We start from the raw sequence: 57,671 nt of genomic DNA, 5'->3' as shown, positions 1-57,671 counted from the left end.
AACGAATTTCTTTCATATTTTAAACTGCTAGGTTAACCACGTTTGAAATCAAGACCTTCAGGATAGTTATTCATTAGGTCTTATACAATATTTGTTTTAGCTTCAATGTATAACAAAGTCATTTCACTTTGTCATCTGAAGTTCGTTGACAATTTTTTAACACTGCTATAACTTATGTCTTATATAAGATTGGCTATATGGCTTCGCCCTAGCTGTAAAAATATTTTACTAAATCAGGCACAAGCGATTTAAAAGAAAGGTAATAGAGATGCTCGACTACAGTGCCCCAAATTGGAACTACGTAAAACAACTTGAAGTAAGCGGCAAGGCTTTAGTCAGTCATAGTGAACATTGCGTTACTCTTTCTACCTCTGAAGGATTATTAAGCCTTGAGTTTTATGCCATTGGTATGCGCTTACGCATCGGTGCACCCAGCGATAATCACTACGCTATGTTGCAAACCTTACCTGACACTCTGCCTTGCAAACTCATTGAACAAGATGAGCATATTGAGATTAAAAGTGGTCAGTGGCAATTTCGTTGTCAAAAACAGCCTTTTGCTTTTACCTTGCATCACGGTGATAAGTTAATTCAGCGCACGCCCAATGATGGCCACTTTGTTCGTCAGTACCGTTTACCACCCATGGCAAAAACGGCAAAGGGCTGGTTGTTTAGTTTTGATTTGGCGCCAGAAGAGCCTGTCTATGGCCTCGGAGAAAAATGGGGTAGTTTGAATAAACGTGGGCAACTGCTGCGCTCTTTTAACCATGATGCCCTTGGGGTAAATGCAGAGATTTCATATAAAAACACGCCATTTTGCTGGAGTCCACAAGGCTGGGGAGCCTTTGTCCATACGCCATCACCCGTCACCCATGCTGTTGGTTATGCGCCTTGGTCGAATCGTGGTTACAGCATATTGGTCGAAGACAGTGAATTAGACTTATTTATTTTGCAAGGCGACCAGCCACAAAGCATTATTGAACATTACACTCAGCTTACTGGTAAGGCACCAGTGCCACCATTTTGGAGCTTAGGAGTGATATTATCTAAAGCCTATTATCGTGATGTGCCCGAGTTACTCGCTACCGCTAAAGCAGTGCGTGAGCATCACATGCCTTGTGATGTGATTACCCTCGATGGCCGTGCTTGGCAAGATACGGATACCCGTTTTGCGTTTGAGTGGGATCCTAAACGTTATCCTGACCCCGCGGCGGTTATTGCCCAGTTAAAAGCCCAGAATTTTAAAATTTGTATCTGGGAATATCCTCTAGTGTCAGTGGCCAATCCTTTGTTTGCTGAAATGGCGAGCAAAGGCTGGTTATTAAAAGATAAACGCACGGGCGAGGCCTACCGCTATCAATGGGATATGAGCGCCTTTGCAGAGGTTCTCACACCTTTACCAGAATCCGGCATTGTTGATTTTACTCATCCAGAAGCCTTTGACTTTTGGTTAGAGTCACACAAACCCTTGTTTGATCTGGGTATTGATATGATCAAAGCCGACTTTGGTGAGCAGGTAGAAGATGACAATATGCTGGCTTCTAACGGTGATTCAGGACTGCGTCTGCACAATATCTACAGCTTATTGTATAACCGCTGTGTGTATCAAGCAGCGCAAAAATACTGCAAGTCGGGACCTTTTTTATTCAGTCGCTCAGCGTGGATAGGTTCGCAATTATATCCCAGCCAATGGGGCGGTGATCCACAGGCTGATTGGGGTGGATTAGTGGGCAGTATTCGCGGCGCTTTATCGTGGGGCATGTCTGGTGCACCGTATTTTGCTACTGATATCGGCGGTTTTTACAAAGATAAGCGTGATCCAGAACTCTTTGTACGTTGGTCACAAACGGCAGTATTTTCCGCTCACATGCGTTTACATGGCATTGGCCAACGAGAACCCTGGAGTTATGGTGCTCAAGCTGAAGAGGCGGTCAATATTGCCTTAAAGCTCCGATATAAACTGCTGCCTTATATTTACCAAACCATGCAACAAGCCAGTGAGACGGGTTTACCCCTTATGCGTGCCATGGCCTTAGCCTTTCCAAATGATCGTTTAAGTTGGGGCTTTGAATTACAGTTTATGTTTGGTGACAGTCTGCTGGTGGTACCTTGTGTCACACCAGGTGGCCAAGTAGAGTTTTATTTACCCGAGGGTGAATGGTTAAGTTTTAGTGATAAGCAGGTATTTGCTGGTGGTAAAATACATCACTTGACTTTGGACTGGAACGAGGTGGCCGTATTTGTTAAGCAAGGCCATGATCTACCCATAGGACCTGAAGTAGAGCATACCGAACAACTCGATAACCAACCGGTTATTAGCCATTATTGGAGCAGCCAAGCGTGAATCGAGTTTCTATTTTAACGGAGCCCTTTGCTTGTTAGCCTCGCTGCAAGGAGCTTTGGCTAAACTTAACTATGGTATAAGCCATGTGGGAAAAAGTATTGCCGGTGTGCTACTGGCCTTGATGCTGGCGATGATCATTGCTCAAGTTGTTTTTCGTTATGGTTTTAATAATTCATTAGGCTGGACCGAAGAGCTTGCTAAGTTTTTTATGGTCTGGATCGCTTGTTTAGTGGCACCTTGGGCTTATCGTGAAAATCTTAATGTATCCATCGAATTGTTTGCTGATGCCTTACCTAGCGCCTTACTCAAAATCAGTAATCTCATCATTTCACTATTAGTGCTGTTGATTAGTAGTATTTTTTTATTACAAAGCCTCGATTTTGTGCAAGGTGGTTGGCAAATTTATGCTTCTTCTTTGCCGATCAAACTCGCTTATTTTTACTTGTGTACGCCTTTTGTTTTTGGCTCAATCTGTTTGGTGGCAATAGAAAAATTGCTCGAGCAACTAATCAGCCTATTTCATTCATCCAACCAGCGCGAGATGTAATATGTCATTAAGTTATTTTTGGGTGTTCATCTTATTACTAACCGCCGGCACCCCTGTGGTGTTTGCTCTGCTAATTGGCCCTGGTGTGAGTTTGCTAATTGATGGTAATGAAGTGTTTTTCTCGGCCTTATTGACGCGTCTTTATTCAGGTATGAATTCGTTCCCACTGATGGCAGTACCGTTTTTTATCTTAGCCGGCGAATTAATGAATCAAGGCGGGATCACGCAGTCCATCGTTAGGTTCAGCCAAACTCTTATTGGCCACTACCGCGGTGGTTTGGCACAAGTAAATATATTGTCGTCGGTGTTGTTTGCTGGTTTGTCGGGGTCAGCAGTGGCAGATACCTCGGCACTGGGCAAAATGCTGATCCCAGCCATGGAACAAAATGGCTATAGTCGGCGATTTGCCGCAGCGATTACTGCCGCGTCTTCCGTTATCGGGCCAATCATTCCGCCTTCTGGCATTATGATTTTGTATGCTTTTATTATGAATGTGTCTGTGGCAGGTATGTTTTTAGCCGGTATTGTGCCGGGCATTATGATTTGTATTGGCTTGATGATGGTGACCAGTCGTATTGCTAAAAAACGTAACTATCCAGTGGCCAATGTAAAAGCCACTTGGTATGAGCGTGGCAGTGCCTTAAAAAGCTCGTTTTTACCCCTGTTAACCCCGGTTATTCTATTGGGTGGTATTGTACTTGGGGTATTTACCCCAACTGAAGCGGCCGCGGTTGCTGCAGGCTATGCCCTAGTTATCACCTTATTTTTTACTAAAACGCTGAACCCTAAAAGTTTGCCTAGTATCTTGGTTAACTCGGCGATTCAGTCCGGCACTATCTTATTATTGGTTGGTTCTGCAGTGACCTTTGCTTGGATTATTACGGTCTCCGGTATGGCTGATACTATGGCGCAAAACATCATTGGATTAACTGATAACGTGTTGTTATTACTGTTAATTATTAACTTGTTTTTGTTTGCCATTGGTATGTTTCTCGACGCTGGACCCGCCATTTTAATTTTAGGGCCGGTGTTAGCGCCTATCTTTATCGCCTTAGGCATAGATCCACTGCATTTCGCGGTGATTATGTGTGTCAACTTAACGGTGGGTTTAGCAACGCCACCTATGGGTTTAGTGTTGTTTGTGGCAGCCTCGGTGTCGGGCGAAAAAACCGAAAACATCGCCATTGAAATGCTGCCGTTTTTAGCGGTAGAAGCCTTGGTGATCTTCCTTATTACGTATTTTCCAGTACTGACAATGACCTTGCCACGCTGGTTTGGGTTTGCTTGATATGCCAATGAAACGCAAAGTACTCCTGTTTTTGTATGCCACTGTGGTCGTGGTATGTGCCATCGGTTTATTTAATAGCACCACAAACCGGGCAGAATTTACTATCAAAGCCTCTATTCAAGCCTCCACCCAAGATGAAGATTATATTGGCCTACTTGCACTAAAACACTATGTTGAACAGCAAAGTAATGGGCGAGTTGAAGTACAACTTTATCCCTCTGGGCAGTTTTGTGGCAGTGTGCCTGAATGTATTGGTAATTTGCAAAAAGGTGTACTGGAGTTATTCCCTAGTACAGCCGGTGGCACAGGTAATTTCTTCAGTCCAGCCCAGGTGATTGATTTGCCTTATGTCTTTAGTGATGATCAACAGGCAGAGTGCGTGTTAGCCGGTCCATTAATGGATGAAATGCGTCAACAAGTTTTACAACAAGGTTTGAATTTACGTTTGCTGGGTGTATCAAATACCGGTGGCTGGCGAAATTTTGCCACTACGAATAAAGCGATCCATACTCCCAAAGATTTAAAAGGGCTGAAGATAAGAACGACTCCAGCTGATATTCAGCAGGAGCTGGTGCGGCAGTTGGGTGCAAACCCAACACCGATTTCGTGGGCAGAGTTGTATACGGCATTGGCAACAGGCGTGGTTGAAGGCAGTAAAAACGGTATTCAAGACATTATTGGCGCTAAATTAGAAGAGCATCTTAAATACGTCATATTAGATGGTCACTCTTATATGGCTACATTATGGTGGTTTTCAGAACCAGTATGGCAAAGTTTACCAACCGATATTCAACAAATTGTGCTTGATGGTTTTCAGTTACAGGTAAATGCCGCCAACCAATACGTCAAAGATCAACAGGATAATTCTTATCGGCTTTTTGAAGCGGCCGGCGGTACTATTTATCGCCCCTCGGTGGCTGAAAAACAAGCTTTTATCGATGCCAGTAGCCATATGCGCCCTTGGTTTGCCGAGCGTTTTGGCAATAATTGGTTAGATTTATTGGATAAAGCAGTGGCTCAATGTCCCGCTAACTCCGCCTCCTAAACACATCGTCCTTCCACCACTAATACCAAGTAATAATTAACTTAACAAAATAATTGCAATTAGTTTACAAATTGGTTAGCTTATCTTTTGTCTTATATAAGACAAAAGATAAGAGATACAGTTTAAAAACTATCTCAGCCAAGGCCAGATGCATGAGACATTCACCTGATGGGCTGCTGCGGGATAACGGGACAACACGACACAACAAAAAAGACAATGTCTGGAGCACACTATGCGATTCACACTCAGTAGATTAAATAGCAGCATTACTGCTGCGTTAGCCATTTCAAGCTACGTGGCTTTAAGCGCCGCGGCAGTTGCCCAGGAAGCCCCTAAAGAAGATCAGGGCTTACTAGAAAAAATCACGGTGACAGCACAAAAGCGTGTTGAGAATCTAAACGAAGTACCCGTAGCCGTGTCAGTGTTACGTGAAGATCAAATTAATGCGGCTTTTGCCTCTAATATCGAAGGTTTGCAAGCCTTAGTACCTTCAGTCAGTTTTCGAAAAGGTAATACTAACCGTAACTCAGCCATTACTATTCGTGGTATTGGTACAATTTCCTTCAGTGTAGCCGCTGAACCCAGCGTTTCAACGGTTGTCGACGGCGTAGTTCTGGGTCGTTCTGGCCAAGCATTTGTTGATTTATATGACCTTGAAAGAATAGAAGTATTACGTGGTCCACAAGGCACCTTGTTTGGTAAAAATGCTTCAGCGGGTGTGGTTAATATCACCACCAAAAAACCAACAGTCGGTTTTGAAGGTAATGCCGAAATAAGTTTATATCAAGATAATGAATACCGCCTAAAAACCAGTGTTTCAGGCGAACTAAGCGATAATGCTCAGGGCAGTCTCACTGTCTTAAAATCGCAATTTGACGGCTATATTAAAAATGTTCACACCAATGAAATGACCAACGGTTATGACAAAGAAGGCATTCGTGCCATGTTGAACTATGAAGCCCCCGGCGATACGGAAATGTTGTTTATTTTCGAAAACATGAAATCCAATGATAATTGCTGTGCTGACTTAGAATTAACTCCAAGTGGCCGTCATCCTAATTCTGAAGCCTTACCAAATAGCAGTGGCTCGGCAGACTTTGATCTTGAACAACGTCAAATTGATCATGATTTTGAAACTCGCACTATTGACGAGACAACTGGCTTTTCACTACAAATAAGTAAACCAATCGGCACTCATGAGTTTACCTCAATTACGGCTTATCGTAGCTGGGATAACACTGAATTACGCGAAGGTGATTTTACCTCCATCGGTGGCACACAGCCTATCCCAACGGGCACTTTTTTGTTGCACGATACCGGTATTCAAAATTGGAAACAAACCTCACAAGAGTTCCGTTTCGCATCGCCAACAGGTAACGATCTAGAATATCAAGTGGGCTTTTTCTGGTGGCAACAACAGTCTGAGCGTAACTTTACCCGTGACGCTAGTTGTTCTGGTAATTTAACCAGTACTATACAAAATTACATGGTTGACAAACTTGGCCAAGCATCGGCCACAGCAGACCAGGCTAATCAATTCATTGCTGACAATTTGTTGTCCTGTAACCGCAACGACATTGTTAGCGCGACCGCTTATATGAATACTGAGTTTAATAACTGGGCCGTGTTTGCTGACGGCAAGTATCATGTCAATGATGACCTGCGCTTACTCTTTGGCATGCGTTACACCGATGATGAAGTGAGCTTCGATCACAATCGTTATAATAATGACGAATACGGTCGCGGTGGGATTGGTGTACGTGATTTTGCGACTAATTTTGACGGTAAAACCGATGAAACTAATGTATCCATTAAGCTAGGTGCGCAGTTTGATTTAAGTAAAGACAGCATGGTGTACGCCACTTACTCGCAAGGTTATAAAGGACCAGCGTTTAACGTGTTTTACAATATGAATAACAACGATACCTTACCGATTGGCAAAGAATCTTCTGATGCTTACGAGCTAGGGTATAAATATGCCAGTCGTGACATCATCGTCACAACCGCTATTTTCCGTACTGAAATTGACGGTTTTCAAGCCAATAACTCAGAATTGTTGGATGGCGTAACTATTACTCGACTAACGAATGCGGGTTCAGTGATTACCCAAGGTATTGAAGCCGATGTATTATGGCAAGTGTCTGAGAGTTTTACCTTGTCAGGTGGTTTTGCCAGCGTAAAAGCTGAGGTAGATGAGTTTTTATGTCCAGTAGGCTCAGCCACCTGTGATGGTCGTTCTGGTGCAGACTTACCGTTCTCTCCTGATTTGAAATATTCAGTAGTAGGTGAGTACATCTGGGAATTGGCTGACATGAACGTCATTCTTAATAGCTCCTACGTATACACCGATGAAATCTTTGCTGGTGCACCCGGTGCAACTGCAGCGAGCAACCCAGAGGCCTTATTGCCAGACTATGGCATATTGAACGCCAGTTTAGCGTTCTCCTTTGACGATGATGCGTATCGTATGACCCTGATTGCTAAAAACTTGACGGACGAAAGCTTTATCACAACGTATTCAGGTGACGGCTTCCGTTATCAAATCCCCCGTGATGCCGATCGTTATTTCGGTGTGCAGTTCAAAGCCCGTTTCTAAACAATTTTTTGTGTGTAACCTGTTAGGCGCCGTAAGGCGCCTTTTTTTATTGGCGAATACCTATTTTTTGTCGCACTGTAAGTAACCTGTATTGTCCCCCAACGAAGCGGTGAGTCGGGAAAAATTCCCCTTGTTGATAAAAAAGCCATTGAAGTCAAATTTACCCATTGTGTTTGCTAGGCATGATAGGGCCTTCCGTAGGAGCTGCTTTAGCTGCGAACAAAAAGCAAATAAATACCAGCAAAAACAACTTCACCCCAAAGGCCAACTAGTAAGAGACAAACTAGGTCAGATTGCAGTCATAGGCTCTAGAATCAAGCAAACGTTGAGATACGGGTATTGCAGTCAAATTTACCCTTTGTGGTTGCTAGGCATTATAGGGCCTTCCGTAGGAGCTGCTTTAGCTGCGAACAAAAAGCAAATAAATACCAGCAAAAACAACTTCACCACAAAGGCCAACTAGCAAAAAAAAAACTAGGTCAGATTGCAGTTATAGGCTCTAGAATCAAGCAAACGTTGAGATACGGGTATTGCAGTCAAATTTACCCTTTGTGGTTGCTAGGCAAATAATAGGGCCTCTCGTAGGAGCTGCTTTAGCTGCGAACAAAAACTGAATAGATACCAACAAAGGCAACTATTTATAAAAATGAGCTGATAAATCCAATAGTTGTTTTGCAGGTATAGGTTTACTTAGATAATACCCTTGCACAAAGTTACAGTCTAATTCTGCAAGGAGAGTAAGTTGCTCTTTGGTCTCAACCCCTTCAGCAACCACCGATAAGCCTAAACTATGTGACATGGCAATGGTGGCTTTAACTAAGTTGCAATCTGCTTTGTTGGACGTAATACCATGAATAAAACTTCGATCTATTTTCAAAATATCAAATGGATATTGTCTTAAATAACTCAGCGATGAATAACCAGTACCAAAATCATCCATTGCTAACTTTATGCCCAGTTCATTAATTTCAGCTAGGGCTTCATGTACATAAGACTGTCCACTCATTAATAAACCCTCAGTTATCTCGAGGTGAAAATTTTCAGGGGAAACACCGGTATCATTAAGAGTATCTTTGATAAAACTAAGTAGTTCCGCATCCCTAAATTGACGGGGGGATAAATTGACTGAAATTATGTAAGGTTGTTGCCCGATTGTTTGCCATTCCTTCAATAAGCTTAGTGCTTGTTCAATCACAAATTTACCAATGGGTACAATGAGTCCAGTATGCTCAGCAATCGGAATAAACTCATCTGGCGTGACATTGCCTAGGGAAGCATTATGCCAACGTAATAAGGCTTCTGCGCCAATTACTTTGCCGTTTTTAACATCAAATTGAGGCTGATAATATATTTCAAATTCGTTTCGGGCCAAAGCACCGTGCATTTGTTCTTCAATGTCTAAACGGCGTTGCATAATGATATTCATTTCCTGAGTAAAAAATGAATAGGTATTACGGCCTAAGGATTTTGCTTGATACATCGCCGTATCCGCATTTCGTAATAAATCAGAAGCACTAGTGCCATCCTCGGGGAAGATAGCCACGCCAATACTGATGGTAAGTATTAATTCTCGTCCATCAATTTTAAAAGGCTCTCTAAACGTTTTAAGTAAACTTTCAGCAACGGCTAAGGCATTTTGATCAGCGCTTAGGCCACTCAACAAAACAATAAACTCATCCCCACCCAATCGGCCAACTGTATCTTCTTGACGTAATACTTGCTGTAATCTACTGGCGGCCTCTATTAAAAGGTTATCGCCTATTTCATGGCCTAATGAGTCATTAACTTTTTTGAAATCGTCTATATCAAGAAAAAATACAGCGCTTTTCTCATTGTTTCTTTTAGCTTCAATCAACATTTGCGATAAACGGTCGAGTGCTAGAAAACGATTAGGTAAGGAGGTTAAGCTATCAAAATAAGCTTGATGGCGAATCATTTCAGCTGATTTGTATTGCTCGGAAATATCACGAATGATGGTGACTATTTGATTATATTTAGTTAGATGGCTTATGCGTGCCTCAAAATATTTCAAGCCTTGGGGCATATTCAGGTGATATTCAAAACTTAGCATCTCTGTTTGTTGCACTATTTTAGCCAGCAGGACTTTAAATTTACTTGCCACTTCCTCTGGCAGTATATCAACTACATTTTTACCAATGAATTGCTCTGGTGTAACATAAAGGCTCTGTTCATTACCCGCATGATAATCGATGATTGTTCCATCAACTTCCATCAAGAAAAATAAATCGGGTATCGCCTTGAATATAGTTTCAAGCATGTGCTGTTTAAATATAGCTTGAGCTTGAGCTTTTCTTACATCAGTTAAATCAACATCGATACAGTACATTTGTTTGGTATTAAATTGATTGGTGAACATGACATGGCTTGAAAATACACTTACATCATTGCCCTGTTTATCGCATAAGGTGATTTCTGATGCTGGGATTTCTATGTCGTGCTTTATCCAGTCAGAATGGGCCGCAACAACTAACTCACGGATAGGCTTAGGTATGATAAGGTCTTCGAGCTTTTGGCCTGTTGCCTCTTCTTTACTATAGCCATAAAGTAACTCGCTACCTTCATTCCAATAGATAACGCGCCGCTGTTCATCATAACCCTGCACGGAAATGGCATTCACCTCATCAAACAATTGATGCAGTGGATCATTGATAACATATTGGTGGATTAACATATTATCAACTTTGCTTGATTTCATATTACGCGAGTTCCAAAATTCAATGACCTTAGCTTAATAATAGGCCTAAATAAATAAATTAACACCTTTAAACTGAATTGAAATTAAGTGATTAATATCAATTTGTTAAGCTAAATTAACTAAGAGCTTGTAGGTAAATATATTTCGATATCGTTTGATACATTGCTGAATAGTCATGAATCTTTATCAGTTGTAGTCTTCGGCTAATTTTAAACCCTTTTCACAGTCATTAATACTAGCATTCCAAATCCCTTATAAAAAGGGGACATCTCTAGCCCAAGGACTTCCAAGGATAGTCACCTATCCAATCAAATAATTGCCGCAGATTTATTAATCAGTGCCCTAAAGTAGGGTGTTCATAAAATAAAAAGCCATACTAAATAAGTATGGCTTTTGGTGAAATAATCGATGGGCTTTGGGCGGGTTAAGCGCGGCGGCGGGCCAATAATAAAGAGGGTACAGTTAGCAATAACAGTAATAATGCTCCTGGTGCCGACACCAATACTTGCTGACTAATTTGGCCTCGAATTTCGCCACCGGGAAAAGCAGCTGTATGGATGTTGATGTACCACAGTCCGGCCAGTAAATCTGAGGCTTGTCCCGCCGTTAATGTCGCGTTGCCTATGGCTGGGTTTATCCCAAAATTAATCGGTACTTGTACTCCGGCATTCTGCGCAGATGTTGCCGGGCCATGAAAGTGTGCAGCAGTCACAATATTCAAACCACTCCAACTAACCGTCCAAGAAAAGTCATTAGTCACGTCGTCAAGCCACATGGTAGCTGAGCCCGTTGCTGCACTGCCGGTACCTATTCCCGCATTTGCTTGGGCGCCGTCTATATAGGCAGAAAAAGGAATTAAGCTTGCTTTAGCTGGAGCTATAGTCATAACAGCCATTAGAACTATTAACTGTAAAAAGCTGGGTATTTTAGCGTATCTGAACATCGTGTTTAGCCTCTGGTAAACTCATTTTAGACATCACCTGTACTGCTTTTAGGTCTTCAAGTGGTTATCGCTTGAGTCAAGTTAAGTTAAAAAAAGTGCCCAAATTGGGCATGCTGTGTAACGGATGATTTTACGCATATTCTACGCCATTAATATAATGTTGATTGATTTCAATAGCATGTAGAACGGGCTTAAAAATAAACTCAACCCTATGTAAAAAATGTCGACAGTCAATAGCTGTCAAAAGCTTTACTTTTAGGTATATACTTCTGCATTGTTTCAAGGGCAATGAACTATTAAAAGCAGATATGGATAAGGTATTACTTCGCAATAACGTCAAAATGTCGGGTAGAAAAGATGCGACAACTTTGATGCTTGCTCATGGCTTCGGCTGTGATCAGAATATGTGGCGTTTTATGCTGCCAGAATTGGAAAAACACTTTCAAGTTGTCTTATTTGATTATGTCGGTTCTGGAAATTCAGTGTTAAGCGATTATTCAATAGACAAATACTCAAGCCTAGAGGGTTATGCAGAGGATATCGTTGATATTATTGGCGCATTGCAGTTAAGCAAGGTGACTATTATTGGACACTCTGTGAGCTCAATTATTGCCTCAATTGCCTCTCTTCATCAGCCTGAAATAATTGAGAATATTATAATGGTCTGCCCCTCACCTTGTTTCCTAAATAAACCACCGGATTACCAAGGTGGTTTTGAACAGAGTGACTTGGAAGAGTTATTTGACATAATGGATAAAAACTATATTGGTTGGGCAAATTATTTGGCACCGCTAGTGATGGGTGGCTCGCAATCACCAGAACTTATAGGTGAGCTATCGGGGAGTTTTTGTAGCACCGATCCAATCGTGGCAAAGACCTTCGCCAAAGCGACGTTTTTTTCTGATTATCGAGCTATTTTAAAAGATATAAAAAGCTCTGTTTTGATCCTACAAAGCGCCTCTGACGCACTAGCAAATTTGCATGTAGGTCAATATATGGCTGAGAATATCGTCAATAGTGAACTTGTTGTAATTAATGCCGAAGGCCACTGTCTGCACATGACTAACCATAAGGAGATACTACCCATTATTCTGGGCTTCCTTGAGTATAATCAATGACCATCAACAGCAGGGTGGATTTAAATGACTTTTGTTCTGGGCATTTCATTGTTAATCAAAATAGAACCATTATTTTTTGCAACACTTATATCACTGACTTAAGTGGCTTACCTAATGAACAACTGCTCAATACACCCTTAGCTAATTGTTTTACAAAAGCCTCTAATATCTTCATTGATAGTTATATTTTTCCACTTTTACTGACCGAATCAGTCGTTCAAGAAAGTCAGATGAATTGGCTAGGGAAAGACGGTAAGGCTATACCTGTTGTTGCCAACATTAAACTAGGTCAAGGTGGTAAATCTTTTTGGTCACTGGCGGTAGGTACTAATCGCGATAAGCTTCAAAGTGAATTGATCAATGCAAAAAATAAACTAGAAGAACAGTCTCAAGCCTTATTTCTACTAGCGACAACCGATCCGCTTACGGGTTTATTGAACCGCCGCGAACTCTTGGTTCAAGCTGATAGAATTGCTCACTTAGTTGCCAGAAATTCTTCTACATTTGCTTTGCTGTCTATCGATGTTGATTTTTTTAAAGGTATTAATGATACACATGGTCATCAAGCCGGCGATAAGGTACTGCAGAACCTTGCGAAGATACTTACTCAGGAGCGCCGAACCGATGATTTAGTTGCCAGAGTGGGCGGTGAAGAGTTTGTATTAGTATTGCCCAACATGGATCAGGAAAATGCCTTTCGATTTGCAGAAAAGCTTAGAAAAAAAATCGAATGTGAGTCAATCGACAATCTCAATATCACGGTGAGCATTGGTTTGGTGGTCAGCCATAAAGATGTGCAAAAAGAATTTGAAGTGTTGTTAAATTCATCTGATCAAGCCCTCTACGAGGCTAAAAGACAGGGACGAAATAGGACCATTGTTGTACCTATTTAAATCCAGGTATATCTGCTTCCTTGCGGCAGGAGATAATAAATAAAATTAACTGAGTTGAATTTTTAACCTACCCTTTTAGGGAATATAAAACAGCCGAATCGATTGAAGGGCTGACGATTGCGCTTAGCTAACACAGCGTTCATGGAGTAAAAATCCCCCCCCCTTGTTTTTTCTATTATGTAGGAGCTGCTTTAGCTGCGAACCTGCGAACCTGCGAACTCGCTAACCAGCAACCACAAATTAAAGATGCATATTGCTCGTGAAATTATCATTAAAAGTTGATTGAGCTTTTTGTAGAAGTTTGCTCCCCAACGGAGTTGTTAGCTGCGAACCTGCTAACCAGTGCGGTTCGAAAGGGTTATTATTAACTGCGAAAAATCAACCGACAATAAAACAGCTGTTAGATATCAAAAATCACTGACCTAAGTCCTCCAGCTCAAACTCTGTTTGGCTAGAAAATCTAGCACATAGCAGCTAGTAGTTAGGCCAAGTAGGGCAAACTCAAGAGTATCAAGCCTGCAATCCATAAGGTTTCAATAACCAATAATAAGATAGGTTTGATGCCGACCGTAAGCAGTCTGCGTAGATTCGATTTCATTCCGATGGCTGTGATTGATACCACTAGGGCAAAGCGCGATAGCTCACTGGCACTGCTGGTGACTAATTCAGGCAGTTCGACCAAGCTATTGATGGTCATCAGCACGGCGAAAGCAATTAAGAAGCCCGGAACGCCGGGTGATTTGGCATTCACTAAATCAGAGCCGTTGGATTTTTTGACGTTTAATTTGATCACCAGCAAAATGCACAGAACTACTGGCATTAAATAAGCAACACGCACTAATTTAGTTAAGGTAGCTAAGTCGCCGGTTTGTTCAGACACCGAATAACCCGCACCAACCACCTGAGCAACATCATGAATAGTGCCACCTAAAAAGATACTGGTACTGGTAGGGTCGAGTTCAAGCAGGCCTGCTATGATGGGGTAAACGACCATGGCAATAGTTGATAATGCCGTGACGCCAACGATGGTGAGTATGGTGTCCCGTTCCTTTTCCGGGCTATCGGGCAAAACTGCCGAAATGGCCATGGCCGCAGAAGCGCCACAAATACCAACAGCACCGCCGCTTAGCACTCCAAATCGCTTGCTCAAGCCAAAGGCTTTGGCTACTAACATACCAACAGCAATGGTACTCATAATGGCAATAATCAATACTAAGCCCGTTTTCCAGCCCAGAGCCGCTAAATCTCCAAAGGCAATACGTAAACCCAGCAGGGCAACACCAATTCGTAAGATATGGCAGGCGGTAAATTCAATACCTGCTTTGCATTTGGTGTCCTCATATAAAAACGATAAGGCGATACCCAAAAGTAAAGCAAAGAGCATGGCAGGTGCACCGTAATGCTCAGATAAAAATAGCGCTGCAAACCCAGTGATCATACTAACCACGATACCGGGCATTAATATTTTTAATTTTTCCACATCAACACCCAATAAAATCACGCGGGATTTAAAGCACTAATATTTTAGTCAATAGCGAGCACGACAAGTACTTGACGTTTACGTTCACCAGAATAAGGACGACGGCCATGCATCGCAATATAATTATCTACTAGCGCGACATCACCATCTTGCCAAGGCAAATCAAAGGTATAGTCCTCAGACAAGCTAACCATCAGTTCAAGAGCCGCCACTGGAATATGACTGTTGTCGCCAAAAGTAATCGCTTTGGATGGATTTTCTCTGACGCCTTTCCAGCCCATAAAAGCTGCAATTAGCTGATTGTAAAATACTTTTTGTCCCTGTCCGATATCAATAACCGCAGGTAAAATAGGTGTGGTAGCCCGTAAGCTGCCATCTTCTAACCAGGTCCAACTGTAACCCAGTTCGTGTAATTTTTTTTCTGCTTGTGCGGTATCACTGACATTTAATGTGCTTTTCCAGCTGCGCCCTTGACCAGAATTGACGTCATTTTCAGCGGGCATTTGAGTGGTGTACTTTAAACCTTTTGCAATAAACTGTTCGGCCCATTCGGGTTGCTGACGGGCAAACTCAGCAAATAACATATCTGAGCGGCAAAGAGGGGTTGCACCACCTTGCTCGGCGGCGGTTTTACAGAAGAAAAATAGTTTGCTGGGGGATATAGGTGTTTGCGCCATTTCATGATGCAAAAATATTTCAACTTCTTTAGGCGCTTCGTTAGCGGTAAATACCCGTTCGGTAAAATTAATTCTTACCGCATTGGATAAAGACTCTTTATAGGTAAAATTCGGATAAGCAAAGGCTTTGGAAAATTCATCAAAGGTTTCGGCTGAATCTAATGGAAAACCGCGGAACAGTATCGCACCGGTCTCACGCAACTTTATTTCCAGTTCGGGCAGGTGGCGTTTAATCCATGCATCGCATTGGGCCAACGTAGTAACACTACCATCATTTACGATCACACTAGGAAATACCGAGTCGCCACAGCGCAGTTGTTTGGCGACGTCGACATAATTTATTGCTGATGTAGTCATGGTGTACCTCAATCGTAAATGGGATAAAATTTATTGAAGGCAGCTTCACAGAATTGTCCGGGATCATTAAATCTGCGGTTGCAGTTCAATTCATCAATTGCGGTCATTTCTGCTGAGGATAATTCAAAGTCAAAAATCGATAAGTTTTCAGCCAAACGCTCTGGGCGTGAGGTTTTTGGAATAATCGCATTACCCCGTTGAATGCCCCAGCGCAGAACAACTTGCGCTGGGGTTCGGTTTAAGCGTTTCGCGGCATCTTTCACGACGGCTTGTTCAAGCACAGATTCTTTAGCTCCGGCCATATCGAGTTCTAAATACGACAAGGCGCCCAGCGGAGAAAACGCGGTTACCTGAATATCATAACTGCGCGCCAACTTCATCAAACGTTGCTGGGTTAAATAGGGATGTGACTCAACTTGCAATACAGCGGGTTTAATTTTGGCATAGGACATTAAATCGTTGAGCAAACCGGTGTTGTAATTACACACACCAATTTTGTGGCTTAGACCTGCTTCTACTAAAGCTTCCATAGCTTGCCAAGTTTCATATAAAGGCACCGGAGCCGTTTCCATGCGAGGCTCAGCAGCCTTTGGATCAAAAATCCACTCGGGCGGATATCTGTCGTCAAAGTCAACATATGGCTGAGCGATAGGGAAGTGAATTAGATATAAGTCAACATAGTCTAATTGCAAGTCCTTTAGACTACGGCGCATGGCCGGTTCAACATGTTCTTTTTTATGAAAAGTATTCCATAGTTTAGACGTCACCCATAAGTCTTCTCGGCTGCACAGACCATCTGCAATAGCGCGTTTTATACCTTGGCCCACTTCTACTTCGTTACCATAATCACTGGCGCTGTCGAGATGGCGGTAGCCTGCTTTAATTGCGTTATATACTGCGTCGGCACAAATTTCTTTGGCTATTTTCCATAAGCCAAAGCCTACTTTTGGCATCATTTTGGTATTGCTAGACATAGAAATTTTCCTAATTGAATAAAGATGTGTCTTATATAAGACATAAGTTAAGTGAGTGTTAAGACTTTGTCAAATTTAACTTTCAGCACGGTATTACCGTCAGGCCAAGTTAGTAATGAGCGAGGTGTCTATATTAAGTGTGGGCGCGGTCGCGCTTGTTTGTGCTTCTCATCGTTATAAATATAATTTGAATTAGGTATTTACAAAGATTGGCATAAAACATAGTGATAATTGAGCAGCTAGCCAAAATAGATTCATTGGCTCAGTTTGGATTCTATTGGGTTCTAACTATCATCTGACAGCTAACAACTGGCACGAAGATTATGTGTACGACCCAGAAAATGGCAAAACAGCTAGCGCCAAAATGAAACCGATAGACCATAGTGAAAAATTAGAGATGCGCAGCTATATTGACCTTCCATTGTTTGGCCGCAGCGCTAATTTTCCTGAGAGAAACCTAATGATTTGTTAACTGATTTTCAAACTACATATTAATCATCTACTCTTAAATAACATGCGATAGCTATCAGTATTCAGCAGAATAATATAGTTTGAAGCCTTCCAATTTCGGACTTTTTCGTATAAAAAACCTTTGTTAAATATTGGGCTTACAGGCATATTGAAAATCTTCAAGGTAAGCTGACATCACAGTGATTAAAAATAATAAGAGGATATAAAAATGAACAAGATAACTCAGGTTATTCTGCTAGTTTCATCATTAAATGTCTCAAGCGCTTGTTTGGCGTCTGAACTGTCTGATGCAATTCAACAAGATTACACTAACTACTTGGCGCCACTTTGGGATCATTTTCACCAACATCCTGAACTCTCATTGATGGAAACAGAAACGGCTAAACGACTAGCAAAAGAGTTGCGAGCTGTGGGCTTTGAGGTTACGGAAAATGTCGGTGGTACTGGTATTGTCGCTATTATGAAAAACGGTACAGGCCCAACTGTAATGGTACGCGCAGATATGGATGGTCTGCCGGTTAAAGAACAGTCAGGTTTAAGCAACGCCTCACAAGTAACGATGAAAGACTGGGATGGCAATGTTGTCAGCGTGATGCATGCTTGCGGACACGATGTGCATATTACTAGCCTCGTGGGTACGGCCAGACAAATGGCACTAAGGCGTAAAGAATGGTCAGGTACCTTGATGCTGATTGGCCAACCGGCCGAAGAAAGAGGACCGGGCGCCTCAGCCATGATGGACGATAATCTATGGCAGCGTTTTGGCAAACCAGATGTTGCCTTTGCCTTTCACGTGGATGCAGACTCTGTCGCCGGAAAAATCACAGTAGATGAGGGGTCGCCCTATGCTGGCTCAGATAGCGTAGATATTATTATTCACGGGGTAGGTGCCCACGGCGCCTCGCCTCATCAAGGTAAAGATCCTATTGTTATTGGATCACAGTTAGTGATGAATTTACAAACCATTATTAGTCGTGAATTAGCCCCCAGAGACGCGGGTGTTATTACGGTGGGGGCCTTTCATTCTGGTACCAAGCACAATATTATTTCCGATCAAGCCCATCTTCAGCTCACGGTTAGGAGTTTAAATCCTCAAGTGCGCAGTCAATTATTGACAGCGATTAAGCGGGTTGCTGAGGGTACGGCTCGCACTGCCGGTATTGCTGAAGATAAGCTTCCAGAGTTGAAAGTGAGTGAGTTTGCTTATCCGCCCACCTTTAATGACAAAGCCTTAGCAAGGCGTTTAAAAAGTGTTTTAGCCAATAAAATGGGTGAGGATGTATTAATCGAGCCCAACGAAAAAGGCATGGGTGCTGAGGACTTTGGCTTTTTCACTACCGACCCTTATATTCCCAGTGTCTATTTTAATGTAGGTGGTACCCCCCGAGCTGATTTCGAGCGGGCAGCTGCAGGTGGTGCGCCGGTAGGTAGTCATCACAGTCCACAATTTAAAATTTCTCCTGAACCATCGGTAACCGCAGGTGTAGAAGCCACGGTTTATGCCTTATTGGATCAGATGGCAAAAAAATAAATAGTTCCGCGAGACACCTGTAACTAGGTGTCTCGCCCTAAAGGAACTTGTCTGAAACTATTAAGCCCATTATATTCCTCGCTACACTGATTCAAATAATCATCTCATCAAACTTTAAACTATGGTTTTTTGCTCTCTAAATGCCTGAGATGTTGTTTTCAACAATACAGTCTGTGTTTGGGTAGTTATGGGCTTTACAATTCAAATATTAGGTCTTTTATTTCGGCGTAAACCCCTGGGAAAATAATTCAGACGCTAGGGATATTGTCTGCATATTGAATACCTAAACAAGTTCACATAGTGTATCCATGTTAGTATTTAGCAAATTCGTTGTTCACAATCTTGAGCTTTGACAGAGCTGATATAACAAAAACTAAAAATTTAAGTGCCTTGATCATGAATAATTGTATGCAATGACTTAGATAAAATTAGGCATAGAAGTATGCAAAATTTCGCCAAGCACATTTATAGATATTCCGGGTAGCGCCTACTGGGTAGCGCCTACCGGGTAGCGCCTACCGAGTAGCGCCTATCGAGCAACGATGCTTAATACCTAGCTTTTTTGCAAGCAAGGTAAATTAAAAATAAAACGGTTAATTGCTGAGCAGTTTTAGTTGGCCCACACATTACACAGATATTCACTTTACAATGGAGAGCCACATGAACTTTAAGATAATCCATGAGACCAAGTACTTATTCAGTGACGACGTCTTTTTAGAGCCGCATTTTTTAAGGTTTCGTCCTAAACAAACTCCATTTATCGATGTCACAAGTTTTTCGATTGTCATAAAATCTGAACCTGAAGGTCATCGCGTAATCGAAGATGAAGAACATAATGTCATAGACTTTTGTTGGTTTGAGCAGCTAACCAACAGTCTTACCATCAGTGTCGAAAGTAGCTTGCAAACCAAAGCATACAATCCATTTGATTTTATTATTCATCCAGGGTCGTTTAATAGCGTCCCTTTTATTTATTCTGAACATCAATTTCAAATATTGTATGCCGCTTTACAAAAAACGCCACTCTCACAGGCACTGATCGATTATGCTCAAGGCATACTTGAGACATCAAATTTTAATACTATTGCCTTCATCAGTAATCTGACCAGCCAAATACATCAAGATTATATCGTAGAATATCGAGAAGATGGCCCACCGTTGTCACCCGATACGACCTACCAAATTAAAAGAGGCTCATGCCGTGATTTATCATGGCTGCAAATTAATTTGCTGCGGCATCATGGTATTGCCTCACGTTTTGTCAGCGGCTATTTCTATTTTGATATGGAAAATCCTACCTATGAATTACACGCCTGGGTTGAGGTATTTATACCCGGTATCGGCTGGTTAGGTTTTGATCCTAGCCATGGTATTTTGACCGGCAATACCCATTTCCCGTTGGCATCCAGTGCGATTCCTGAAAATACCATGCCTGTATCTGGTGGTATTCGAGGTAGTGCTACATCGCAATTAATTACTAACTTACAGATAGAAAAACAATAAGCTTAATCTAAACTTATGACTTTGACACCCACTGCAAATAGCTGGGTGTTTTTCTAAAATATGCTTATATACAGTGGGCTATTAATGGGGGGCACCCCCTTATTAATATTCCAACAAAAGCCTTTGGGAGAAGAGTCATTGACACTCCAGTTTTGCTACTAAAGCTCTTAATTGCCTTTTTTAATAGGCAGGTTCAGCAAATCAATAAGCCTAGGCACAAGAATATAGTTTTATGCTAAAAAGAATCGAGTGTTAGAATGTAAAACTCTCAATATTAATAGGACGAGTAATGAAATTTATTGTTATAGCTGTAGTCATTGCCTTGGCGATATTCTACTTCTCTAGAAACTCAACGAATAAAAAGGTAGCACTTGAAAATATTGCTACAGGCAAAGATTTTTTAGCAAAAAACAAAACCAACGAAGATGTGATAGAAACAGCGTCTGGTTTGCAATATCAAGTATTGCAAAAAGGCGAGGGCAGTGCTCACCCAAGTAGTAGCTCAACGGTGAAAGTGCATTATCATGGCTTGTTGTTAGACGGCACTGTTTTTGACAGTTCAGTAGAGCGGGATACACCCATTAGTTTTCCTTTGAACCAAGTCATAAGCGGCTGGACCGAAGGCGTTCAGTTAATGGTTGTTGGTGACAAATTTAAATTCTTTATTCCAGCTGAATTAGGCTATGGCAATAGAGCGACTGGAAAAATAACGCCTGGCTCTTTGCTTATTTTTGAAGTTGAACTTTTGGAAATCCAATAGTTAGCTACCTGATAATCCGATTGTGATGGTCTATTTTGTGAAAGCGGTATAGACCATTTCAAGTTAGTGTATTCCCATCTTGATTGTGCTTGTAACAATGCTAATACAATTGACAATGCCATGGTAAGTTTGCGTTACCATGGCTTGTCACAAGGCTCTAATGTTCTTGTTCATTGCGCAATACAATACATTTTATCAGTTGTCCTTTACTCAAGTGATAGTCACTTTGCCCCAAATTTAAGGGGAATCTGAAGTCAATTAATTGTTATTAAAACGCCAATCTGTGAAAAGAGGTTGTTTAGTTTCATCCATAAACCACAGTGCAGCGACTAAACCTTGCGTATCATTGGTCACGGTAATAACCGCTTCATATTGGCTGTCATTTAGTGAGGTCCTAAGTAAGCAGCTAGCATAATTAATGCTATAGCTCCCATCACTGAGTTGCTGATAATCACTGCACAAGGATAAATAGGCTGGCTGGTTATCCTCTTCTGATAGAGTGATGCGCAAGGTTAATGAGCGTTCGCTATTTAGGGCAAAACCATCAGGTACACTTATTTCACTGCTATTTTGTGCTGCGCTTTCTATCAGCTCAACTGACTGCGCAGGGATACTGTCTACTAAGCTAAACTCAGTGATAGTTGCTTGGCTTACAATAGGGGCAGGTACAATATTGACGGGCTGACTATTATTCGCTGATGGCGCTGGGGTGCTAGTTTCTGAGCCACCCCCTCCGCACGCTGTTAGCAAAGTACTTAATAAAACAAAACTATATAACTTATTCATCGCTCACCTCTTTAATCAGAAAAAACATTTTTTATGTTGGCATTTTCCACTATGTACCAGTCGGCATTCACAGCCCCTTGATTGGCAATAAAACTGTGAAATTGGGGATAGGCATAAATCACATCCATATACTCCAACGGATATTGCCATTCAGCACCGACATTGATCGCCCATGGCATGCCATTCTCATTGACAAAGTAGCGCTCATTTTCTGGCTCACTGCTGTCTTGTCCGCGTCCAAAAAAGTCTGATCTAAACGCTTCTGTTGGAGCTTTATTGGGCAAATGTATTTCATACGCTCTGCCAGGTGGTAGACCAAATGCGTAGCCATGTTCAAATCCCTCTGTGGCAAATAAAAATGGGTCGTAAGGAAATTCAGGCATCTGTTGCTCAGGGATCCCATCATGCATGGGAAGTGTCATTGAGAAACGCATTTGAATTTTAGAGCCACATCCCGCTTCACTTCGATGGTACTTACAGTTTTCACCGGCACTGACATAGTCCCACATATCAGTGGTTATAATCGCTATCGCCTTATCACGGCCTGATTCTAAAGGAGAGGCATTTTGTCGCACGTCGTTGATGGTGTAGCGGATCGCATTTTCATTGATTGTATCTCGCGTAATACCGGGTAAATGAAAGGCAAAACCATTGTGATAGGATGCACCAATAGCGGCTATTTGACCTTCTAATTTAACTCGGATGATCTGACCATTTTGTCTATATTCACTGATACGATAATTCATCACTAAGTCATTAAAATCATAATCACCTATTGCTGGCCAATTATCTTCAAATGCTATCGTTGCCCATCCAGAAGCACTAGGATAATAGCGGATACTGACATTGGGTTCTGAAATATCAATTTGATAATCTTCAACTTCACCATCACTTACGCCGCCAGTTGGACCCAGCTCAGCAGTGCTGCTTATTCTAAAGCGTGCCCAAGTGCTGTTCGCTTCAGCCCACTCAGGCACATCATAGCTAATGATATTATTCCCTTGGACTACAGAACGAGCATCAAGAATTTTTTCATCATCACCAAATACACCGTTACCGTCAAAATCTATCCATGCATTCACAAAGGCCGATGACGAAGCGACAAGTTGCAGTACCGCCCCATTGCCGACTTCAATTCCAGTGACAAAAGCTACTCCATCTTCATCATCATTGCCGTCTGTTTCATCATCGCTTAGTGGAAATTGAAAACTATCAAATTCGGCATCAACTCCTGAGCCCATAAAAATTGCGTTATTTTCTGTACTATGACGGGCCCCATTATCGTTTGCTAAACTGCCGTATGAGGCAGGTGCATCACCAAAATCTATGCTTGCCGCATCGGTGGCAATAACTGGGGCCAATGCACAACGTGCTCCATCGTTGTTACTGGAGCTTGGGCCATAAGCAAATAAATCCGCCTGGGAATTGGCTTGCTTGGTATCAATTCTAAATATTTTGCCATCGTTGTTACGGCTAATATAAAGGTTTTCATCTACGTCAAAATAAATTGCTCCAAAAGTACCAGACTCACCAATGTTATTAAGTAAAGTGGCGTTGCCATTGGTCACATCAATACGAAAAAGGTTCCCTTTGTTATCTACACTATATGCAAAGCCATTAAATGGATGAAATGCCATATCAAAAATAGCTAAATTTAAATTACGGCCATCTATAATTCGGTCTGCAAGCAAATAGTTAGCAGCTGCTGAATCTAAGGAAATGGCATATAAACCGTAATCAGCTCCCGGCCGATAGACGTAATACACATTGCTATCAATGGCAATATCACCCACATAGAACGATACATCCGGTAAGCCAGAGGTGGCCAAGGGTGTTACTTTATAAGCATTGTTAATGCGCACGGGTTGTGCAAATTCATTACTCCAGGCATAGAGATATTGATCGTGAAAATTAAAGCCCATTGCATTCAGTTTATTCGAGGTGCCCATGGTATTTGACAGTTGTTGGTATTGCCCTGTGGCTAATTGCACCCCAAACAAGGTTGCCGAGGTGTCTTGAATTAAAAAGGCATCTGTAGGGCACGCCGCAAAGGGGTGTCCCTCAATGGCTTGACTTAGTGCTGCGGCCACCCCGTTAGTGCAGCCTTGTTGGCCGATGACGCTATCTGCGCCAAACTCGATAAAATTAGTCGCCGAAAAAGCACCACCACAATCATTACCTAGGCCTGAGATCACAGCATTGGCACCTGTCTGCACGAAGCCTTTAGCAAAAATATAACCTCTTGCTTCTGCCCCCGCCCCTAACTGTGCATAGCCGGCGGCGCCCGTTTTGTCTCCAAGGACATTCCAGATAATACTGCTGTTGTCGGTTACGTCTTTTAATATGACCTTGGCATCAATCGCGAAACTTAAGTAGTTTGCAATATTAAAAACCCATGTGCCGTCAACTCCTTTGCCATCAAGTATGAGGGTTCTGCCTCCGGCAATCGTCAGATAATCTGTGGTGCTATAAATACCGGCTTCCAGAGTCTCATCGTTTATGCCAAACGTGGTAGACACTAATTCAGTTCCTGTTCCTAAGCTCTTCAAGCTGGTTTGCAAGGTGGTAATGAGCACTTCTTGATTAGTGACTAAAGGGGGTGGAGGAGGAAGCTGTAAAGAATTGGCGCTAAGGATCCCATCAATTTGCACCCCAGCACCGATGGTTGTGGTCGTTCCAGCATCAACATCGCCACGAAAAATTGAACCCGCTCCGACAGTTACGGTAGTACCAGCTAAAACATCGCCGCCTACTTCTACCGTTGCATCAATCGTTACAGTAGTGCCCGCGACAAGCTCACCGTTAATCTTAGCACTGGCACCTATGGTTGCTGTAGTTCCTGCCTGAATCGAGCCGTCAATAATTGCAGCTGCACCTAAGGTGACAGTCGTTCCCGCTTGAATATAGCCCTCTACACTTGCATCGGCGCCGAGGGTAGTGGCCGTACCAGCCTGAACATTACCACCAACCGATGCGTTCTCAGCCAGCGTTATGGCGGTAGCACTTTGAACATTCCCCCCAACCTTGGTACGAGCGCCCATTGTTATATAACCACTGGCATAAAGTGACTGGTTGTTAAGGTCTGAATCCAACAAAGGTTGAATACTTGCTTGCGCGCTTGGAGCAGAAGATAACAGCGCGATTAATATCAAAGGATTGAGCTGTCTCGCTAAACGCCGCAGATGCCCATGGCCATAGATGATCATGCTTTCTGCTAAGGTGTCAGTATTAAGACTAGCCCTATTGTCCGCCTCAACATAAGTATTATTCTTTTGCATCTTGTCGACCTCACTCTATCAATAAAACTTTTTGTATATTTATAGAGTGGAGAGCAAAGAGTGAGCCAATATTAAACTGTTGATTATTAACGTTATTTTATTTTTACTGATAATGCGAGATTTCTGTTTTGCAAAAAATATAGCATTTTGCAAATTAGCTTTGGGCCACAAACTGACGTAGTTGAAGAGCGTGAGTTCTCTTGACGAATATTGACTTGCCTAAAACACATTAAGGCGTACAGACTCGCAAAACACCAATATACTGAACAGCTTATGAATTTATTGCTTAAATGGGAAATAGCACAACATTTTTGAATCCGCCCTTCGTTAAAGTAAGTCATTATTTAAGTTAGTTAAGATCTCTAGTACATATAAAGTAATGTTGTAGTGGCTATAACTTAGGCGCTCTTAATAATTTAGCGATTGAGCTGGCCGTTGCGGTAAGTTCATTGTCTTCGTTGTAAACATGCCCTTCCATAAACGCTGTTTTGTAGCTTTTTTTTATCACCCAGCCTTCAACACGCAGTTTCCCAGCCCGCGTTGGCGCAAGATAAGACGTTTTTATTTCTAGGGAGGAAACATTTGTAATTTCTTGATCGCAGATTATAACCGCATGGCTCATGGCTGCATCAAGCATGGCGGTAACAAACCCACCTTGCACAATATCAATCGAATGACAGAAGTCTTTACTGATAACAAATTCAAAGGTACAAGCTGTTTTGTCAGTATCGAAATTGATCAGTTGTCCACCAAGCATGCCAATGAGTTTCGGGCCATGTTGGTTTATTTGTTCAATAATTTTAGCTTTGTTGTGCATAAATACCTTTGTTGTACTGTTTGCTCCGACTTAAGAGCGTGATTACTGGGGAAAGCTGCCGAAGACTAATGTTAAAACGCAGATCAATCAGGGGTAAAACAAAATTAAATGGCCGATTTACTGCTAGTTCATCTGCTCGTTTTTTGATAGGCGAACCTTTGTTGTTAGTCAACTAAAGTAGTCGCGAAGTTTTAAAGATTTCGGCAATAAGTGCAGCATTGCGTGACACTCGGGTCAGTCTTTTGATAGTCATATTATCAAAAAATTGCATATTAAAACCGAGCATCATTTAATGAACCAGCCGTTTCCTGTTTTTAGCGCAGCTTGTGCTATAACAATTTGCAACCTAGCTTGGATTAATAATCGGCCATATCATCTTGATTTGCATCTTCAGGCATGTTTTTCATCAGCCAATTTATATTTTCCTTAGCAAAGGCTTTGTCTGTTGCTGATGCCGATTCTGCAAGTTTCAACATGCCCTGCATAGCTTGTTTTTGTTCTGCTAATTGAGACATCATTCTGTCAATTTCTGTTTGGGGGATCTGCATGGCTTGCATTTGTTTAATCGATTTTTCCTGAGCTGAAAGCATGCCATCGACACTCATACCCATAGGCATTTGCTCCATTTGCACGGCCATGATACCACCCATTACTCGCATACCAATGTCGTAAAATTGCTCAAAGTCATGCAAACCGGTGGAGGTGGCCGCTTTTTCGATAGCAGAATATTGCGGCAAACTTTTAACCATTTTTAAAAATGTACTGCGGTCGGCAATCAGCGCGCTATTGAGACTATCTTTAAGGTCAGGAAACTGTTTTTCCACAAGTTCCAGATTTTTAATCGCATCAAAATACTGCTGTGCAATGGTTCTTGTTAGCGGTGTAGAAGCAAAAACGGTGCTTGAAAAAATGCAAATACATAAAACAAGTAATGAGTTTTTCATAAACTTTTCCTTAAGTTAAGGGTAGGGTGTTAAGAACGTTATTTTAGCCAGCGAAAAATTATAAACAACAGATAAATGGGATTATATGCCCTTCAATTTGAAGTTAATTACAAACCCATCTTGGTCTTTAATTATTAAGTGTAACTAGCCAGGTAAACAAAGTTACAAAATAGTAGATTCATTCAATAATAGGTGACTAAATATCATTGGATGACCTATTAATTTTTTTGTACGTTTATTTGCTTTCCAGTTCAAGTTCGGATTAAAGTGATAAACGACTCACCAATAGTTTTTGACTTAGCAGGTCTGGCCTGATGTGCTCAAAGAGTGGCTACAGTGATCCATATGCAACAATTAAAATAACAAATATTCATTGTTTTGCGCGTTTTAGGAGTTAATAAATGCGGCATTCGTCTACCGAGCCAGAACTTTCGACTGTCCTCCGTTTGCTTGAAGAAACCCAGCGAATGGCAAATATCGGTGGATGGGAGCTTGATATTCTCTCCGGCAAACTTTACTGGACAGCAGAAACCTATCGCATCCTTGATACTTCTCCCGCAGAATTTAATCCTACTATGGGCGCAATCGTTGACTATTTTTTACCTGAATCGAAAAAGAAGCTTCAGGCGGCCACAGATGCCGCATTAACTCAGGGCATTGGCTTTGACTTACAACTCGAAACTTACACGGCTACTGGGCGTAAAATCGATATTAGGGTTACTTGCAAGGTAACAGCCCATGAAGGAGTGATAAGTAAGCTTACGGGCGTCTTTCACGACGTCTCAGAATCTGTTAGTCAACAAAAAGAAATAGAGCAAAATCATCGGCGTTTACAGATTGCAACAGATGCTGCCGAATTAGGGGTGTGGGAATATAATATACTCGAGCAGTCGCTTATCTGGGATAAGCGTATGTATGAGCTGTACGGCGTCACTGATAACCAGCACACTGCTGCTCATTCTTTCTGGGAAACAGCCTTATCCCCGCAGGATATGGGAAAAGCATCGCATGCAATAAGCGAGGCTATCAAAAATAAAAAACCGTTTAAAATTGAATTTAGTGTTCCTCATCCAGATGGCAGTGTGCACTGGATTGCGGCCACCGGTTGCCCCATAGAGGATGCGGCAGGGCAGGTGGTAAAGATCATCGGCACGAACCAAAGTATTGATAGCATAAAAGAATACGAAGAACGAATTGAAACAAGCCAGAAATTTGCCAACACCGGCTCTTGGGAGTGGAATTTCAAAACTGGTGATGTTTATTGGTCGCCAATGATTGTGAAAATGTACGGAGGCCCCGAAACTAATATTATTACCAATCATGAAAACTTTGTCTTGGCCTTGCATCCAGATGATCGACAATTTGTTCAGGACGCTGTCAATTTATGTATCGACAGCGGTGAAGAATATAATATTCAGCACAGAATAGTTTGGCCGGATGGATCGGTGCATTGGATAGCAGCACAAGGTAATGTTGTGCGTAATAGTCAAGGTGAAGTAGAGCGTATGTTAGGCATGGCGCAAGACATTACACAGCGCAAGCAAATAGAAGATGAACTGCTTACCCAAAGCCAAATCGTCACTAGAATGGAAGAGGGAGCCGACTTGATCCGTGTCAGTGACCAAACTATTGTTTATACCAACCCTGCCTTCGAGAAAACCTTTGCTTATGAACCGGGTGAAATGTTAGGGAAACACATTTCTATCCTTAATGCTCCGGGCCACGTTAGTCCAGAAAATAGGGCTCAAAATATCATCAGCGAACTAGAGGCTAAGGGGGTATGGCGAGGAGAAGTGCACAATATTAAGAAAGATGGCACTCTTTTTTGGACTTATGCAACCGTATCTACTTTTGACCATCCAGAGTATGGAAAAGTTTGGCTGTCTGTACACACTGATATTACTGAATTAAAACTAAAAGATGAACTGTTACGGCATAGTCAAAAAATGGATACTATTGGTCAGTTAACGGGCGGGATCGCTCATGACTTTAATAACATTATGGCGATTGTGTCAGGTAACTTGGAACTTCTGCAAAGAATGTTACCCACAGATTCTAAAGAATATAAGCGAGTTGAAAATGCCCTTAAGGGAACAACTCGAGGAGTCTCAATTACACGAAAGCTGCTTAATTTTTCTAGGCATGACGCAATAGATGTTAAACCTACTAACATCAATGATTTTGTTGTCAGTAGTATCGAATTGATTAAAAAATCACTGACACCATCAATTCATATAGAAACTAATCTTGCGAAGGACTTGTGGATAACGGAAGTTGATCAAGGTGATTTTGAAGATGCATTGCTTAATATCGCGTTAAATGCCCATGATGCTATGCCTGATGGTGGTACGTTAACTATCACTACCAGCAATCACGTTTTGCCTAGTTTTAATTTCGTTAATTCATTGAGTTCAAATAGTTCTGAAGATAACTCTGATTTTGTCAAAATTTCTATCACTGACACTGGCAAGGGAATGAGTGAAGAGGTATGTGCTAAAGTTCTGGAGCCTTTTTTCACCACTAAAGATAAGAGTAAGGGCACTGGTCTTGGACTTAGCATGGTACATGGCTTTGTCAATCGTTCTGGTGGGCGTATAGAAATTAATTCGGTCATTAATGAAGGTTCAACGTTTACTTTATTTCTACCTCGCATAAAAAAAGCGGTTAACTTTAACGCTGCACAATCGATTGCTATTGAATATCCTAAAGGGAATGAAACAGTCTTAATTGTTGACGATGAAGAGGCCTTGAGGGACCTCGCAAAACTATTATTAACAGGACTTGGATATACGGTATTAACCGCTGCTAATGGTGATGAGGCTTTAAAAATATTAGAAACTGATATTAAGATCGATTTACTGTTTAGCGATATTGTTATGCCGGGTAAGTTAGACGGTAATAAACTCGCTATAGTCGCGCATCAACAATATCCTACTCTTAAGATTTTGCTTACCAGTGGCTATGCTCACAAACGCGATGACACCTTGTCTGAAAACAACGAGTATTTATCCAAGTTACTAGCTAAACCATACAGCCAACTGGAACTAGCACTTGCTATTCGTGGCACCTTGAACGCTGATAATTAGAAACTCCAATGCTTACTATGATGCTTTAGTTATCATTAGGGCGTGACGCCGTTTTACCAATAGTGACTTAGCAAAACATAATCATCCGACGGGTTGGCGCAATTGGGACGATAAGGACAATCAGCAAAGTACTTTTGATACTCCGGTGGATAAAAGTGGGCCTAGTGCAGGGCAAAGCAAACGTGCTGAATGGTGAATATTGCTCATTAATGAATATGCCAAACTGTTCAACCAGAAGCCGGTATTGCGCAGACGGAAACCACAGTTGCAAGACTAATAATGGCTAGAGATTTATCATTACTATACACACCTAGACTTGTTTCAGTATAGGTGTGTATAATTAACTGCCTGTTGAAAACAAACACCGCACAAGTGTTCAAGGTGCTCAACTCTCTGAGTCTACTTTGTTCATCGCTAATTTTGAATCTGCGAAATTTCCTGAATCAGCAAAAAACAAACTACTCAAAATACAATTAGGTCCGTATTAATCAACAATAAAGGCAAAAAGAATGGATCTAAAAAAGTTGGGAAAAAGCTAAAAAATATAAAGCTGATAAGATAACTGCACATAAATGAAATGAATATAGACTGGCAGGAATCTCAAGAAAAACCAGTCGATGATACCAGTCCAAAGCAAGTAAAAAAGTTAGAAAAAACGGTTGCAGTAATTCTAAACATGCCGCCAACCCCCAACAAGTTTATAAATCTAAAATTTAAGGATATACATGAAATTATTTAATGTGGCCATCTCGTTAATCACATGTCTAACGTTAAGTGCGTGCACGACGTTTGACCCCTATACTGGTGAGAAAGAAGTGAGTAACACTGCCAAAGGTGCCGGTATAGGCGCGGGTGTTGCTGTCGTCGCGGCATACTTAGCCAACAAGAATGTCGACGATGTAAGCAAAAGAAACCAAAGAATTTTGAAAGCTGCCGCAGGGGGCGCTGCAATTGGTGGTGGCATCGGCTACTACATGGATACCCAAGAAGCTAAATTAAGAAAACAATTACGTGGTTCTGGCGTAAGTGTGGTTCGTGAGGGTGATAACATCAACCTGATTATGCCTGGTAACATTACGTTTTCTTCAGGTAATAGTAATATAGAGCAAAGTTTTTTACCTATCTTAGATTCAGTTGTTTTAGTTTTAAAAGAATTCGACAAAACTTTAGTCGTAGTTTCTGGTCATACCGATAGCTCAGGCTCTACGGCACTTAACCAAAATTTATCTGTAAGCCGCGCACAATCGGTTTCTAATTACCTCAACTCCGCTGGTGTTATCACTGATAGATTAGAAGTAATTGGTTTTGGTGAAACACAGCCAGTTGCCAGCAATGATACTGCTGCAGGTAAAGAGCTGAATAGAAGAGTAGAAATTACTCTACTTCCAATCACGCAATAACTCACAATGAAATATTTACTGTTATTTTTATCCATAGCCACGCTTTCGGCATGCCAAAGCGCCTATGAGTTGCAAAGTGCGTCGACAAAAGGTTTGGCTAACAGCTATTCTTGTGGACAAATTAACGCTGCATTTGCTGCTTATGAGGCGGATAAAACGTCTTTTATGGCACTCAAGGAAATTGCAGTGGTATCTGGGCTAGAGGTCAAACCAACAGCGGCAACAGAAGCCAGTTCCTATTATGAGAGTGCAAAAGCTGCTGCCAATATTGCGCTTATCGTACAAGGCTGCCCACCAAGAGATTAAGATACAGACTGCTATATACACCTTAGAATAAGCAGAGTTTGATGAGGACATAAAGTACGGACGTTTGGCATATCGCTTATTGCCACTACCTTGTGAAGATTGTCACCATGAATATCAGGTTGCTCTGGTTGCAAATGCTTTTGTTCGAGTTGTGTGATGCACTGATTATGGCTCAAAGTGCAAGCCCTGCTGGTGGATTATATGTTGTACCACGAGCCGCGGTAGCTCAAAACTAAACTGACAGCACCATTTGAAAAATGGCTAACTGTCAGTTCAAGTCTGAGTTACTGCAGCTTAAAGCCTGCGCTTCCAATCAATAATCAACTCCAGAACGGTTGTAAGCGATAATCAAAGAATTGCGTTCTGCGTTAGTTAAATTCAGGGATGTCTATTTTATGCTTCATTTACCTCTTACTCACTCTCCATTTTTAAATTTTTCTTTTGCCAATGAATGCAAAGTGGTACTGATAGATTAAGTAAAAAGGTTACCAACATAAGTGTGTAAAACACCTCCATTGATATAATGTTGTACTGAACATAAGCAATATCCAGCACGACAAACGCCAGTTCTGCGCGACCTAACATACCAAAACCTATCATCCAACTCGATGGCCAATCAAAGTTACCCGTGTAGCGGGCAGCGAGTGCTGCAGATAAAACCTGACCAACAAATAAACCGATGAACAAGATCAGAGCGTAAGGAAGGACAGACAAAAATAAGCTCGCTTCAAAAATGAGTTTGGAGCCTAATGCGACAAAAAATACTGGGCCTATCCAAGAAAAGGCCACATTGTCGATGATTTCGCGCGCATGTTTATAGTGATCACGTTCATCATTTTGATGAAAGTCGAAATATTCTTTTTGTATAATAAGGCCTGCCATATATGCACCCACAGCGGGATGAAAGCCAAACTCATGTGCAAGTAAGCCGACCAACACAGCAATCAACAATAGCGAAAGTACAGTGTATTCGCCTTTAGCCATGGATAACACAGAACGTAAATTAAGCTTACCTAAAAACGGAATTCTGGCAGCGAAGCCGTTGCTTGTAGGAAACAACCAGGCGCCCAGAAAGGTAACGATAATAAAAAATGCTATTGCTTTGCCCAGAATAAAGAATATTCCGAAAACTGAAACGCTTGTTTCGCCGATAGCAATTGGCACCAAGATAGCAACTAATGCAAGCGAAGCTATATCGTCAAGCACTGCGGAAGTCATAATACCGGTGGCCGCCGGTGTATTATTTAGTCCCTCGCTTTTAAGCGAAACCATGGTGAGAGACACTGCAGTGGCAGTCATTGCCAAACCAACGAATAAAGAGGTGTTAGTATCCTGCCAGACTACATCAGCAAAAAAATAACCCACAGCAAATGGCACCAATGCGCCAAAAAGGGCAATTCCCCAACTGCGTTTTATGCCTTTTATAAAGTTACTGGTGCTCTCTTCAAAGCCCAGTGCAAACATAATAATAATAATGCCTAATTCAGCAAAATCGACAATAAAAACCGGCATAATTTGCGGCAATATGCCGATATTGACTAACAATGCACCGCAGAATAAGTACCACAAAACTGGCGTCAAACGTGTTTTATGAGCAAGGTAGGACGCAACAAAAACCGACGCCCAAATAATCGCTAATAAGGCAATATCATGCATGCAAAGATCCTCAAGAAAATTTTATCCTACACCTACAGATATATTTTTTATTGATGTGGATCACGACATGAGTGTTAATAGTTGTTTTTGACATAAAACACGAAATTAGAAGGCTTTATTTTGCATTCCGTTGCCCCCTCTTTAACAGCCTCAACCTTTAACTCGTAATAGGTCCTTCAGGGCCGAATTTTAAAGATGCATTAGCGAGAAAGCCATTATCGTAAACGTCCTGTTATTTTGCCTGAACCGCCAACTTGTAGGAGGTCCTTCAGGGCCGAATTCTAAAGATGCAATAGCGAGAAAGCCATTATCATGGATGTCCTGTTACTTACCCTGAACCGTCCACTTGTAGGAGGTCCTTCAGGGCCGAATTTTAAAAATGCATTAGCGAGAAAGCTATTATCGTAGATGTCCTGTTATTTATCCTGAACCGTCCACTTGTAGGAGGTCCTTCAGGGCCGAATTTTAAAAATGCAATAGTGGGAAAGCCATTATCGTAGATGCCTGTTATTTAACCTGAACCGTCAACTTGTAGGAGGTCCTTCAGGGCCGAATTTTAAAAATGCATTAGTGGGAAAGCCATTATCTTGGATGTCCTGTTATTAAACTGCTAATTCTTGTTTGCCCCAAGGTTGCTGCTGAATTTAGAACTCAAATAGTTCAGTGATTCAAACAAAACCGTAGCGATATAAAAAGCAGAAAGCACAACACCGATCAAAGTCACCGATAAATGAAAAGAATGAGCTGGCATAATTAATCCACTGAGATTAATAATTGAAACAATCAATACGACAAACCACAAAGTAGGATTAGAGGGGACGGGCTGTCTCAACCAAAGTTGTGCCCCTATTACAGCCCTAATGTTAGCCAGCCAAGTTCAGCATGCCCAGCGTCACCGTGATGGGTAAAACTGGCTCCGCCAGCCAAACTAAGTGCAACTAACCAATGAATTAAGCGATGGTAGGTCGACCATATATATGGCATTGGCGTACTTTTAATTGTATGAACCTTTGAATTTTTCATGGCATGTTGTCCTTTCTATTGAGTGTTGTTAGATACACCATATCAAGCAAAGCTGACATGAAACTGAAAAGCGTGGGTTGTTCGATATTTAGTATTAGGAATAAGTCGTGCGGGGACGAACCGATGAAATGTCAGCTTTGTTCTCCACAGGTTTGTGGATACGATGAATATCTATTAGGTTGCATGTCACAAAAGTAGACAAAGAAACTTAATGTTACGCCCTTTGTGCGCGGCAATAAGAACCACCACAATGGTGCCTTTGCGTTAGCAGAAGCCAGCTAACGTGAGCATATCCGGTTTTTTCCTATGAATGTTAACTTCCTATCAGTGAGCGTCTTATCAAAAAAAATAGGCATGAGTAATAAATCAAGGGGAGTGTTGAGTAAGTTTGGTTTGGTGTTTTCTTTTGGCCCCAAAGTCCTGTTAAATGGGTTAAACAGAGCTAGGAGAACAATGCCCAGTAGTACAGTTTGATTCAAGGCAAGCTAACATCGGTGTTATGTTAGAAGTGACAAAGGCCGCGATAGCGGCCGTTCAGTTTAATAACACTATTTACGACGTACGAAACCCAGTCCGACTAAGCCGATTCCGAGAAGGGCCAAAATAGATGGTTCAGGCACATCTGTTACAACAAACGAGAAGTCATCAACATAAACCAATTGGCTAGTGACTCCGCCATAACTCTGAATAGCATAGACAACCCGTGCACCGTCGGCACCCAATGGTATTAAAGAGTTAACAAAAAATTGTGAATAATCGGCTCCTACCGTGGGAACTAAATTAGAGGTTCTTGATATTTCTACATCGTTTACCAAATCTCTAAATTCGATACGGATTTCAATTCCCCCCTGTTCTAGTAAGGACTTGTGCCAACCACTAAACAAAACGGATTGCCCCGCTAACAAGCCATCAACTTCTTGAAATACTCCTGCGAACACGTTGGCTACCCCGTTAATACCCATCTCAACAGACTGTAAACCAGAGTGAGGCATCAATAAACTATTTACAGCAGTAGAGTTTCCATCAACAAAAAACGCTTCCCAAGATCCTATAAAAGGATAGCCATCGTTTGTTACGGGCTGTTCAAAGCCTGGGTTTGTCAGTAAATTTGCCGATGCAGGTAAACAAAAAACACTGACCATTAATAAGAAGAGTGCGTGATTTACACAACGGAATATTGATTTATTTTTTAACATTAGTTTCTAATTCCTTTTTTCTATGGAAAAAATTATGGTTTGTTAGTGGCTTGCAAACTAGATGTAAATAGGGCGTTAAAGAAATAAGCATGTTATACGCCAATTTTTTAAATTAACTAATAATCAATTGTTTACAAAAAATAGAATTATGTTTAGCCGACTTGGTGTAAATAAAGTTGACACTATTTGCTATTTTGTACGAAGCATTTCCTTCACTTTACGTTCGTATAATTGAGAAAAGGCAAAATAAAACCTTATTTTTCATCAAATGAAAATACATATTGCTACGTATCTGATGAACATATTTAACTCCTAATGTGAATATCGCATATCGCATATCGCATATCGCATATCGCATATCGCATATCGCACATCGCACATCGCAAAAGGGACCTTTTGCGTCACGTGAAAAGGCCTTTTAAAGCTGTTGTGGAGGGAACTACTTAGAGAGGGATTTAGCAGTGAATTTTGCGCGTCTGGCTTTGAGTTTTAGCTCATTTTCGGCGCTTACTTTCGCCTTCGCCATTTCACGCTCGGCAATCACATCGGGCAGACTGTTTCGGTGAAGGTCGACCTTGAGCCCAGAAACCTCCGGCTACGCGACTATATTTTGGGTTCGATTTGACTCTCTCTTGAAATCACAAATCTTAAAATAAGCTGCTGGCTAATAGCCATATCTGAACGTCTTAGCCCATTACTAGAGAGGATATAAATTATCGTAAGCAAGGCAGTTCCTACTGAAAATTGATAGATTAACAAGATTGCAATAATCCAATAACTCTTCACTGGTAAGTAAAATTGACCTTTTTGAAGCAAGGAATGAAATCGTGTGGTCACTCCAAACAAAATTGATAGTCTAGGCTACTTGTTCCCTTCAAATTTATCATAATGTTTCAGATCGCCAACTTCTGTTGGCGATCCCAAGCCATTAATTGAATGATTGATACCTCCGTTAAGTCCAGCGAATGTTGATATATGTGTGATTACAATGCCTGAATTGTCGGGGACTTCCATGGCATTTTCTAGTCTGACATTATTTGAGACAGTTGGCTCACCACTAAAAAAGCTGTAAATACCCAGTCCATACGCTTGATGATTTTGAACGTTATCTGCAACCTTATAAGAAGCATAGCCAGGCTTTCCGTCATCATTCCATTCCTCAATACTCGGTGGGTGATAGGGGATTTCAGATTGATAAAAATAAGTTCTACCGTGTTCACCTTTCCAGAGCGTTTGGTAAGCTTGAAAGTGCTCGTTGAATAATCCGTAGATCGTCACATGATCGCCATTCACAACAAGTCCGTGTTTATTCTGTCCATTCATCCATTCAGTTCCTACACCGTGATCGGCTCGCCATAACCAAAAATGATCACCAATCACATAATTGCTGTTGATAGTCACGGTTGTTTCCGTTTGACCAACCACCGCACCTCCAACTCTGCAATAGATATCATGCAGAGAGATAGGATTATCGGGATAGTCAGAATCAGAAACGTTTGATCCGATTTGAATAAGTGTCGGAGATAGCTCTGGTCCCGCATCTACCATAAAACCTGCTAATTTCACCCCGGGGATATCATTAGTAGTAACTGCAATCTGTCCGTTTTGAGGAATGAGCGTTGGTAATCCAAGTCCCAGAATGACGGTATTGGGTTTGGTTATAGTAAGCGTTTCATCAATCTCGTAGATCCCGGGTGTAAAGAGAATATGCTTACCATCAGCTAGGGCGTGATTAAGAGAAGTCGCATTATCTTGATCAGGATAAGCAATATGGAACGAAGTTATCGCGATGAGTTCACCCTCCTCATCACGATTTATCCAGGAAGGGCCAGAAGTTTCCCGACGAAGTGCAGGAACAAAAACGGCGTAATCTCCGGATTCAGTATAGGTTAGGAATGGTTTTTCACGCACTACCGGTGTTTTGTCAATTACGGTTGTCGGTTTATCAGGCCATGAATCAGTTGGTGCGCCTTTCACTCCAACAAATACCCTGTTCCAGTTTCCACCTTCCCACGATCCGATGCTTGAATTTCTTGTCATCCACTGTTGTCCGGATGTTAATCCTGCCCTACCTTCTACAACAGAATTGGCAAGAACCCCGCCACTTGCCCAACTGCCTTTATCAAAATTAATATCACCCGCTACATGCATGCGTCGGTATGGAGCAGCTTGTGATACTGCCCAATAAATCATTTCACCATCTTGTGGCACAACTTTGAAATTCTCAGCACCACGCCAAAACATGGTTGTAACTTTGTTCGAAACATTGTTGCTACTGGTAGTTGTGACTGATTGCACCGTTCCGTTGATGGTAACGTCGTCGGGATATCTTCCTAAACCTAGGGCCTGAACATAATAATCGACCGTTACATCTATATTATAAGTTCCCGGTTTGAATAGTAGAGCGTATCGCTCTGAGCCAAATTCGTTATACCTCTGCTGGTTGTGTAACGCTTTAAGCGTCATTTTAATGCCTTCCAAATCCATGGAATCGTCAAATACGAGGACATTTTTACCAAATATGGAGGTGTATTGAGATATATCTAGCTCACTAAATTTTTTGTTTGGTTTGGAACATCCGGCAACAATACTAAGCAACAGTAACAAAGCTAAGGTGAATAGTAGCTGTCTGGAAAAGGATATAACACACACGATAAGCTAACCAGATTCTGAAATAAAGTATGATTTCAAGTATAAAACTAAAATACCCAAAAAACGAATCTACAACTAAAGCAACGACAAAACTGGGAAGTCCAATGTGATTACTAATTAGGCTGAAATCAATGAGGCTTTTAAGTCCAAGATTGAATTTATTGATGGTTTGGGAATTAATTAATAGCACATTCCTGGGTTAAACCTGCGCTAGCGGCCTTTTTTGCTTTTGGCGCGCAGGAATTTATACTGGCTAATGTAAACCTAAAGTTTCACCCACAAGGAAGATTTTTTAAACTATTATTGTTTGGTAAAAATGGTGAATCAGCCCTAGCTTGAACAAGGGGCTGCCGATTATGAGGGCACAATGACAAGCTTATAATTCCTTTTTTATACTTATGTTAACGTGGTCATGACTACCAACTTATCAGATTTTTTACCATCTAGTAGATGTCCGGTCTAACTCAAATTGATTCTTACTATTTTTGAACTAAACTTTCGATTATTGCAATGGTTGTTAATTTACACCCTAAGGCGGGTCAGTTTTAGATGTTATTTACATCAATGATTTAAATATTATTAGTTGTGTTTTCCAAAGGGAGAAACTGTATGACCAACCAAATAATCAAAATATTTTTTATAAGTAGCTTGTTGAGCTTTACCAATTTTGCTAGTGCGGCTGATGAGTTTGTTATGGTCCAAGGCTATCAATTAGATGTAGACAGCTCAAAAATGAGTGAACAGGAAGCCGCAGGATTAGCCGGCGATGCAGCTGATGCTCTGAGATACGCTGAGTATGTCAGCGTAGAAATTTTTGGCCAGGAAGCGGTTGAAGAATTTTATGAAATATTATTCCCTACTGAAGAAGATTACCCCCTTGAAGAGGCGGAAGAAAGTGGTTGGTTTTTCAAAAAACATGATCAAATAGTCAAGCAACTATCGACTCCTAATAAAGCAGTTCCTTATGTTATTTATTTTACAAAGCAAGCAATGCGCATGAATACGCCCGAACATTCAATGGTGTGGAAATTGAGCAATGATGGCAATACGGCTTATATGGCCTTTGCAGACCACGCCAAAAAAGAGGTGACGGAATTGACTAACCTAACGAATATAGGGGAACTAAATATGCTTTCTGCTGAATATTCAGGTTTCAAGTCTTCTTCGACGGGCAATTCCGATGAAATGTTGGGAGTGAATACCTCAGAATACAACTATTCATTCTCGGTAACGATGGCGGGCCCCTTAAGTCTAGGTAATATTTTTACAAACCCAGGAGGCGGATCAAAAAATTCGGATATTTCAAGCCGTACTTCGGGGGTTGCCTGGTTATCTAAAGATATTCCCGGCTATTCCATAATCAAAGAATTTTTTGATAAATTTGCCAGCGGTACAGAAAATGATAATCAAAGCCTCATGAATACTGCTATTGCCGGCTTTGCTCGCAGTATGAGCGATATGATTAATCTTGGTTTTCCATTGAATGATTCCCGCTTCTCATTAACCAGTGGCCCCAGCTCACCAATGTCACCGCCAATTTTATTACCAAGCATAACGGCTAATCAAGTTGCTGATGTGACAGTATTAACACTGACTGATTCAATGGCTGCTTACATTTCGGGTGGAAAATTTCCGAAAGATTATAATTTTGTTGATCCCATGAAAATGCAAGACGGAAGCGATGTAAAATTTGAAATGCCGCCAGAAGTTAAAGAAGCATTTGAAAAAATGACCCCGGAACAAAGAAAAATGATGGAATCTATGGGGCTCGACAAGATGATGAAGCAAATAATGCAATAGCAAAAATCGTGGTGCGTCATACCGTTCATAGTTTAGAAAAAAAATTACTTCTCGGTATCGTAGGTGTTAATTTGCAGTCCAATTTTTACCAGTTTTGGATATTATTTGCATCAAATATTGATCCGCGATTAACAACTTGAATTGACGTAAAATTTGGCTTGCACTAACCACTAAGTCCACCACTTCTTCAATGCAACGTTGGATTAATGTCTCATACAATCCAACATCGTCGCCCAAAATGAAAATAGTCCAGCCGAGCCTACTGCCAAAAGGTATGATCTTCCCGCAACCCCGAACTTAAATTTTAAAGTACTTGTGTCGGTGGGTAGGGTAGGTCGGCATAAAACTGAAAAGCTGAAATTCTGTGAACGAGGAACAAAAGTTAGCCGTAAAGTTTCAAGTCACGAGGTTAGCTGAGGATAATTTAAGGTTAGTCAGTGGCATAAACCGCCACTAAATTTCGTTAGGCAGGGAATGTCAGCTGTCGGGCTGATCTGTGGAATAAGCAGTCATAGCTGAGTGCAAAATAATATATAAAAAGACAACAAGAACTTGATGCTCTCAAACAAACTTAACTTGCTGATGTTTTCGCAGTAAGAATGTTTTCTGTAAATTTAAGACAACGAGGGGAATTAACCTTTGATGGCTATTTGTCGTGCAATCAGTCTTGTGGTCGCACTAGAATGTGTTACAAAAAAGCAACATATTCTGATGCGACTCAAGTACCGAAGGATTATTTTTGTTCCTTTACGCTCTTTAACTAGATTTTAAGCGCATATATCAATATTGAAAAAGATGTACCTCAAAAGAGACAATAGCTTTAGCATAAAATTTTAATTTAAATAAACCATCATGCTGCTTTTTAGACCCTCTTACTCTGGGACAATAAAGCTAACTTCAGTCGTTGCACCGTCTTCACCAACGTTTGCTTCAATTATGGCTATGAACTCAATATCATCATCACCTTCTGGATCTGTGTCTGATGAGCAAGTAAGCGCCAGGGTATAATCACCAGAGCGTATAAAGCCTATCTCGAAGCTATAGGTTATTGCGCCATCAAAAAGAACAGGCGCACTAGTTAAGGATTCGATGCTTTCTGCACCACCATTGTCAGCTAAATTAGTGGGGACTAAATCAATCCCTGGATATATGTATATACTGGCAACCGTCTCGCTTAAATCCTCGGGCATCACATCACACATATTATTCATTAAAAGTGCTTCGCTCACCGTACCCTCAATGTGCCCTGACGTTGTGTTATCGACGATTCGTACACCACGGGGTTTAAGAATATAACCATCCTGACCAACAGGATTTGTCATTCCTTTGCGTAAGTCGAACTCAACGGTGAGATCCGTTATACCGCCTAAAGTTGCGGTAAAGCCATCTAATTTTAATTCGTTTGACGGCACTCTAATAGGGATCCGATCGGCCCGTCCATCCTGGTCGTTGTCATCTTCAATACCGTTCTTATCTAAATCTACGGTGGCATAGGATAGTGGACTCATCACTAATCTTATTTGATTGTAGTTGCCCGGATTTATCTCAATGTTGTTTAATAGCGCGGTGCTATCAGCACCAGTAAAAGATAAGAGGTCAATGCCTCGAGTATTTGCAACAATGGCACCATTGCTGTCGGTACATAGATCGTTTGCGGTTGCCGTGCCTAAAGTGTCGCCTATAAGAAACGTTTTATTATTAGCGCTGTCTGATGATTTAAGCTCTATTTGACTGAAGCATGCCACTACGGTGACCGCGTTTTCAACCGGCGCATCGCTCACTGATAAACTAAAACTAGGCGCATTTAGCGCTGTGTTGTCGGAATCACCGCCACAGCCTTGTACTAACACTGCTGAAAAAATAAGGGCTAGAGTCGTTTTATTCATTTTAATTCCTATTTGGATTCTAAGCCCAGTTTGGGCTTTAGTTATGTTTGGTATGTTGAACTTTGTTCTTTCTTAGTCACTAAGATGTCGTGTAGTAATACTTTATCGGTTGTCAATAATATAAAGACCAGTAAACAAACTTAAGCGTGGATTATGTCTATTTAAACGAGTAAGCAATAAACGCACCTAGTTGACGATTAAACTAAGCAAGGCGTCAATGTAGGCATTAGAAAACCGTGTAAAACTTTTGTTAGTGCAATATTCTTGCGTGCCAGTTAACTTTCAAGGGTCGGTTCACGTCATGAACTGCGTGTCCAACTAGTTATCATTAAGTTCTGTCAATAGGACATACTTACCGCAAAACTTTCAACAGCCAATGACCACTTTTGCAGTAAGCAAGTAATAGCCGCGAAAGTAGTCGACCGCAGACCGCCCCCACTTGTCATTCTGATTTCAGCATCCCAGTTTCTCAACCTTCCGCTTCATCGCCCAAAATGAAAATAGTCCAGACTGTCGCAGTTGAATTATTTTAGTGAAAAAGTAATGAGACTCGAAATCTATAATTCGGTGGATATGAGGTATCTAGTTGATTTTTAGTGTAAAAATGGTGACACAACCCTGACTTGAACAGGGAGCTGCCGATTATGAGGCAAGGAGAGAGTCCTTCATTTTGCGACTAAGCCTATAAAAAAATAAAACTTTTTTTCAGCACCAAACCCCCTTGGTTGCATAACCGGAGCTATACCGAATTTTTTCCGAAATGAAATTTTAAAAGCGAGATTTTAAGTGGGGTGGGTCGGCGTCAAACTGAAAAGCTGGAATTCTGTATTGCCGTGCAGACGACTGTCAGGCTTAGTCGAACCCTAAACTTAAATTAGTTAAATTGGCTAGTATAGCTTGGGCCAATTCACTTTTATTTTCACTTATTTTTTTCACAATGGAGCCTTTGTTTTTAAATAATCCATAATAAATTAACAGGCCATTATTTTCCCGACGCGATGTATAACTCTTATTTGTCCTAATGACCAATGCGCTCTAGCCTGTTGGCAGATTTCTTCTAAGGATTTTTCAGTCATTCTAGGATAGTGCTCGATTTTAATTGTTAGCACTTCAGCGCAATCATTAAAATCTCGAACGATCCCAGTAAAGGTAACACAATCGAGCCATTACATTTTTTTGCTCACGCAGCTTTTCATACTCAGCAGCGTGCAAAAATCTTTTTTTTGTATGTCTGTTTTTAAAAACTTCCTCTTTTTTTGATTTCAACATAGTTGGTAATCTTGAATTTTGATCAATAAATGGGAGTGTTACAGAGGTATTTAGTATTAATTCAGAGAAGGCCTCAATTCGTGCTGTCGTTTTAGGATCACACCAGTCCGACAACGCCGCAAATATTTATTTGCATTATATTCCAAATGGAAATTTATAAACTACACTCAAAAACGTAGAAATGTTAGCCAACTAAAACCAGGGTCAGAATTGAATAGAAACTCAGGACATTTTTACTTCACAAACATCAAACGGAGAGAAAAACGATGAAGATGATATACATTTTTGCTGTAGCGACATTGGCTGCAACGTTGGTAGCACCGAGTGCGCCTGCCGCAGAGCCTACCGCTGCAACCGAGGCTTTGCGCGTCATACGCGATAAGCAGACAGGCCAACTGCGAGCTCCAAACAATCAGGAACTGAAGGATATGCTCAATGCAGAGAAAGCTGCCCGCAAGGCACGCGGGGAGTCTGAACCTTCGGCTGAACCGCAGCAGGTTGAAGTGCGCACCTATAACAGCGGCATGAAGTCCGCAGTGCTCGGCCCGGAATACCTCATTTCGTTAGAGGCGCACCGGGATGCTGACGGCAACCTCGTCGTGACTCACAGCAATCCTAAATATCGTGCTCAAGCTGAACTGCCAAAGGAGTAACCAGAACATGAATAAAAAAATTATTGCGGCAGCCGTTGCCGCGACGGTGATGGTGATGCCAGCTTTCGGTGCGAACTTAGTCCTCAACAACGTCGATGTCCCTGGCATCGGCTTCAACGATCCAACTCCGGCGACGCCGGTCGGCGGGAACATGGGCACAACGGTCGGCGAGCAGCGTTTGATCGCATACCGAAGAGCACTCGATCTCTGGGGTAATACCCTTGCGAGTGACGCCACCATCGTCGTGCGGGGCTCGTTTGCACGCCTGAATTGCACGACCACCGGCGGCACGCTGGCGCAAGCCGGTGCGCTTCAGATCTTCGCGGACTTCCCCGACGCCCCGCTTGAGGGGCATTGGTATGGGGCGGCGCTGGCCAACTCGATAGCTGGTTTTGATCTGGATCCGTCTAATGACGACATCGTCGCGAACTTCAACGGCGATGTCGGCAAGGACGACTGCATCGCGGGTCCTGGATGGTACTACGGCTTGGACAACAATGCGCCCGCTGGGCAGACCGATTTTCTGGACACCTTCATGCACGAAGTGTCGCATGGCTTGGGCTTCCAGAACTTCGCCAACGAGGTGACAGGCGCGACGCCTGCCAACCTGCCAGACGTCTACATGGCCAACACATATGACTTGTCCTATGGCTACCCGTGGAACTTCGACTTTGGTGACGTCAGCATAAGCCAGTTGTTGGTCCGACTCTCCGCGGTCAACAACGGCAACGTCGTGTGGACGGGTCCCGAGGTCACCGCGAACGCACCACTGGTGTTGGGTGCCTATCAGGGCATCCGCGTCACGGGATCGCTCAATCAGGAGCTTGTCTTCGGCACGGCATCGTTTGGAGCCCCAGCAACAGCCGACAACTTTGGCGGTTCGATCGCGATTGGTCAGGACGGTGTCGGTGCCAGTGGTGATGGCTGCGAGGCGCTGAGCAACCTCGACGAAGTGGCCGGTAACGTGGTCATGCTAGACCGCGGTGCCTGCGCGTTCACCGTCAAGGCGGCCAATGCGCAGGCAGCGGGTGCGTCCGGTGTGATTATCGCCAATAACCAGACCACGGGAGCGATCGGCCTGGGCGGAAGTGATCCAGCGGTCACGGTGCCGACGATCAGCGTCTCGCTGAACGATGGTAACGCGATCAAGGCAGCGTCGCCCGGTGTGTCGGTGGAGTTCTTCACCGATCCAACGCGCCAGGCTGGCACCAACCAGGGCTTCGTGCGCCTTTACGCTCCGACGCAGGTTGCGCTTGGGTCCTCAATCTCGCACTTCGATACGGTGGCATCACCTAACCTGCTGATGGAGCCGTTCATCAACTCGGATCTGCGCAGCGCCACCAATCTCGACCTGACGCCCTCGTTGATGCAGGACGTTGGCTGGAAGATCGAGACGCTAAAGATTGCCGGTTGCGACACGGGTGTCCCAAGCGTTTTACCTAATGGCGACATGCTGCCGGTCCAAGTCGAAGCCTGCGAGGCAGGGGCGCAAAACCACGGAAACTTCGTGAGCTGTATGACAAAGGTGACAAAAGCGGCCAAGAAGGCCGGATTCATCACTGGTAAACAGGCAGGCGCGATTACTTCTTGCGCGGCGCGATGAACTAAACCCATTTAGTTCCGACATTGGACTGACCTCGGCCCATTAACCGACCCAAGCAGCACAGGCTGCCTGGGTCTTTTTGTTTGACACCTAACTGGGCACTGGCAACTTAGTCTATTAGGGAGATGGTACCCCGGTAAAAACAGTGGTCATCGAATGAGCATAAGACAAATTAACGCTATAGACTAGCCTCTGTGACAGCTGCATTTGAGGGGGGGGCGCTGTTTCGCAAAAATCACCGAGATTGCACTGGAGCGGCGTACGGCTGTAAAATTTCGTGTCTCTGTGCCGTCGGTCATGGGTCCGTTAAATAGTCCTGAACATCGTAAAATAGAATAATCATATAAGTGCTTTATTCTTTTCATTAACTTGACCATTGTAAATAAGCTTCATAGACTGAATTTGGTATACATACTTAAATGCTGATGCATATCTTGGGCTCTCGCTTAACTCTGTTTTTTGACTAACAAAGTTAAGAGTGATTTTCAAAAAACACAAAACTTACTAATTTTTCTAATAGGACATCAAATGAAAAAATTAATTTCAAGTTTCGCAAGCTGCATAACCCTCATACTAATGAGTACTTTTTCTTTTACTTCTGCCGCCGCAGTCGATCAGTTTCTTACGGTTGATGGCGTAGATGGCGACAGTCAGGTCGCCAAACATGAAGGTGATATTGATATACTTGCATGGTCGTGGGGATCATCTTCAGTAGCAAAGGGAAAGGGAACCTCGTGCAATATTCAAGATGTATCGATCACTAAATACGTTGATTCAGCCTCACCCGTATTGTTGATGGGACAGCTGAATGGCAAAGTTTATGCGAGCGCTCAATTGGCCGTTAGTACCATAAGCATAACCACTCAACCTATAGAGTACATCGTAATTGATTTCAACAATGTAAGAATTACAAGCTTATCGACCGGTGGTTCAGGCGGTGAAGATCGTTTGACCGAAAATTTAACATTCAGTTTTAGCGATGCTACCTATACTTATACCCCACCAACAGGCGATGGCACTCCGATTACTGCGACTATCGGCGGTTGCTAAGAACGCAAATATAGCAGAAATTAAATGGCGCTCAACGACCTTGGCATAACTTCGTTTGAGCGCATCATTTAATAAAAGTTAAACGGTATGGCTGCTATGAGTATAGGTAAAATAAAACGTCATTTTTTATAAAATGTAAATATACGATGCCTCATGTATTCCGCTCTTTTAGATTCTTGAAGCAGTGAAACTTTGCTATTTGTCGTCTATTACTCAACTGTTTTTATCTAATTCAAAACAAGCTCCTGCCACTGATGTGCAAACCAGTTTTGAATATTGCTTTTTTGTATTCAGGTAACTAGCTATCTTTTTGAACACAGCTAGACATTCAATACTTCAAAGAACTGGGGGCTGAACGTCTTTAGATCGGCCCCACCTGTCATTCGGATTTCAGAATTCCAGTTTCTCAACCTTCCGCTTCATCGCCCAAAATGAAAATAGTCCAGCCGACTAGCACCGCCGAAACGTGATAGTTTTGCATCGAACCTAGATCCACCGCGAACCCCGCCGCTGTTGCTCCACAGTCTCGCCATGTGCCAAAATTCCACGCGCCCTGTGCGTCTTATGTGTATTTTATGGACATATTTAACTCCTGATTTTGCATATCGCTAAAGGGACCTTTTCCGTGATGTGAAAGGGCCTTTTAGCGGGGTTATGGGCGGACTACTTAGAGAGGGATTTGGCGCGGGTGGCTTTGAGTTTCAGCTCGTTTTCGGCACGCACTTTTGCTTTGATTGCATCACGCTCGGCCACCACATCGGGTAGACTGACCTTGTCCTTTATGAGTGGCTGCATACTGTCAGTAAAAGCCTCAACGTCGCCAATATTATGTAAGCGTTTAGAGTCTTTGAACGGTACGAGTATGTTTTCCGCTTTCAGGGCTGCGGACAGAAATCCGGCGTTGTTGGCACTTTGGGATTTATACAGCGAGGTGAATATCTTTGCGTTGAAGCTTGTGTCGGGGCTGGGGCGTTTTTCTATGGCACTCAGCACGTCGGTCAGGGCTATCCATTCGCTTGAGAACAGACCACCGGTGTCATTGTCGGTTATACGCACAAGTAAGGTTTTGGCGGCGGTATCGTAGCCGATGTTGTAGGTCAGGGTGGGGGCACTGGGTGCAGATACTTTGCCGCAGGTCGAGATTTTTAGGATGTCGATTTTGCTTTATTGGAGTTTGTCATGAGAAGTTCCTCTAAGGTTTACGATAAGCAACGATTGTGCTTATTTATATAAGATACCCAGAGAGTCGCATAGAAAAGATCAACGAACACAGCGTGAAAAACAATGATACTAAGGAGTATCGATTAGACGGATTTGACTTTTAAGTGACCGAGACATAACAGACCATCCGTGCTTGTTTGAGTAAACTAAAGTTTAGAACATAACGCCTATTTTGCTATTTTTTAAAAATGGGTTTCTAAGCCACGATCCCCAATAAAAAACCCGCGAGGGCGGGTATGCCAAGTACTGTTTTTGCTTAACTCATTAGTCGCAATTGAGCATTTAGTCTAAGCTTTTTTAGCGGTTATTCGTCCTATTTTTTGCGTTGTCCCAGTGGTAACTTCACTAGACGCATCAATTCATCAAAGTTGGCTTGATTGGTCGCTTGGTTATTATCTACTCTATTCAGTAATGCGCTAACGCTAGCTTGTAACTCAATGATGAGACTATTGTTATTAGCCACGCTAGCTTGTAACTCAGTAATGAGACTTTTGTTATCAGTCACGCTAGCTTGTAACTCAGTGATAAGACTTTTGTTATCAGCCACACTGGTTTTTAACGCGTTAACTGTTTCCAACAGTTCATCTGCACTAATTTGACTGGCTCGTGTTAAATCAGAAATAACCTCGTCTGTAGATACGCTAACTATAAAGTTTATTAGCTCAGTCTCAAGGCCTTTAGAAAAGTCAGTAAACACAGGGCCGTAACAGCCTACTCCTGGTCCTTGAACGCTACAGCTAGACGTAACTACTATTTCATATTGTGATCCTTCAGTAAGTAGTACAGGGATAGATACCGGAATATCGTTGGAGAAAACAGTGCGGCAAGGTTCTATGAATCCTACTTGAGCTAAAACACCGGCGCAGCTTTCTGATATGACATCTGCCCCTGCGATTAATGTTGGGTTAATCGTTCCATCTCCAGGTATCTTGTATATTTCTACTTTCACACCAAAGTCAACCCAACCTTCTAGTGCCTTTATATCGGCAGCTATTGTTCCTGAAGACTTTATTAATCCAGAAACGCTTGCCTGTATTGTTCTTCCAAAACCATCAGAGCCGCCAAAGTCAAAATTGGCTGAAATTTTTGTCGTTTGAATGTAAGCATTAAATGCATCGCTTCCCACTAAGGTCATCGCCGTTTTTACAGATGTACCGCTAGAGCTTCTTGCGGAAGCTGTCCTGCAAGCATATTCAAAAGGGCCACCTGCATTAGCATCACAATCCAAAATAATAGGTCCGATCCCTAAATCATCATATTTGGGATTGGTAAGGATGTTTTCAGCATCACTCCATTGCAGTGGTGATGATACGCCAGCTTCAACTGTCTCTGCTGTTGCCGTAAAGGCAGCAAACAATGCTGTAAATCCGACTAGTTTAACAATAGTACTTTTCATTAATTATTCCTTTGTTAATTATCATTTTGAGTAGTTATGCACTGCCTTAGTCATAAATGGCTGATTGGCTAATGTTTCCCCTATTTAAAATGAGAAAATGCGCAGGTTGGTTTTATTACCTTCATTGCAAGCATTCCATAATGGGGAGTTAAAACTGACCCAAAACTGGGGATTTTTATTCCTGAGGTAAGGACTTCATATTAGGAAAAAGTCAGCACAGACGGTGCTTAAGGATCTTAAAAGGGGAAGAGGCTACTGCCTATTGAGTTTTTTGCCTGCATAATCAAAGCCACTATATTTTTATTGTAACAAAACAATAAGTTACTGAATTTGTTATGTTTTTGAAATAAACAATTGTAAATAAGCTTGACACAATAAACCTTTATTGTAAGCGTTCGATACCACTTCGTATGTCATTAAATGTCACTATTTACTGAGGTTGCAGTGGTTAAAAGTATGTGGGCTATGCCTTATCAGCTTGGCAATGATTAGCTGGTAAATACGCTACGATGCCATTATTTCGGTGACACCAACGTGTTATAAGCTAAATACTGTAAAGAATTCCGACAATCGGCAATTCGGCCCCACCTGTCATTCGAATTTCAGAATTCCAGCTTTCCGCCGCCCCACCCAAAATGTAAACAGTCCAGACGACCCCACGCCCGCAAAGTGACAGATTTGCCGCCGCCCAAAATCCACAACAAACCTCACCACCGGTGCTCCACAGTCTCGCCCTGCGCCAAAAATCCTCGGGCCGTATACGTCTGTGATGGGCAGTGATCAAAATCACGCAGCGGGCCACTGAGCAGAAAATTGCCGCAGTTGATGTTTTTAATCAAAAAGTAGTGAGACCCGAAATCTATAAGTCGGTGGCTCTGAGGTAACTCGATGATTTGTAGGGTAAAAATGGTGGCCCAACCCTGACTAAGCAATTGATTTATAAGGCTTTTTTGTTTGGTTTGTCGTGTTTTAGGAACGTCAACATACCTGTGAATGTTGGTTCTGAGCCACTGCGTTCCACTTCGTTTAATTAATAATCAGTGGAATAAAGGTGGAACATGTCCGAAATTAAAAAAATATTTACAGATAAATTTATTGAGTCAATAAACCCTCAAAAAGCTATCGTCACTTATGTCGACGCGAGTAATAAACATCTTAAACTTTATGTAAGGCCATCTGGTGCGAAAACGTATTACTTTCGTGCACGAGTGGAAGGTAAAGAGGTAAAGCGAAAGCTGGGTAGTGTTGATTCCCTAAGTTTGGTTTTAGCAAGAATACTGGCAACGAATTGTTTTCAAGAGCAAACCAAACCAGTAGAAATACCCGCACTAGAAAACACCTTACAACCACAGAGGTATCTTACTGTCGATCAAGTTTTCGAACTTTATAAAGTTAACGAATTAGATCATCGCTCAACAATTGCAGGGCGCACTCACGGCCTAGAAATCGCTTATAATTTGCATGCAAAGCCTGAAATTGGTAGTTGTTATGTGAGTGACATAAACAAAAAATTTGCACGTGATTTCTTTAAAAAAATGCAGGCGAAAGGTTACTCGGTGCACAACAAGCTAGTTAGTGTTTTAAAATCAGCATTTAACTATGTAATCGACTACGAAGATGAACTCAATCTTCTAATCAACCCATTTGATCGAATAAAAAAGATGACTGGTGTGAGTCGCAATAGGTATCTGACGCATGTCGAGGCATCACGTCTATTAAAAGCATTGAATGAAGTAGACAATCAAGATGTAGCAGATATATATCGTTTAGCCTTGTTTACAGGGGCAAGGTTATCGAACGTAAAACAGATGATTTGGACAGATATTAACTTATCTTCAGGCGTATGGTTGATACCGGCAGGGCAAACTAAAACTAAACAACACTATGAAATACCTTTGCACGATTTAGTGCTGAATATTCTTAATAAGCGACGCATATCAACTCAACAAAGTGAATTTGTTTTCCCTTCTAAAAATAAATCAAAATACGGGTATATAACCGGTGGAGATCCTATATGGAAAGAGGCCATAACATTGGCAGGTTTATTTCATGAAAACCCTAATATTCGGCCTCGACCTCATGACCTGCGCAGAACCTTTGCAACGTGGCAACTGCAATCCGGTGCCGATATCAGTATCGTGTCAAAAGCGCTGTGCCATACATCGTTAAAAAACACGTTGATCTATGCTCACACAAAAGTGGAGCAGGTGAGGGATTCGATAAACGGAGCATTTGGGTTTTTAAATAACGAGTGTTAGCTATTGTAAAAAGTTAATTAAAGTTTTAAAAAGCCGCTACTGATCAAGATGTTAAAGCTATATAGCGGCTTTGAACAATCTAATTTAGATAGTTGCCAAATAGCACCTTTGTGCCAATTGGAGACAGTCGAGCACTTCATGCAAAACCTCTAGTTTATAGACAAAGCAGACATTTTATTTGTCCCAACGACCCTCTGATTATTTATACAGGTATAATGAAGTTTTCTTAAAAATCCCCTTTTCCCTTCCTATTAAATAATTTTAATGGGTCTCACTTTGTTTTTCAGAAAAGCGCTAAGTTATTAATTTAATTATGGAAAATATTTTGCTCATGGTTTTTAATAGGAAGCGAAAAAAGTCTCGTTAAAGTCAGGCTCCTTTTGTTTTTTAGAACTGCCGCAGTTTTGGCTGAAATAAAGTAAAAAATACGTAATAAAATCAATTGGTAAGCTAAGATAATGACGATAAAAACAATTAAAACGAGCAGAGGCAAATGCGAAATGCTCGTTAATAAGCGTTATGTAACCGGATAACTTATCAATCGGAGTCGTATGTTGTTTAAAAGTATATTTATTGTATTATTTTCTCTAGTCGTAACATCTGGCTGCCAATCTACTGGAATTCAGACAAAGCATATTAATTCACTTGAATTGGACGAGATTAACGGAATTAAAAGTTATCAAAAAGGTGAATATGAAAAATCTTTTGAACTTTTAAAAACACCAGCAGCATGGGGTTATAAAGGCTCCCAATATGCTATTGCATTTATGTTTTTGAAAGGACAATATGTTCAACAATCTACTTTAATGGGAATGGGATGGCTTGGTGTAGCCACGGAGGTGGAAACTGAGGAGTGGTCTGATCAATACAGAACTTTTTATTCAACTGCTACGGCAGAACAACAATTGAAAATTGATGAAATAGTTAAAGAGTATATTAAAAGATACGGAATGAAGTCTCAAAATATCACATGTACAAAATCATCAACTGTTTTATCACGAAGAGTTCAACACTCCTGTCATAGATCAGATCGGATAAGTACAGTGTATGAAGTTGATTTAGTTGAGTAATGGTTACATAACAAGCGCTTCAAACGGAAAAAATACAGCTGGCTGTTTTCACTCTGTTCAACATTTTAGCCAGTTATATTTTTCCGCTTAAGCGGGCGTTATGTTCCAAGGAGATAGCTTGCGGGTAATCATTGTTTTTTTGCTTCTTCTTTGTAGCTATTCAAATGCTAAACAGCCTGCACCTTTGGGTTCTTGTCTGTCTTATGAAATGAGTCGAATTAATAAGGATACAGGACGCTTTATACTTAAAAATGTGTTTGCCCCACAACTGTTCGAGAATCTAAAGAAAGAGTTTCCCGACCAGAAAATTGATTGGACAGCTTGGGAAACAACAGTAAGCGAATACGAAGGTGAAGACGGCAAAGAGAAAACAAAGTTGAAAGGTTGTTTTGAAGTTGCAGAAATACATGATAACACTGAATTAATTTCCTCGATCATGCGGATTTCGATGGCTAGGTTTCAAGCTGCAATGAAGTTTTATTCAAAACCAAGTTCTGAATTTATCCCGCAGGAAAAAGTCGATTCAATGCTTGATGGCTATGAAAATTTGTTGAAAGAGCCAAAGGTTCAGAGAGCAATCGAGGAAGAATTGGAACATAACAAATGAATTATGTCGTTCGTAAACTCACTGGGAATTTTACTCGCTGGCCTTCGGCCAAAGCGCTCCTAAAATCCCCATATTCAAAGCGTTATATTGCACAAGATTTTTGAGCGATTTGAGGCAATAATAAGGACTTTAAACGTAGATGGATTTAATAGGTTTAGTGCTTGGATTTTGGATGTTCATCTTCAGTAAGATGTATAGGGAAACTTGGATACATGACTATAAAAAGTCCAACCCTCTTTTTAAATTTTTGCATGTCTTGGAATCACTTGTCGCAGTAGCTATTGGTATAGGCGTTCCGATCTTTTTTATCTATTTATTGATAGGCGGTGAGTAATGCAATATAACAAGCCGTTTAACGAAAACGCCAGCAAACTACGCTGGCAAGGACTCGCAAACAACGCTCGCCCGTTAACGGGGCGTTAGCTGCCAAAATCAAACAAGGAGAGTACAGATGACCCCATTTTTAATGGTCGCAATTCCCGTCGTTTTAATTGTTGCCTTAGTTACTCTAATCAAACAAAGAGACTTAATTGCTTACTCTGTCATTATTGCACTGAGCATCTTAACCACTGTCATCGTAGATTTTATCTATTGTTCTGTATTGCAAACCAAGTGTGAACCAGATGCACTCAATGCGGTGGGTTATTTCTTTTTTACATTACTGGTCATGGCATCTTCTAGTGTTACTTATGCTTTGTTATCTTCATTTCTGAAATATCAAAGGGATAAACATGTCAGCTAACAAACCAAGTCAGCGGGAATTTTACTCGCTGAAAAACGCTCATAAAATCCCCTGCTTGGGGCGTTAAGTTGCTAAGGGAATTATGGCATCGCTCAAACCTTTAAAAGGTGCAGCGTATAATATCGCTCATCACGCCCAGAGTGGCTTAAGTTGTTTATATCCATATGTAGGTGAGCTTTGTCAAAAGGCAGGTTTAACTGCTGTAACTATCAGGCTCCTAGACGAAGAACCGTACCCCACAGAGTTGGATTATATAAAACCATTTTCACTTGCAGTAAATGCATTAGTGGTAAAGTTCGAAGAAATTTTATCTAAATTAAACTTGCCAATATCTGAAGTGGCTCAAATGGATTTAACTATCTTGCTTAACAAAGAAAATGGTGATGGTTCAGTATACTCAGTAGAATCAAAAATGGTTTTAAAATCAGGCGTAAAGTGGGTGCAGGTTGTTGAGTAAATCGCAACTTAACAAACCAATTAATCCGACCTCAACTCGCTGCGCTCTTTGCGTCGGCTTATTGGGGCGTTAGCTGTCATGGAGGAAACAATGGAATACTTCAACTTATCCCAAATTATCATACTGCTGATAATTATACTCGCTTTGGTTGGGCAATATTACGCAATTCAGAAAGGGAAGCTTGTTCCTGTAAACTACACCAATAATCAAAAGGTTGTTGCTGGGGTATTCGCTTCAGCACCAATTGTGTTTTGGGGTGTTGTATCAAGTAATTATCCGCTAATTTTTTTCGGACTTTGTATCGGTTTTGCATGTTATAAAAAGAAAACGTGGCACAAGTTCAAGGCAAATGACAGCTAACAAAAACATCAACTGGAAAACTACTCGCTGCAACTTCGTTGCAAAAACGCTCATATTTTCCAGTTATATTAAGCGTTATATCGAAATATGGATAGCCAATGAGTATTGAAATCTTATTAGTCGTGATAGTGATTTTGCTTGCAGCAATCCTGCTAATGCAAATTTTGAATTATAGGGTTCAAGTTAGCTCAGGAGATGTTATCAAAATATTCAGTCAGCAATTGGATGCTAGACGGAAAGAAACCCACAAAGACTTAGGTGATCTGATAGAAGAAGGCAATTTTGAAAAGCTGTTAAGTATTATTGATGCGCGGATAGAAAAAGAGCCTCAAAACTCAGGCCTATATTGGTATAAGGGAATAGCATTGTTCCATCTAAAACGCTGGTCTAAAGCAAAGGATGTATTTAACCAGACTATCTCAATAGATCCTCGGTATAAAAAAGAATTGGAAGAACATTTCAAAGCAATTGAGCAAAATGAAAAAAAATCGATATAACAAGCCAAGCCAGCGGGAATTTTACTCGCTGAAAAACGCTCATAAAATCCCCTGCTTGGGGCGTTAGCAATACAAGGGAGCATTGGCATGAATTTAAAGTTGGTAGCTCTTTTAATTTTTCTTTTTATAAATAACCCTGTTACTGCTGAAGATGTTACGAGTTATGAAAAGGAGTTTTATCTATTCGTTGAAACGGCACCTGAAATATTTCAGTCGAGCGTAAACCTATACGAAGAAATTCATGAACTTAATGTTGAATCAAATTTAAAATCTAAACTTTTAGATTGCGCCTTAAATGAGCGCCATATTTATTTAAAAGAGTACATTCCTTTCTTCAAAAAGTATTTATCTATTGAAGATATGCAAGGCATATCCACTTGGCTAAAAACAGCGTCAGGGCAGCTTTGGGTTGATTTTCATAAAGGTAAAATCGAAACTAGTTCATTATCTGAGAAACAAGTTACAGAGATTAATAAGTTTACGGAAAATGACTCAATGAAAAAGCTAGAGCTGGCAACAGAAGAGTCTTTATCTGTCGCGCATGTCGCGGGCAAGAAGTTCGCAGATTATTGCTCCGAGAAGGTTGGGTTATAGTATTGCTAACAAGTTTATTAAATATCGTTACGGCCAAAAAACGGCCTTCACTGGACGCGCAAAAAACGCGCGCCGTTTATAAAAAGCGTTATACGCGAAAGGAGAATATCGTGCGTAAATTAATTTCAATAGCAATTGGAACTGCATTCCTTGCTTCATGTGCTTCAACCACACCAAGTACGAACGTTGTAGCTGTAAATGTTGAATTACCTAAAAATATTGAATGGAGTGTTGTATCGGATCGCTCCGATAATCTTCAGTATATTAAAGAGTGGGTGCCAGAAGGAGAGAACCCATTATCAGCAACTTGGCTGATTACCGAACAAAAACTCACATTAGGTTCAAAAATATCTGCTGAAGCATTTCAAAAGCAAATGTTTTCACTTTCAAGGCAAAGTTGTACAGACGTTTTGTTTAACGGCCCTCAAGAAATAAATATTAATGGGCATAAAACATCTGTTGGAAGGATCATGTGTGCAACGCAGCACGGTAAGCCGTTTGGTACGTTTACCGATCAACGTGTGGTTGTTGATGGCACTTCAGCCTACGTAGTAACTAGCGAGTTAAGAATGCCTGCTTCGCAAAAGGCTGGTGTTTTAGCTTTTGGCAAAGACCAACTTGATAAAATGAAGCAGTTCATGGAGTTACAAGGTGTTTCTTCAAAGCTAGTACGTGAATCGGTTAATGTACAAGTTCAGTGATAATCGCGTATAACAATCCAATTATTCCGACCTCAACTCGCTGCGCTCGTTTCGTCGGCATATTGGGGCGTTAAGCATCTAGGAGGCAGTTTGAAAATTTTCGCACTTTTTATTGGTTTCATTGCTTTCACATCCAGCTTTGCAACCCACGGATTCGCTATGAGGGTGGTTGGCTCTTGTCACGACAATGTATTTTCACTTGAAATCTCTACTTCCTTTCATGGACAAGTTACTTTTTCACTTTGTGAATCTCAAGAAAGTAAAACCCTCAGAGTGAAAACCCTAAACATCGTTTATGACGAGAATAATAAGAAAAGCGTAATGACCGAGGTCACGGAAATTAAAGATTTAACAGGCGATAGTTTCGATAAGATTGTTGCTATGTACGAAGAGGCCTTAGCATTTAACACATTGGATAATGCCAATGGTTTGGATGGCTCGACATGGTGTATAAAAACATATCGAGGTATGAACGATTTAAAGGCTTGTTTTTGGACTCCAGGGAGTAATACGGAATCGCGAGGTTTAAGCGGTCTTTATAATTTGGGTGAACATCTTTGGGATGTTGCAAACTTAAAAAACAATAAACAATTTCAGTTTTATTAATAGATGCCTAACAAACCAAGTCATCGGAAAACCCCTCACTGGCTGCGCCAAAACGTTCGCCCTTTCCGCTGCTTGGGGCGTTATAGCGCTTCAGCCTTACAACTTGTTGGTTAGTATCGGTAGTAAGTTTTAGGTTCAAAATGTTGTGGTTAGCTAGTGCTCTTTTGGGCAATCGTTCGTTTCTTTTCTTAATCCAACAACCTTTATAAACTTCCAGCGCTTTTAGTCAAAACTGTCCAACCTAACATGCAAAAATTACTTGTTGTTTTGATCAAGGTTGGTTTAGTCTACGGGTAATATTTTTAATCGTGTTGTTGTGCAAACAGGGTAGGCGGCAAGCCGCGATAGTTCATTAGGTTGGCGCAATAACAAAAACATCAACTGGAAAATCACTCGCTGGGCTTCGCCCAAAAGCGCTCGCGTTTTCCAGTTATATTAAGCGTTAGTGTTGTAATCAAACTATGGAGTGTAAAATGGAATTAGGTGCATTTTCAGTAAGTTTAGCGGTTAAAAA

General features: G+C 41.5%; 45 protein-coding genes and 1 pseudogene (1 of these 46 running past the window's edge). 28 read left to right on the top strand and 18 right to left on the bottom strand.

Annotation, left to right across the window (positions count from 1 at the left end; all coding sequences use genetic code 11):
• Positions 1-16: the start of a GntR family transcriptional regulator gene (locus ABKW31_RS19150; protein WP_348618198.1), read on the bottom strand. Its footprint begins 734 nt before the window's first position; the window shows 16 of its 750 coding nt (coding positions 1-16); the start codon lies at positions 14-16; its stop codon lies off the left edge, out of view.
• 252 nt (positions 17-268) lie between these two features.
• Here ABKW31_RS19150 and ABKW31_RS19145 point away from each other — a divergent pair, with 252 nt between their 5' ends.
• The 5 genes from ABKW31_RS19145 to ABKW31_RS19125 all read left to right on the top strand — a co-directional run bounded on the left by ABKW31_RS19145 (position 269) and on the right by ABKW31_RS19125 (position 7,820).
• Positions 269-2,344 (top strand): TIM-barrel domain-containing protein, encoded by a 2,076-nt coding sequence (locus ABKW31_RS19145; protein WP_348618197.1) that lies wholly within the window; start codon positions 269-271, stop codon positions 2,342-2,344.
• 31 nt (positions 2,345-2,375) lie between these two features.
• Positions 2,376-2,891, top strand: a complete 516-nt coding sequence (locus ABKW31_RS19140; protein ID WP_348618196.1) for a TRAP transporter small permease — start codon at positions 2,376-2,378, stop codon at positions 2,889-2,891.
• A gap of 1 nt (position 2,892) precedes the next feature.
• Positions 2,893-4,179: a TRAP transporter large permease gene (locus tag ABKW31_RS19135; RefSeq protein WP_348618195.1), complete on the top strand. Its 1,287-nt coding sequence runs from the start codon at positions 2,893-2,895 to the stop codon at positions 4,177-4,179.
• Between the two features lies 1 nt (position 4,180).
• Positions 4,181-5,224 carry a TRAP transporter substrate-binding protein DctP gene (gene dctP / locus ABKW31_RS19130; protein WP_348618194.1) on the top strand — a complete coding sequence of 348 codons (1,044 nt, stop codon included), beginning with the start codon at positions 4,181-4,183 and terminating at the stop codon, positions 5,222-5,224.
• A 232-nt stretch (positions 5,225-5,456) separates the two neighbouring features.
• Positions 5,457-7,820: a TonB-dependent receptor gene (locus ABKW31_RS19125; protein WP_348618193.1), complete on the top strand. Its 2,364-nt coding sequence runs from the start codon at positions 5,457-5,459 to the stop codon at positions 7,818-7,820.
• A 634-nt stretch (positions 7,821-8,454) separates the two neighbouring features.
• Here the strand turns inward: ABKW31_RS19125 and ABKW31_RS19120 are convergent.
• Both ABKW31_RS19120 and ABKW31_RS19115 read right to left on the bottom strand, forming a co-directional pair.
• Positions 8,455-10,536 carry an EAL domain-containing protein gene (locus ABKW31_RS19120; RefSeq protein WP_348618192.1) on the bottom strand — a complete coding sequence of 694 codons (2,082 nt, stop codon included), beginning with the start codon at positions 10,534-10,536 and terminating at the stop codon, positions 8,455-8,457.
• Positions 10,537-10,960: 424 nt separating this feature from the next.
• Complete coding sequence (locus ABKW31_RS19115; protein WP_348618191.1) at positions 10,961-11,422, bottom strand: CHRD domain-containing protein; 462 nt, start codon at positions 11,420-11,422, stop codon at positions 10,961-10,963.
• Between the two features lie 365 nt (positions 11,423-11,787).
• On the opposite strand from ABKW31_RS19115, the gene ABKW31_RS19110 reads away from it, so the two are divergent.
• Together ABKW31_RS19110 and ABKW31_RS19105 are read left to right on the top strand one after the other, a co-directional pair.
• A complete protein-coding gene (locus ABKW31_RS19110; protein ID WP_348618190.1) occupies positions 11,788-12,597 on the top strand; it encodes an alpha/beta hydrolase in 810 nt (269 codons plus the stop codon).
• Positions 12,594-13,490 (top strand): sensor domain-containing diguanylate cyclase, encoded by an 897-nt coding sequence (locus tag ABKW31_RS19105; RefSeq protein ID WP_348618189.1) that lies wholly within the window; start codon positions 12,594-12,596, stop codon positions 13,488-13,490. The genes ABKW31_RS19110 and ABKW31_RS19105 overlap by 4 nt, the downstream gene beginning before the upstream one ends.
• Before the next feature lie 481 nt (positions 13,491-13,971).
• Here ABKW31_RS19105 and ABKW31_RS19100 read toward each other — a convergent pair whose 3' ends face one another.
• The 3 genes from ABKW31_RS19100 to ABKW31_RS19090 all read right to left on the bottom strand — a co-directional run bounded on the left by ABKW31_RS19100 (position 13,972) and on the right by ABKW31_RS19090 (position 16,978).
• Positions 13,972-14,949, bottom strand: coding sequence for a putative sulfate exporter family transporter (locus ABKW31_RS19100; RefSeq protein ID WP_348618203.1), 978 nt, complete (start codon positions 14,947-14,949; stop codon positions 13,972-13,974).
• Between the two features lie 65 nt (positions 14,950-15,014).
• Positions 15,015-16,004 carry a TauD/TfdA family dioxygenase gene (locus tag ABKW31_RS19095; RefSeq protein ID WP_348618187.1) on the bottom strand — a complete coding sequence of 330 codons (990 nt, stop codon included), beginning with the start codon at positions 16,002-16,004 and terminating at the stop codon, positions 15,015-15,017.
• Between the two features lie 8 nt (positions 16,005-16,012).
• Positions 16,013-16,978, bottom strand: coding sequence for an aldo/keto reductase (locus tag ABKW31_RS19090; RefSeq protein ID WP_348618186.1), 966 nt, complete (start codon positions 16,976-16,978; stop codon positions 16,013-16,015).
• A gap of 277 nt (positions 16,979-17,255) precedes the next feature.
• Between ABKW31_RS19090 and ABKW31_RS19085 the strand changes: the two genes are divergently transcribed.
• The 4 genes from ABKW31_RS19085 to ABKW31_RS19070 all read left to right on the top strand — a co-directional run bounded on the left by ABKW31_RS19085 (position 17,256) and on the right by ABKW31_RS19070 (position 21,243).
• Positions 17,256-17,450: a DUF2147 domain-containing protein gene (locus ABKW31_RS19085; RefSeq protein WP_348618185.1), complete on the top strand. Its 195-nt coding sequence runs from the start codon at positions 17,256-17,258 to the stop codon at positions 17,448-17,450.
• 207 nt (positions 17,451-17,657) lie between these two features.
• Positions 17,658-18,980 carry an amidohydrolase gene (locus ABKW31_RS19080; RefSeq protein ID WP_348618184.1) on the top strand — a complete coding sequence of 441 codons (1,323 nt, stop codon included), beginning with the start codon at positions 17,658-17,660 and terminating at the stop codon, positions 18,978-18,980.
• Positions 18,981-19,640: 660 nt separating this feature from the next.
• Positions 19,641-20,483 carry a transglutaminase family protein gene (locus ABKW31_RS19075; RefSeq protein WP_348618183.1) on the top strand — a complete coding sequence of 281 codons (843 nt, stop codon included), beginning with the start codon at positions 19,641-19,643 and terminating at the stop codon, positions 20,481-20,483.
• Positions 20,484-20,772: 289 nt separating this feature from the next.
• Positions 20,773-21,243, top strand: coding sequence for an FKBP-type peptidyl-prolyl cis-trans isomerase (locus ABKW31_RS19070; protein WP_348618181.1), 471 nt, complete (start codon positions 20,773-20,775; stop codon positions 21,241-21,243).
• Between the two features lie 258 nt (positions 21,244-21,501).
• Here the strand turns inward: ABKW31_RS19070 and ABKW31_RS19065 are convergent, their stop codons facing one another.
• From ABKW31_RS19065 to ABKW31_RS19050, 4 genes are all read right to left on the bottom strand, one after another.
• Positions 21,502-22,029, bottom strand: coding sequence for a hypothetical protein (locus tag ABKW31_RS19065; RefSeq protein WP_348618180.1), 528 nt, complete (start codon positions 22,027-22,029; stop codon positions 21,502-21,504).
• An 11-nt stretch (positions 22,030-22,040) separates the two neighbouring features.
• Positions 22,041-25,307 (bottom strand): LruC domain-containing protein, encoded by a 3,267-nt coding sequence (locus ABKW31_RS19060; protein ID WP_348618179.1) that lies wholly within the window; start codon positions 25,305-25,307, stop codon positions 22,041-22,043.
• Between the two features lie 391 nt (positions 25,308-25,698).
• Positions 25,699-26,124 carry a PaaI family thioesterase gene (locus ABKW31_RS19055; protein ID WP_348618178.1) on the bottom strand — a complete coding sequence of 142 codons (426 nt, stop codon included), beginning with the start codon at positions 26,122-26,124 and terminating at the stop codon, positions 25,699-25,701.
• Between the two features lie 356 nt (positions 26,125-26,480).
• Entirely contained in the window at positions 26,481-27,068 is a 588-nt protein-coding gene (locus ABKW31_RS19050; RefSeq protein WP_348618177.1) for a hypothetical protein, read from the bottom strand.
• A gap of 401 nt (positions 27,069-27,469) precedes the next feature.
• Between ABKW31_RS19050 and ABKW31_RS19045 the strand changes: the two genes are divergently transcribed.
• The 3 genes from ABKW31_RS19045 (at position 27,470) to ABKW31_RS19035 (ending at position 31,860) form a co-directional block, all read left to right on the top strand.
• Entirely contained in the window at positions 27,470-30,154 is a 2,685-nt protein-coding gene (locus tag ABKW31_RS19045; RefSeq protein ID WP_348618176.1) for a PAS domain-containing protein, read from the top strand.
• 725 nt (positions 30,155-30,879) lie between these two features.
• On the top strand, positions 30,880-31,554 hold the full coding sequence (locus ABKW31_RS19040; protein WP_348618175.1) for an OmpA family protein: 675 nt from the start codon (positions 30,880-30,882) through the stop codon (positions 31,552-31,554).
• 6 nt (positions 31,555-31,560) lie between these two features.
• Positions 31,561-31,860: a hypothetical protein gene (locus ABKW31_RS19035; protein WP_348618174.1), complete on the top strand. Its 300-nt coding sequence runs from the start codon at positions 31,561-31,563 to the stop codon at positions 31,858-31,860.
• 411 nt (positions 31,861-32,271) lie between these two features.
• On the opposite strand, the gene ABKW31_RS19030 is transcribed toward ABKW31_RS19035, so the two are convergent.
• The 4 genes from ABKW31_RS19030 to ABKW31_RS19015 all read right to left on the bottom strand — a co-directional run bounded on the left by ABKW31_RS19030 (position 32,272) and on the right by ABKW31_RS19015 (position 38,333).
• Positions 32,272-33,516 (bottom strand): cation:proton antiporter, encoded by a 1,245-nt coding sequence (locus tag ABKW31_RS19030; protein ID WP_348618173.1) that lies wholly within the window; start codon positions 33,514-33,516, stop codon positions 32,272-32,274.
• A gap of 849 nt (positions 33,517-34,365) precedes the next feature.
• Entirely contained in the window at positions 34,366-34,539 is a 174-nt protein-coding gene (locus ABKW31_RS19025; RefSeq protein ID WP_348618172.1) for a hypothetical protein, read from the bottom strand.
• Between the two features lie 548 nt (positions 34,540-35,087).
• On the bottom strand, positions 35,088-35,735 hold the full coding sequence (locus ABKW31_RS19020) for a PEP-CTERM sorting domain-containing protein (RefSeq protein ID WP_348618171.1): 648 nt from the start codon (positions 35,733-35,735) through the stop codon (positions 35,088-35,090).
• 861 nt (positions 35,736-36,596) lie between these two features.
• Positions 36,597-38,333: a hypothetical protein gene (locus tag ABKW31_RS19015; RefSeq protein WP_348618170.1), complete on the bottom strand. Its 1,737-nt coding sequence runs from the start codon at positions 38,331-38,333 to the stop codon at positions 36,597-36,599.
• 663 nt (positions 38,334-38,996) lie between these two features.
• Between ABKW31_RS19015 and ABKW31_RS19010 the strand changes: the two genes are divergently transcribed.
• The gene (locus ABKW31_RS19010) at positions 38,997-40,187 is read left to right on the top strand and encodes a hypothetical protein (RefSeq protein ID WP_348618169.1); all 1,191 of its coding nucleotides are present in this window, start codon (positions 38,997-38,999) and stop codon (positions 40,185-40,187) included.
• A gap of 872 nt (positions 40,188-41,059) precedes the next feature.
• Here ABKW31_RS19010 and ABKW31_RS19005 read toward each other — a convergent pair.
• A complete protein-coding gene (locus tag ABKW31_RS19005; protein ID WP_348618168.1) occupies positions 41,060-42,073 on the bottom strand; it encodes a DUF4382 domain-containing protein in 1,014 nt (337 codons plus the stop codon).
• Between the two features lie 971 nt (positions 42,074-43,044).
• Positions 43,045-43,215: pseudogene (locus tag ABKW31_RS19000) on the bottom strand (molybdenum cofactor biosynthesis protein MoaE); the annotation flags it as partial.
• Between the two features lie 393 nt (positions 43,216-43,608).
• Between ABKW31_RS19000 and ABKW31_RS18995 the strand changes: the two are divergent.
• The 3 genes from ABKW31_RS18995 (at position 43,609) to ABKW31_RS18985 (ending at position 46,648) form a co-directional block, all read left to right on the top strand.
• On the top strand, positions 43,609-43,995 hold the full coding sequence (locus ABKW31_RS18995; protein WP_348618167.1) for a hypothetical protein: 387 nt from the start codon (positions 43,609-43,611) through the stop codon (positions 43,993-43,995).
• A gap of 7 nt (positions 43,996-44,002) precedes the next feature.
• The gene (locus tag ABKW31_RS18990) at positions 44,003-45,598 is read left to right on the top strand and encodes a PA domain-containing protein (protein WP_348618166.1); all 1,596 of its coding nucleotides are present in this window, start codon (positions 44,003-44,005) and stop codon (positions 45,596-45,598) included.
• Positions 45,599-46,126: 528 nt separating this feature from the next.
• Positions 46,127-46,648, top strand: a complete 522-nt coding sequence (locus ABKW31_RS18985) for a type VI secretion system tube protein Hcp (protein WP_348618165.1) — start codon at positions 46,127-46,129, stop codon at positions 46,646-46,648.
• A 663-nt stretch (positions 46,649-47,311) separates the two neighbouring features.
• Here ABKW31_RS18985 and ABKW31_RS18980 read toward each other — a convergent pair.
• The gene (locus ABKW31_RS18980) at positions 47,312-47,704 is read right to left on the bottom strand and encodes a hypothetical protein (RefSeq protein ID WP_348618164.1); all 393 of its coding nucleotides are present in this window, start codon (positions 47,702-47,704) and stop codon (positions 47,312-47,314) included.
• 478 nt (positions 47,705-48,182) lie between these two features.
• Positions 48,183-49,265 (bottom strand): hypothetical protein, encoded by a 1,083-nt coding sequence (locus ABKW31_RS18975; protein WP_348618163.1) that lies wholly within the window; start codon positions 49,263-49,265, stop codon positions 48,183-48,185.
• 1,058 nt (positions 49,266-50,323) lie between these two features.
• On the opposite strand from ABKW31_RS18975, the gene ABKW31_RS18970 reads away from it, so the two are divergent.
• The 10 genes from ABKW31_RS18970 to ABKW31_RS18925 all read left to right on the top strand — a co-directional run bounded on the left by ABKW31_RS18970 (position 50,324) and on the right by ABKW31_RS18925 (position 57,157).
• A complete protein-coding gene (locus tag ABKW31_RS18970; protein ID WP_348618162.1) occupies positions 50,324-51,523 on the top strand; it encodes a tyrosine-type recombinase/integrase in 1,200 nt (399 codons plus the stop codon).
• 551 nt (positions 51,524-52,074) lie between these two features.
• Positions 52,075-52,593, top strand: coding sequence for a sel1 repeat family protein (locus ABKW31_RS18965; RefSeq protein ID WP_348618161.1), 519 nt, complete (start codon positions 52,075-52,077; stop codon positions 52,591-52,593).
• 100 nt (positions 52,594-52,693) lie between these two features.
• The gene (locus tag ABKW31_RS18960) at positions 52,694-53,200 is read left to right on the top strand and encodes a hypothetical protein (RefSeq protein ID WP_348618160.1); all 507 of its coding nucleotides are present in this window, start codon (positions 52,694-52,696) and stop codon (positions 53,198-53,200) included.
• Between the two features lie 451 nt (positions 53,201-53,651).
• Entirely contained in the window at positions 53,652-53,942 is a 291-nt protein-coding gene (locus tag ABKW31_RS18955; RefSeq protein ID WP_348618159.1) for a hypothetical protein, read from the top strand.
• Positions 53,943-54,024: 82 nt separating this feature from the next.
• On the top strand, positions 54,025-54,399 hold the full coding sequence (locus ABKW31_RS18950; protein ID WP_348618158.1) for a hypothetical protein: 375 nt from the start codon (positions 54,025-54,027) through the stop codon (positions 54,397-54,399).
• 90 nt (positions 54,400-54,489) lie between these two features.
• On the top strand, positions 54,490-54,759 hold the full coding sequence (locus tag ABKW31_RS18945; protein ID WP_348618157.1) for a hypothetical protein: 270 nt from the start codon (positions 54,490-54,492) through the stop codon (positions 54,757-54,759).
• Positions 54,760-54,857: 98 nt separating this feature from the next.
• A complete protein-coding gene (locus ABKW31_RS18940) occupies positions 54,858-55,256 on the top strand; it encodes a hypothetical protein (protein WP_348618156.1) in 399 nt (132 codons plus the stop codon).
• Between the two features lie 87 nt (positions 55,257-55,343).
• A complete protein-coding gene (locus ABKW31_RS18935; protein ID WP_348618155.1) occupies positions 55,344-55,850 on the top strand; it encodes a hypothetical protein in 507 nt (168 codons plus the stop codon).
• 110 nt (positions 55,851-55,960) lie between these two features.
• Positions 55,961-56,551 (top strand): hypothetical protein, encoded by a 591-nt coding sequence (locus tag ABKW31_RS18930; protein ID WP_348618154.1) that lies wholly within the window; start codon positions 55,961-55,963, stop codon positions 56,549-56,551.
• Between the two features lie 90 nt (positions 56,552-56,641).
• Entirely contained in the window at positions 56,642-57,157 is a 516-nt protein-coding gene (locus ABKW31_RS18925; protein ID WP_348618153.1) for a hypothetical protein, read from the top strand.
• The last annotated feature ends 514 nt before the right edge of the window (positions 57,158-57,671 follow it).

Source organism: Paraglaciecola sp. 25GB23A (assembly GCF_040012495.1).
Taxonomy (GTDB): domain Bacteria; phylum Pseudomonadota; class Gammaproteobacteria; order Enterobacterales; family Alteromonadaceae; genus Paraglaciecola.
Note: the sequence above shows the minus strand (reverse complement) of the source record. Positions and strands in the feature narration are given on the sequence as shown.

Coding starts and splice junctions, on each gene's coding strand:
- ABKW31_RS19145 (WP_348618197.1), top strand. CDS start 269: ATGCTCGACTACAGTGCCCCAAATTGGAACTACGTAAAACAACTTGAA.
- ABKW31_RS19135 (WP_348618195.1), top strand. CDS start 2,893: ATGTCATTAAGTTATTTTTGGGTGTTCATCTTATTACTAACCGCCGGC.
- dctP (WP_348618194.1), top strand. CDS start 4,181: ATGCCAATGAAACGCAAAGTACTCCTGTTTTTGTATGCCACTGTGGTC.
- ABKW31_RS19125 (WP_348618193.1), top strand. CDS start 5,457: ATGCGATTCACACTCAGTAGATTAAATAGCAGCATTACTGCTGCGTTA.
- ABKW31_RS19120 (WP_348618192.1), bottom strand. CDS start 10,536: ATGAAATCAAGCAAAGTTGATAATATGTTAATCCACCAATATGTTATC.
- ABKW31_RS19115 (WP_348618191.1), bottom strand. CDS start 11,422: ATGACTATAGCTCCAGCTAAAGCAAGCTTAATTCCTTTTTCTGCCTAT.
- ABKW31_RS19110 (WP_348618190.1), top strand. CDS start 11,788: ATGGATAAGGTATTACTTCGCAATAACGTCAAAATGTCGGGTAGAAAA.
- ABKW31_RS19105 (WP_348618189.1), top strand. CDS start 12,594: ATGACCATCAACAGCAGGGTGGATTTAAATGACTTTTGTTCTGGGCAT.
- ABKW31_RS19100 (WP_348618203.1), bottom strand. CDS start 14,949: ATGCCCGGTATCGTGGTTAGTATGATCACTGGGTTTGCAGCGCTATTT.
- ABKW31_RS19095 (WP_348618187.1), bottom strand. CDS start 16,004: ATGACTACATCAGCAATAAATTATGTCGACGTCGCCAAACAACTGCGC.
- ABKW31_RS19090 (WP_348618186.1), bottom strand. CDS start 16,978: ATGTCTAGCAATACCAAAATGATGCCAAAAGTAGGCTTTGGCTTATGG.
- ABKW31_RS19080 (WP_348618184.1), top strand. CDS start 17,658: ATGAACAAGATAACTCAGGTTATTCTGCTAGTTTCATCATTAAATGTC.
- ABKW31_RS19075 (WP_348618183.1), top strand. CDS start 19,641: ATGAACTTTAAGATAATCCATGAGACCAAGTACTTATTCAGTGACGAC.
- ABKW31_RS19070 (WP_348618181.1), top strand. CDS start 20,773: ATGAAATTTATTGTTATAGCTGTAGTCATTGCCTTGGCGATATTCTAC.
- ABKW31_RS19065 (WP_348618180.1), bottom strand. CDS start 22,029: ATGAATAAGTTATATAGTTTTGTTTTATTAAGTACTTTGCTAACAGCG.
- ABKW31_RS19060 (WP_348618179.1), bottom strand. CDS start 25,307: ATGCAAAAGAATAATACTTATGTTGAGGCGGACAATAGGGCTAGTCTT.
- ABKW31_RS19055 (WP_348618178.1), bottom strand. CDS start 26,124: ATGCACAACAAAGCTAAAATTATTGAACAAATAAACCAACATGGCCCG.
- ABKW31_RS19050 (WP_348618177.1), bottom strand. CDS start 27,068: ATGAAAAACTCATTACTTGTTTTATGTATTTGCATTTTTTCAAGCACC.
- ABKW31_RS19045 (WP_348618176.1), top strand. CDS start 27,470: ATGCGGCATTCGTCTACCGAGCCAGAACTTTCGACTGTCCTCCGTTTG.
- ABKW31_RS19040 (WP_348618175.1), top strand. CDS start 30,880: ATGAAATTATTTAATGTGGCCATCTCGTTAATCACATGTCTAACGTTA.
- ABKW31_RS19035 (WP_348618174.1), top strand. CDS start 31,561: ATGAAATATTTACTGTTATTTTTATCCATAGCCACGCTTTCGGCATGC.
- ABKW31_RS19030 (WP_348618173.1), bottom strand. CDS start 33,516: ATGCATGATATTGCCTTATTAGCGATTATTTGGGCGTCGGTTTTTGTT.
- ABKW31_RS19025 (WP_348618172.1), bottom strand. CDS start 34,539: ATGAAAAATTCAAAGGTTCATACAATTAAAAGTACGCCAATGCCATAT.
- ABKW31_RS19020 (WP_348618171.1), bottom strand. CDS start 35,735: ATGTTAAAAAATAAATCAATATTCCGTTGTGTAAATCACGCACTCTTC.
- ABKW31_RS19010 (WP_348618169.1), top strand. CDS start 38,997: ATGACCAACCAAATAATCAAAATATTTTTTATAAGTAGCTTGTTGAGC.
- ABKW31_RS19005 (WP_348618168.1), bottom strand. CDS start 42,073: ATGAATAAAACGACTCTAGCCCTTATTTTTTCAGCAGTGTTAGTACAA.
- ABKW31_RS18995 (WP_348618167.1), top strand. CDS start 43,609: ATGAAGATGATATACATTTTTGCTGTAGCGACATTGGCTGCAACGTTG.
- ABKW31_RS18990 (WP_348618166.1), top strand. CDS start 44,003: ATGAATAAAAAAATTATTGCGGCAGCCGTTGCCGCGACGGTGATGGTG.
- ABKW31_RS18985 (WP_348618165.1), top strand. CDS start 46,127: ATGAAAAAATTAATTTCAAGTTTCGCAAGCTGCATAACCCTCATACTA.
- ABKW31_RS18975 (WP_348618163.1), bottom strand. CDS start 49,265: ATGAAAAGTACTATTGTTAAACTAGTCGGATTTACAGCATTGTTTGCT.
- ABKW31_RS18970 (WP_348618162.1), top strand. CDS start 50,324: ATGTCCGAAATTAAAAAAATATTTACAGATAAATTTATTGAGTCAATA.
- ABKW31_RS18965 (WP_348618161.1), top strand. CDS start 52,075: ATGTTGTTTAAAAGTATATTTATTGTATTATTTTCTCTAGTCGTAACA.
- ABKW31_RS18960 (WP_348618160.1), top strand. CDS start 52,694: ATGTTCCAAGGAGATAGCTTGCGGGTAATCATTGTTTTTTTGCTTCTT.
- ABKW31_RS18955 (WP_348618159.1), top strand. CDS start 53,652: ATGACCCCATTTTTAATGGTCGCAATTCCCGTCGTTTTAATTGTTGCC.
- ABKW31_RS18950 (WP_348618158.1), top strand. CDS start 54,025: ATGGCATCGCTCAAACCTTTAAAAGGTGCAGCGTATAATATCGCTCAT.
- ABKW31_RS18945 (WP_348618157.1), top strand. CDS start 54,490: ATGGAATACTTCAACTTATCCCAAATTATCATACTGCTGATAATTATA.
- ABKW31_RS18940 (WP_348618156.1), top strand. CDS start 54,858: ATGAGTATTGAAATCTTATTAGTCGTGATAGTGATTTTGCTTGCAGCA.
- ABKW31_RS18935 (WP_348618155.1), top strand. CDS start 55,344: ATGAATTTAAAGTTGGTAGCTCTTTTAATTTTTCTTTTTATAAATAAC.